Annotated in this window: 57 protein-coding genes (2 of these 57 only partly in view); 20 read left to right on the top strand and 37 right to left on the bottom strand. The window is 44.2% G+C overall.

The features are described from left to right. Together uvrB and QWY16_RS05960 are read right to left on the bottom strand one after the other, a co-directional pair. On the bottom strand, positions 1 to 1,003 hold the 5' portion of the coding sequence (gene uvrB / locus QWY16_RS05965; RefSeq protein ID WP_300992022.1) for an excinuclease ABC subunit UvrB. The gene continues 980 nt to the left of window position 1, outside the view; 1,003 of the gene's 1,983 nt are visible here — the first part of the coding sequence; the start codon lies at positions 1,001 to 1,003; its stop codon lies off the left edge, out of view. Positions 1,004 to 1,146: 143 nt separating this feature from the next. Continuing rightward, positions 1,147 to 1,386, bottom strand: a complete 240-nt coding sequence (locus QWY16_RS05960) for an IDEAL domain-containing protein (protein WP_300992020.1) — start codon at positions 1,384 to 1,386, stop codon at positions 1,147 to 1,149. 174 nt (positions 1,387 to 1,560) lie between these two features. Between QWY16_RS05960 and QWY16_RS05955 the strand changes: the two genes are divergently transcribed. Then, positions 1,561 to 2,115 (top strand): competence protein ComK, encoded by a 555-nt coding sequence (locus tag QWY16_RS05955; RefSeq protein WP_300992018.1) that lies wholly within the window; start codon positions 1,561 to 1,563, stop codon positions 2,113 to 2,115. Between the two features lie 128 nt (positions 2,116 to 2,243). Here the strand turns inward: QWY16_RS05955 and QWY16_RS05950 are convergent, their stop codons facing one another. Together QWY16_RS05950 and QWY16_RS05945 are read right to left on the bottom strand one after the other, a co-directional pair. Further along, positions 2,244 to 2,609: a YhjD family protein gene (locus QWY16_RS05950; RefSeq protein WP_300992017.1), complete on the bottom strand. Its 366-nt coding sequence runs from the start codon at positions 2,607 to 2,609 to the stop codon at positions 2,244 to 2,246. 132 nt (positions 2,610 to 2,741) lie between these two features. Continuing rightward, positions 2,742 to 4,358 (bottom strand): ABC1 kinase family protein, encoded by a 1,617-nt coding sequence (locus QWY16_RS05945; RefSeq protein WP_300992016.1) that lies wholly within the window; start codon positions 4,356 to 4,358, stop codon positions 2,742 to 2,744. A 102-nt stretch (positions 4,359 to 4,460) separates the two neighbouring features. On the opposite strand from QWY16_RS05945, the gene QWY16_RS05940 reads away from it, so the two are divergent. Both QWY16_RS05940 and QWY16_RS05935 read left to right on the top strand, forming a co-directional pair. Next, positions 4,461 to 5,237, top strand: coding sequence for an enoyl-CoA hydratase-related protein (locus QWY16_RS05940; RefSeq protein ID WP_300992015.1), 777 nt, complete (start codon positions 4,461 to 4,463; stop codon positions 5,235 to 5,237). A 385-nt stretch (positions 5,238 to 5,622) separates the two neighbouring features. Then, entirely contained in the window at positions 5,623 to 5,979 is a 357-nt protein-coding gene (locus QWY16_RS05935; protein ID WP_300992014.1) for a DUF5658 family protein, read from the top strand. Between the two features lie 46 nt (positions 5,980 to 6,025). On the opposite strand, the gene QWY16_RS05930 is transcribed toward QWY16_RS05935, so the two are convergent. The 7 genes from QWY16_RS05930 to lplA form a co-directional block, all read right to left on the bottom strand. Then, on the bottom strand, positions 6,026 to 8,002 hold the full coding sequence (locus QWY16_RS05930) for a S9 family peptidase (protein WP_300992013.1): 1,977 nt from the start codon (positions 8,000 to 8,002) through the stop codon (positions 6,026 to 6,028). A 130-nt stretch (positions 8,003 to 8,132) separates the two neighbouring features. Then, positions 8,133 to 9,686, bottom strand: coding sequence for a fatty acid--CoA ligase family protein (locus QWY16_RS05925; protein WP_300992012.1), 1,554 nt, complete (start codon positions 9,684 to 9,686; stop codon positions 8,133 to 8,135). A gap of 167 nt (positions 9,687 to 9,853) precedes the next feature. Continuing rightward, on the bottom strand, positions 9,854 to 11,791 hold the full coding sequence (locus tag QWY16_RS05920; RefSeq protein ID WP_300992011.1) for an FtsX-like permease family protein: 1,938 nt from the start codon (positions 11,789 to 11,791) through the stop codon (positions 9,854 to 9,856). Beyond that, complete coding sequence (locus QWY16_RS05915) at positions 11,763 to 12,536, bottom strand: ABC transporter ATP-binding protein (protein ID WP_300992010.1); 774 nt, start codon at positions 12,534 to 12,536, stop codon at positions 11,763 to 11,765. The genes QWY16_RS05920 and QWY16_RS05915 overlap by 29 nt, the downstream gene beginning before the upstream one ends. Further along, positions 12,439 to 13,542, bottom strand: coding sequence for a sensor histidine kinase (locus tag QWY16_RS05910; protein WP_300992009.1), 1,104 nt, complete (start codon positions 13,540 to 13,542; stop codon positions 12,439 to 12,441). The genes QWY16_RS05915 and QWY16_RS05910 overlap by 98 nt, the downstream gene beginning before the upstream one ends. Continuing rightward, positions 13,542 to 14,246, bottom strand: a complete 705-nt coding sequence (locus tag QWY16_RS05905) for a response regulator transcription factor (RefSeq protein ID WP_300992008.1) — start codon at positions 14,244 to 14,246, stop codon at positions 13,542 to 13,544. Before QWY16_RS05905 ends, QWY16_RS05910 begins: the two co-directional genes overlap by 1 nt. 73 nt (positions 14,247 to 14,319) lie before the next feature. Next, complete coding sequence (gene lplA / locus QWY16_RS05900; protein ID WP_300992007.1) at positions 14,320 to 15,312, bottom strand: lipoate--protein ligase; 993 nt, start codon at positions 15,310 to 15,312, stop codon at positions 14,320 to 14,322. 141 nt (positions 15,313 to 15,453) lie between these two features. On the opposite strand from lplA, the gene yhfH reads away from it, so the two are divergent. Continuing rightward, on the top strand, positions 15,454 to 15,579 hold the full coding sequence (gene yhfH, locus QWY16_RS05895; RefSeq protein ID WP_300992006.1) for a protein YhfH: 126 nt from the start codon (positions 15,454 to 15,456) through the stop codon (positions 15,577 to 15,579). A gap of 240 nt (positions 15,580 to 15,819) precedes the next feature. On the opposite strand, the gene QWY16_RS05890 is transcribed toward yhfH, so the two are convergent. The 4 genes from QWY16_RS05890 to hemE are packed head-to-tail and all read right to left on the bottom strand — an operon-like array spanning position 15,820 to position 19,763. Further along, complete coding sequence (locus QWY16_RS05890) at positions 15,820 to 16,290, bottom strand: FixH family protein (protein WP_300992005.1); 471 nt, start codon at positions 16,288 to 16,290, stop codon at positions 15,820 to 15,822. Between the two features lie 14 nt (positions 16,291 to 16,304). After that, entirely contained in the window at positions 16,305 to 17,723 is a 1,419-nt protein-coding gene (gene hemY / locus QWY16_RS05885) for a protoporphyrinogen oxidase (RefSeq protein WP_300992004.1), read from the bottom strand. A 31-nt stretch (positions 17,724 to 17,754) separates the two neighbouring features. Continuing rightward, positions 17,755 to 18,672, bottom strand: a complete 918-nt coding sequence (gene hemH, locus QWY16_RS05880; RefSeq protein ID WP_300993317.1) for a ferrochelatase — start codon at positions 18,670 to 18,672, stop codon at positions 17,755 to 17,757. A 44-nt stretch (positions 18,673 to 18,716) separates the two neighbouring features. Then, positions 18,717 to 19,763, bottom strand: a complete 1,047-nt coding sequence (gene hemE / locus QWY16_RS05875; protein ID WP_300992003.1) for a uroporphyrinogen decarboxylase — start codon at positions 19,761 to 19,763, stop codon at positions 18,717 to 18,719. Between the two features lie 206 nt (positions 19,764 to 19,969). On the opposite strand from hemE, the gene QWY16_RS05870 reads away from it, so the two are divergent. Both QWY16_RS05870 and QWY16_RS05865 read left to right on the top strand, forming a co-directional pair. Continuing rightward, positions 19,970 to 20,479, top strand: a complete 510-nt coding sequence (locus QWY16_RS05870) for an antibiotic biosynthesis monooxygenase family protein (RefSeq protein WP_300992002.1) — start codon at positions 19,970 to 19,972, stop codon at positions 20,477 to 20,479. Positions 20,480 to 20,657: 178 nt separating this feature from the next. Beyond that, on the top strand, positions 20,658 to 21,824 hold the full coding sequence (locus QWY16_RS05865) for an amidohydrolase (RefSeq protein WP_300992001.1): 1,167 nt from the start codon (positions 20,658 to 20,660) through the stop codon (positions 21,822 to 21,824). Between the two features lie 762 nt (positions 21,825 to 22,586). On the opposite strand, the gene QWY16_RS05860 is transcribed toward QWY16_RS05865, so the two are convergent. Both QWY16_RS05860 and QWY16_RS05855 read right to left on the bottom strand, forming a co-directional pair. Further along, complete coding sequence (locus QWY16_RS05860) at positions 22,587 to 23,786, bottom strand: ABC transporter permease (RefSeq protein ID WP_300992000.1); 1,200 nt, start codon at positions 23,784 to 23,786, stop codon at positions 22,587 to 22,589. Next, positions 23,770 to 24,519, bottom strand: coding sequence for an ABC transporter ATP-binding protein (locus QWY16_RS05855; RefSeq protein ID WP_300991999.1), 750 nt, complete (start codon positions 24,517 to 24,519; stop codon positions 23,770 to 23,772). The genes QWY16_RS05860 and QWY16_RS05855 overlap by 17 nt, the downstream gene beginning before the upstream one ends. A 105-nt stretch (positions 24,520 to 24,624) precedes the next feature. Between QWY16_RS05855 and QWY16_RS05850 the strand changes: the two genes are divergently transcribed. From QWY16_RS05850 to QWY16_RS05820, 7 genes are all read left to right on the top strand, one after another. Next, on the top strand, positions 24,625 to 25,056 hold the full coding sequence (locus QWY16_RS05850; RefSeq protein ID WP_300991998.1) for an HIT family protein: 432 nt from the start codon (positions 24,625 to 24,627) through the stop codon (positions 25,054 to 25,056). A 106-nt stretch (positions 25,057 to 25,162) separates the two neighbouring features. Next, positions 25,163 to 25,693 carry a tryptophan transporter gene (locus tag QWY16_RS05845; RefSeq protein ID WP_300991997.1) on the top strand — a complete coding sequence of 177 codons (531 nt, stop codon included), beginning with the start codon at positions 25,163 to 25,165 and terminating at the stop codon, positions 25,691 to 25,693. A gap of 126 nt (positions 25,694 to 25,819) precedes the next feature. Next, a complete protein-coding gene (locus QWY16_RS05840; RefSeq protein WP_300991996.1) occupies positions 25,820 to 26,218 on the top strand; it encodes a YtxH domain-containing protein in 399 nt (132 codons plus the stop codon). A gap of 190 nt (positions 26,219 to 26,408) precedes the next feature. Next, positions 26,409 to 26,966 (top strand): HTH-type transcriptional regulator Hpr, encoded by a 558-nt coding sequence (locus QWY16_RS05835; protein WP_300991995.1) that lies wholly within the window; start codon positions 26,409 to 26,411, stop codon positions 26,964 to 26,966. A 109-nt stretch (positions 26,967 to 27,075) separates the two neighbouring features. Continuing rightward, the gene (locus tag QWY16_RS05830; protein WP_300991994.1) at positions 27,076 to 27,621 is read left to right on the top strand and encodes a DUF3267 domain-containing protein; all 546 of its coding nucleotides are present in this window, start codon (positions 27,076 to 27,078) and stop codon (positions 27,619 to 27,621) included. A 60-nt stretch (positions 27,622 to 27,681) separates the two neighbouring features. Further along, positions 27,682 to 27,867, top strand: coding sequence for a hypothetical protein (locus QWY16_RS05825; protein ID WP_300991993.1), 186 nt, complete (start codon positions 27,682 to 27,684; stop codon positions 27,865 to 27,867). 168 nt (positions 27,868 to 28,035) lie between these two features. Next, complete coding sequence (locus tag QWY16_RS05820) at positions 28,036 to 28,923, top strand: peptidylprolyl isomerase (RefSeq protein ID WP_300991992.1); 888 nt, start codon at positions 28,036 to 28,038, stop codon at positions 28,921 to 28,923. 394 nt (positions 28,924 to 29,317) lie between these two features. On the opposite strand, the gene yhaM is transcribed toward QWY16_RS05820, so the two are convergent. The 5 genes from yhaM to QWY16_RS05795 form a co-directional block, all read right to left on the bottom strand. Beyond that, positions 29,318 to 30,256: a 3'-5' exoribonuclease YhaM gene (gene yhaM / locus QWY16_RS05815; RefSeq protein ID WP_300993315.1), complete on the bottom strand. Its 939-nt coding sequence runs from the start codon at positions 30,254 to 30,256 to the stop codon at positions 29,318 to 29,320. Beyond that, a complete protein-coding gene (locus tag QWY16_RS05810; RefSeq protein WP_300991991.1) occupies positions 30,256 to 33,093 on the bottom strand; it encodes an ATP-binding protein in 2,838 nt (945 codons plus the stop codon). The genes yhaM and QWY16_RS05810 overlap by 1 nt, the downstream gene beginning before the upstream one ends. 4 nt (positions 33,094 to 33,097) lie before the next feature. After that, positions 33,098 to 34,315, bottom strand: coding sequence for a metallophosphoesterase family protein (locus QWY16_RS05805; protein WP_300991990.1), 1,218 nt, complete (start codon positions 34,313 to 34,315; stop codon positions 33,098 to 33,100). Between the two features lie 101 nt (positions 34,316 to 34,416). Beyond that, positions 34,417 to 35,667, bottom strand: coding sequence for an ABC transporter permease (locus QWY16_RS05800; protein ID WP_300991989.1), 1,251 nt, complete (start codon positions 35,665 to 35,667; stop codon positions 34,417 to 34,419). Continuing rightward, positions 35,660 to 36,559 (bottom strand): ABC transporter ATP-binding protein, encoded by a 900-nt coding sequence (locus tag QWY16_RS05795; RefSeq protein ID WP_300991987.1) that lies wholly within the window; start codon positions 36,557 to 36,559, stop codon positions 35,660 to 35,662. The genes QWY16_RS05800 and QWY16_RS05795 overlap by 8 nt, the downstream gene beginning before the upstream one ends. 124 nt (positions 36,560 to 36,683) lie before the next feature. On the opposite strand from QWY16_RS05795, the gene QWY16_RS05790 reads away from it, so the two are divergent. Beyond that, the gene (locus tag QWY16_RS05790; RefSeq protein WP_300991986.1) at positions 36,684 to 36,869 is read left to right on the top strand and encodes a YhzD family protein; all 186 of its coding nucleotides are present in this window, start codon (positions 36,684 to 36,686) and stop codon (positions 36,867 to 36,869) included. A gap of 33 nt (positions 36,870 to 36,902) precedes the next feature. Here QWY16_RS05790 and QWY16_RS05785 read toward each other — a convergent pair whose 3' ends face one another. The 3 genes from QWY16_RS05785 to QWY16_RS05775 form a co-directional block, all read right to left on the bottom strand. Further along, on the bottom strand, positions 36,903 to 37,682 hold the full coding sequence (locus QWY16_RS05785) for an enoyl-CoA hydratase (protein ID WP_300991985.1): 780 nt from the start codon (positions 37,680 to 37,682) through the stop codon (positions 36,903 to 36,905). Between the two features lie 87 nt (positions 37,683 to 37,769). Beyond that, positions 37,770 to 38,117, bottom strand: coding sequence for a YlbF family regulator (locus QWY16_RS05780; protein WP_300993313.1), 348 nt, complete (start codon positions 38,115 to 38,117; stop codon positions 37,770 to 37,772). A gap of 12 nt (positions 38,118 to 38,129) precedes the next feature. Continuing rightward, entirely contained in the window at positions 38,130 to 39,278 is a 1,149-nt protein-coding gene (locus QWY16_RS05775; RefSeq protein WP_300991984.1) for a DUF445 domain-containing protein, read from the bottom strand. 81 nt (positions 39,279 to 39,359) lie between these two features. On the opposite strand from QWY16_RS05775, the gene QWY16_RS05770 reads away from it, so the two are divergent. After that, positions 39,360 to 39,563: a YheE family protein gene (locus tag QWY16_RS05770; protein ID WP_300991982.1), complete on the top strand. Its 204-nt coding sequence runs from the start codon at positions 39,360 to 39,362 to the stop codon at positions 39,561 to 39,563. Between the two features lie 258 nt (positions 39,564 to 39,821). Here the strand turns inward: QWY16_RS05770 and QWY16_RS05765 are convergent, their stop codons facing one another. Both QWY16_RS05765 and QWY16_RS05760 read right to left on the bottom strand, forming a co-directional pair. Further along, positions 39,822 to 41,576, bottom strand: coding sequence for an ABC transporter ATP-binding protein (locus tag QWY16_RS05765; protein WP_300991981.1), 1,755 nt, complete (start codon positions 41,574 to 41,576; stop codon positions 39,822 to 39,824). Positions 41,577 to 41,578: 2 nt separating this feature from the next. Beyond that, positions 41,579 to 43,315 carry an ABC transporter ATP-binding protein gene (locus QWY16_RS05760; protein WP_300991980.1) on the bottom strand — a complete coding sequence of 579 codons (1,737 nt, stop codon included), beginning with the start codon at positions 43,313 to 43,315 and terminating at the stop codon, positions 41,579 to 41,581. Between the two features lie 572 nt (positions 43,316 to 43,887). Here QWY16_RS05760 and QWY16_RS05755 point away from each other — a divergent pair. Together QWY16_RS05755 and QWY16_RS05750 are read left to right on the top strand one after the other, a co-directional pair. Next, a complete protein-coding gene (locus QWY16_RS05755; protein ID WP_300991979.1) occupies positions 43,888 to 44,409 on the top strand; it encodes a universal stress protein in 522 nt (173 codons plus the stop codon). A 175-nt stretch (positions 44,410 to 44,584) separates the two neighbouring features. Continuing rightward, positions 44,585 to 45,022, top strand: coding sequence for a low molecular weight phosphatase family protein (locus QWY16_RS05750; RefSeq protein ID WP_300991978.1), 438 nt, complete (start codon positions 44,585 to 44,587; stop codon positions 45,020 to 45,022). A gap of 34 nt (positions 45,023 to 45,056) precedes the next feature. Here the strand turns inward: QWY16_RS05750 and QWY16_RS05745 are convergent, their stop codons facing one another. The 3 genes from QWY16_RS05745 to chrA are packed head-to-tail and all read right to left on the bottom strand — an operon-like array spanning position 45,057 to position 48,119. After that, complete coding sequence (locus tag QWY16_RS05745; RefSeq protein WP_300991977.1) at positions 45,057 to 45,680, bottom strand: cyclase family protein; 624 nt, start codon at positions 45,678 to 45,680, stop codon at positions 45,057 to 45,059. After that, entirely contained in the window at positions 45,681 to 46,934 is a 1,254-nt protein-coding gene (gene kynU, locus QWY16_RS05740; protein WP_300991976.1) for a kynureninase, read from the bottom strand. A 15-nt stretch (positions 46,935 to 46,949) separates the two neighbouring features. Beyond that, positions 46,950 to 48,119, bottom strand: a complete 1,170-nt coding sequence (chrA, locus tag QWY16_RS05735; protein ID WP_300991974.1) for a chromate efflux transporter — start codon at positions 48,117 to 48,119, stop codon at positions 46,950 to 46,952. Positions 48,120 to 48,515: 396 nt separating this feature from the next. Here chrA and QWY16_RS05730 point away from each other — a divergent pair, with 396 nt between their 5' ends. Both QWY16_RS05730 and QWY16_RS05725 read left to right on the top strand, forming a co-directional pair. Further along, positions 48,516 to 49,403, top strand: coding sequence for a cation diffusion facilitator family transporter (locus QWY16_RS05730; RefSeq protein ID WP_300991973.1), 888 nt, complete (start codon positions 48,516 to 48,518; stop codon positions 49,401 to 49,403). 13 nt (positions 49,404 to 49,416) lie between these two features. Beyond that, positions 49,417 to 49,983 (top strand): hypothetical protein, encoded by a 567-nt coding sequence (locus QWY16_RS05725; RefSeq protein WP_300991972.1) that lies wholly within the window; start codon positions 49,417 to 49,419, stop codon positions 49,981 to 49,983. Between the two features lie 41 nt (positions 49,984 to 50,024). On the opposite strand, the gene QWY16_RS05720 is transcribed toward QWY16_RS05725, so the two are convergent. The 6 genes from QWY16_RS05720 to QWY16_RS05695 form a co-directional block, all read right to left on the bottom strand. After that, on the bottom strand, positions 50,025 to 50,429 hold the full coding sequence (locus tag QWY16_RS05720; RefSeq protein WP_300991971.1) for a YndM family protein: 405 nt from the start codon (positions 50,427 to 50,429) through the stop codon (positions 50,025 to 50,027). 102 nt (positions 50,430 to 50,531) lie between these two features. Next, on the bottom strand, positions 50,532 to 51,827 hold the full coding sequence (locus tag QWY16_RS05715; protein ID WP_300991970.1) for a DUF2254 domain-containing protein: 1,296 nt from the start codon (positions 51,825 to 51,827) through the stop codon (positions 50,532 to 50,534). A 102-nt stretch (positions 51,828 to 51,929) separates the two neighbouring features. Further along, positions 51,930 to 53,126 carry a cytochrome P450 family protein gene (locus QWY16_RS05710; protein ID WP_300991969.1) on the bottom strand — a complete coding sequence of 399 codons (1,197 nt, stop codon included), beginning with the start codon at positions 53,124 to 53,126 and terminating at the stop codon, positions 51,930 to 51,932. 213 nt (positions 53,127 to 53,339) lie between these two features. Beyond that, entirely contained in the window at positions 53,340 to 54,335 is a 996-nt protein-coding gene (locus QWY16_RS05705; protein WP_300991968.1) for a phosphotriesterase family protein, read from the bottom strand. A 70-nt stretch (positions 54,336 to 54,405) separates the two neighbouring features. Next, positions 54,406 to 55,659, bottom strand: a complete 1,254-nt coding sequence (locus QWY16_RS05700) for an acyl-CoA dehydrogenase (protein ID WP_300991966.1) — start codon at positions 55,657 to 55,659, stop codon at positions 54,406 to 54,408. A gap of 168 nt (positions 55,660 to 55,827) precedes the next feature. Continuing rightward, positions 55,828 to 56,043, bottom strand: coding sequence for a hypothetical protein (locus QWY16_RS05695; protein ID WP_300991965.1), 216 nt, complete (start codon positions 56,041 to 56,043; stop codon positions 55,828 to 55,830). Positions 56,044 to 56,374: 331 nt separating this feature from the next. On the opposite strand from QWY16_RS05695, the gene rsgA reads away from it, so the two are divergent. Further along, positions 56,375 to 57,430 (top strand): ribosome small subunit-dependent GTPase A, encoded by a 1,056-nt coding sequence (gene rsgA, locus QWY16_RS05690; RefSeq protein ID WP_300991964.1) that lies wholly within the window; start codon positions 56,375 to 56,377, stop codon positions 57,428 to 57,430. A gap of 95 nt (positions 57,431 to 57,525) precedes the next feature. Here the strand turns inward: rsgA and QWY16_RS05685 are convergent, their stop codons facing one another. Then, positions 57,526 to 57,671 carry the end of a response regulator gene (locus QWY16_RS05685; protein ID WP_300991963.1) on the bottom strand. 490 nt of this gene lie beyond the right edge of the window, so the window shows 146 of its 636 coding nt (coding positions 491-636); the start codon falls outside the window, past its right edge; its stop codon occupies positions 57,526 to 57,528.

The following is a 57,671-nucleotide window of genomic DNA, read 5'->3' as shown; positions in this document are numbered from 1 at the left end:
GCAGGAAATCATCCGGAAAATAATCAATGAGCGTATAAGGCTGAGCACCTGGAGGCCGCAGCGTCAAATGGCGGGAGTAGTTTTCAATGCCTGAACAAAAGCCCATTTCGCGCATCATTTCCAAGTCATAGCGTGTGCGCTGTTCGAGGCGCTGGGCTTCGAGCAACTTATCTTCTGCCCGCATTTCCTTTAATCGCTCTTCCAGTTCCGCTTCGATGTTCTCAATGGCTTTGACCATTTTTTCTTCCCGCGTAACAAAGTGGGATGCCGGGAAAATGGCAACATGTTCCCGCTCGCCGATGATTTCACCCGTCAAAGCATCCACTTCACGGATCCGGTCAATTTCATCTCCAAAAAACTCAACACGCAAACAGCGTTCATCGCGGGATGCCGGAAAGATTTCCACTACATCTCCCCGTACCCGGAAAGTTCCACGGATAAAGTTGATGTCGTTGCGTTCATATTGAACGTCGACTAATTTTCGTAAAAGCTGATTGCGCTCGATTTCCATTCCTTTTCTAAGGGATACTACAAGTTCACGGTATTCCTTTGGCGAACCGAGGCCATATATGCACGATACCGAAGCTATGACGATGACATCATCCCGTTCGAACAGCGAACTTGTCGCCGAGTGCCGCAATTTATCGATTTCATCATTGATGCTGGCATCTTTTTCTATATAAGTATCGGATTGCGGCACATAGGCTTCCGGTTGATAGTAATCATAATAGCTAACGAAGTATTCAACCGCATTATCCGGAAAAAATTCCTTGAATTCACTGTAAAGCTGTCCTGCTAAGGTTTTGTTATGGGCCATGACCAATGTAGGTTTTTTCACTTGCTGAATCACATTTGACATGGTGTAGGTCTTCCCAGTGCCTGTTGCTCCAAGCAAAGTCTGGCAGCGCTTGCCGTTTATGATTCCTTGAGTCAACTCCGCAATTGCTTGAGGCTGATCACCTGCAGGTTCATAAGGGGCCTGGAGTTTGAATTCCTGTTTCATAATTGATGTCCTCCTGTTTGTTTCACTCTCTCTATTTTATCATATGCCCTAAAATTCCCCTAACAAAAAGCGAACGTATGTTTTTTTGCTTGTCTTTTTTTAGACAAAATAAAAAAACCGCTCACTGAGGAGCGGTTTTTTCGTTATTCTTCATCGCATTTTAAAGCCTGCAATTGGGCTGAATAGTTGGCGAATGCTTCACGGTCATTAGTGTCCAGGGCTTGGTCGATAAGCGTCATGAGCTGTTCTTCTTGCTGAGAGCGGTGTACATGCTTCAAAAACAAATCCAAATAGATATCATTGAGCAGTTTTTCCGCTTCTGTAATTTTCTTTGTTTGAGCCATCGCTTTCATGAAGTCAGCATAAGAATAATAGTTTTCCATTCTTCATCACCCCGAATGCTTTTCATTAGTATACATTAAAAGTCTATCAATAATCAAATGTTTTTTGAAAATTCTAATGAAATAGAAAAGATTTTATTTTTAGACTAAGCCATTGCTAATCTTCCATTTGTTGTTACAATATTTATGTATAGTAAATTTAGGGGGTATAAGTTAATGGGCAATAAGAATCATAATCCCTCTTCATATACGGTGTGCAGCAATACATATGCACTTTTGCCGTATATAGACGGACATCGAACGTGGACACGTGTAATTGAAGATCGAAGTGAATTCATTGTGGAAGAATCGGTTTATAAAATTGTAAGTTCTTCTTGTACTTTCTACAGAGGATCGATGGAAAGCGCCACTCTTTATTCTCAAAAAGCAGTTCGCGTCAAACATAAGCCCCCCATTATCATCGGTGAGTATTACGGCAATCCGCTTCTGTTCTTTCCTACTCACTCTCCGAAAAACAAAGAATCGGTTTGGTTCAACTTTGATGCTGTCGAGCTAGTCGAAAGCGATGATACAGGAAAAGGCAGCATAATTTCCTTAAGCAATGGTGTAGCTGTCCCACTTGATGTGTCTCCTGTCGCGTTAAGAAACCAGCATTCTTTTGCAGGTTCTCTGCGCAGGTTTTTTAAAAATGCCCAGCAAGTCCATCAGCATCAAATGGTATATTTGACGAAACGCAGATATCCCCCCAGAAGACAACATCCTCTTGATTGAGTTTTCCGATTGAAATAACAAAGAGACAGACTGAAACTGCTGCAGCCTTTTAAGCATCACGCTCTTGTATGTATAGCTCTGCCTCTTTGTAATCTGCCCACTGCCAAGACCTCCATTATAAAAACACCTTAAATTTCCTGGTAAGACATCGCTAAATAAACACGCAGCAATTCCTCTACCCGGTTGCGCAAACGCACATTCAAATAGCGCCGGTGGTCTTCATACCCCCCATGGTAAAATACGTATTCGGTGAATGTATCATCTCCAGTGCCTTTTATCATCTTCATATGGTGCTTGCGCATATGGATTTTTGTTTCCTGCAGTTCTTTATGAACCTGCTTGATGGCGCCATCCACTAATTCAATATACGGCCTCTTTAGTTTAAAAGATCCTTTTTCGAATAACATACGGTCACGTTCCAAGATGATTAAAACCATCGGCAAATAAATGGCTTTTTCAAAATGGGCAATTTCCTCTTGTGAGATCAACGGCATTTTTACACCTCCTCAAAAGGGAACGTTTGTTCTCTTTATTAATTCTACTCCGAATTCAGTAAATTGCAAGACTTGAAAGCAAAAAAATCTGTGCCGCTCTTGGCACAGATTTTTTTATCTTATCATTATCTATTATTTAATCGACCGGTAAACCCATAGTGAACCGACAAAGAAAATGGATGAAACCCACATAAAAGCTTCATGTGAAAACCAGACAGCCATCGATATGCCTGTAAACGATAGAATCGTGAAAATCCCGGCGAACATCCGGCTCTGTAAATCCCGCTGATGCTCCCGCTGCCGCCCATCCCGGTTTTCCAAGTAATGGCGCATCCGTTCCGGCTCTTCAAGATAATTGATGATTTTTTGCGGAAGAACGCGGAGCGGGCCTGTTGCATTGATTGCCCAGCGCAGCACGTCTTCTTTGCCAATAATCCGCTTGCCTTCTTTTTGAGAAGCCGCCCATTCCAATATGCGGGGCCGGGCGAGCGCCAATAAATCAATAGCGGGATCCAGAACATGGAGAACACCTATAAAAATTGATGTAGCCCGGCCAAAAAATGCAAATTCAGCAGGCAGCTGGACAGGCTGCGTCCGGACAATATCCTGTATATCGCGGAGCAAGCGCTCTACAACAAAACTGTCCATCTGCATCAATTCATTAGACTGATACGCTGCAACCAGCCGCGCAATGGTGTCTGCTAAAAGATCCCGATCCGCATTCGGCAACAGGAAACGCAATTCTTCAAGGGCATCCAGCACTTGATCGTAATTTTGGAAAACGATGCCTTCAGCTATCCGCAGCACTGCTTGGGCGTCCGACTTGGAAATAGTTCCGGTCATGCCGAAATCTATCAGCACAATAGTGCCGTCCGGTTTCAACAAAATATTGCCGCCATGCGGATCGGCATGAAATTGGCCGCCATTAAGGACCTGTTCCAAAAATAAAATAAACAGCCGTTCTGCGATGGCATGGCGATCAAGATTATGTTTCTCAATAAAAGCGAGGTCGGTTATGCGCGCGCCTTCGATCCACTCCATTACCAGTACGCGGCGCGTTGAGAGATCGTCAAAATAAATTGGAAAACGAACGCCTTCCGTCTCTTTGAAACGGTCGGAAAATGAGCGGCCGCTTTGAAGTTCCTGCAAAAAGTTCAACTCTGCTCCAATTGTTTCGGTCATTTCCCGGTACAATTGCCGGAAGTCGATTTGTTTGGACAGTGGCGTGAACGTTTTCAACATCCAAACAACAATCCGCATCGCTTGAAAATCAGCACGTAAAATACGGTCTGTTCCAGGCCGTTGCACTTTTACAGCCACTTCGGTTCCGTCTTTCAGTACGCCTTTGTAAACTTCCCCGATAGAGGCTGAGGCCACAGCAGCATCCGATAAATCAGTCAAAAAACTGGAATATGGAGAGTTCCAGTCTTTTTCAAGAACAGAAACGATTTTTTTGCGTGACACTGAAGGTACACGGTCTGTCAAACCTTCGAGTTCCTGAAGAAATGTCGGAGGCATAATATCCGCCCGCGTCGACAAAAATTGTCCCAGTTTAATCATAAGCCCGCCAAGCTTCAAGGCCAAAATTTTATAATTTTTTGCCTGCTTCGTGACAAGCTTTTCCCATTTCTCTTCAACAAGCGGATTCCAATTTCCGCGGTAGCGGCGCTGGAAAAGCATCGCTTGGGTGTAAAATTTGATGGCCATATAAACAATCCGATAAATGCGGATCAAAGCGATACGGTTCATAAAAAAAGTCCCCTCTCTGCGCTTAATTATAGAGTCTGATGGCGGAATAGTCCAAAAAGTGGTATGTTTTTAACGGATGGAACGATTAAAAGGGGGATGGAAATGGACACAATTCATTACGAACAGCATGGCAATTTGGCCTTCATCACATTGAACCGGCCGGATTCCATGAATGCCTTCAACTATGACATGTTGGCTGAACTGAGCCAAGTGGTCGAAGCGATCCGGATCAATCCGGATATCCGCGTCGTTATCTTTACAGGCGCTGGAGAAAAGGCGTTCAGTGTCGGAGCCGACTTGAAAGAACGCAAGACGCTGACTGAACAGCATGTGAAGCGCAATATCTTTAAAATTGGTGAAGTTTTTACGACGATTGAAAACTTGCCGCAGCCGACGATTGCCATGATTAACGGTTTTGCCTTTGGCGGCGGAATGGAGCTGGCACTCGCTTGCGATTTCCGCATCATCACGGATGATACGCTTCTCGGGTTAACCGAGACCAGCCTTGCCATCATCCCAGGAGCCGGTGGTACACAAAGGCTGCCGCGTTTGATCGGCGAGTCAAAAGCGATGGAACTGATTTTGACGGCACGCCGCTTAAAGCCGGCTGAAGCGCTGGACTATGGGCTCGTCACCAAAGTGGTGCCTCGCACTGAACTGGTTGAGGTCACTGCCCAGTTCGCTGATATGATGCTCGCCAATGGCCCGATCGCATTGCAGCAAGCGAAATTCGCCATCAAAAATGGCATGAACGCTGATTTGCAAACTGGCTTGAATATCGAACGGAAAGCTTACGAGCTGACCATTCCGACAGAGGATCGTGTAGAGGCATTGATGGCATTTAGTGAAAAACGGAAACCTGTGTTTAAAGGGAAATAATATCGGATCAGAAAAAAGCCGTGCTGGATGCACGGCTTTTGGATTGGCGTTGTGTTGACGCAGACAACTTGAAGAAAACCCATAAAAAGAAGGAGCATCTCTTCGGAGTGCTCCTTCTTTTTCTATTCACTGCCAATTTACTTATGGTCAAAAGGCTTTTATACATAAATTCTTATAAGTTACAGAATGCCTTTAAGCAGCCTAGCATTTTGAAGGATAAATTAACTATTAAAAATAATATTTTTAATTAAAAAAATTTCTTATAGTCTAATTGTACGTCTGAATAGTAAAACAAATGGGTACTTCTATATTAATAACCGTTAACTGGGACAAAAAGAGTTTATTCTAAAATGATTTCAATAAATGCGAGAGGTGAAGCATAGTTATGGCTGAGCAAAACACTCCATTAAAAATTTATGTTTGGATACTGGGCATTTTGAATATTCTCGATGGAATCCTGACTTTCTGTGGCATCAAGTTTGGTTATATAACAGAAGGCAATCCCTTATTAAGCTCTTTTTCTCCTTTCTCCATTCTAACAATCAAGTTCCTATTATCCCTTTGCCTTTTCAGTTTGCTTTTTACGCCATTCATTTCTAATCACTCCCGCCACTGGCGCTACCTGCTAATTTCCGCTAATGTTTTATACTCCCTGATTTTGTTTCTTCATGCCAGCTGGATTGCCTTTGTTGTCATGGTTCATAATTTCATGTTCATCATCCAGATGAATAGCGGTCTATAAAAGCAAAACGCCCAACAGAAGTCGGGCGTTCTTGAGATTTTAACTCTTATAAGTACTTCTCCATCCAACCGGTAATCTGTTCGAGGCGTGCAAAGCGCAGATTCGGTTTTCCTGTACGCGACAAGTTGTGGTCGGCTTCAGGGAAACGCACAAATTCAGTTTCTTTGCCCATGCTCTTCAAGGCTACGTAAAGCTGTTCAGACTGCTCAATCGGGCATCGGTAGTCGTTTTCGGAATGCAAAATCAGTAAAGGCGTTTTTATATTTCCCGCGTATTTCAACGGGGAATGCTGCCACAGCTTATCGACATCCGTCATATCAGCGCCCAATTGCCAGTCGCTGAAATAATAGCCGATGTCTGATACTCCGAAAAATGACACCCAGTTGGAAATTGAACGCTGTGTGGCAGCCGCTTTAAAACGGTCCGTGTGTCCGACAATCCAATTCGTCATAAAGCCGCCGTAACTGCCGCCGGTGACACCAAGTCGATCTGCATCAATCCAGCTATGTTCTTCGATCATGCCTTCAAGGGACTTGATAATGTCCTGGTAATCGGATCCGCCGTAGTCCCCACGCACTGCATCGACAAATTCCTGGCTATAGCCATGGCTGCCGCGAGGGTTGACGTACAACACACCGAAACCACGTGCAGCAAGCAATTGCATCTCATGAAAAAACGTGTTGGCATACATAGCATGCGGCCCTCCATGTATATTGACCACAAGCGGGTATTTCTCCCCTTCTTCAAAGCCGCGCGGTTTCATGAGCCAGCCATGTACATCCCAGCCCTTATCTCCTTCTGCCATGATTGAAGCAGGCTCGATCAATTCAGTTTCTTCTATATATGTCTTGTTGAACTCGGTCAATGCTTGGCGTTCGCCTGTGGCAATGGTCAATTTATACAACTCTCCCGGATTTACCGGAGTGCTGATTGCCGCTATAGCGAATACACCATCTTTTGAAATGTCGTAGCCGTAAACATGCTCCATTTCCGGAGAGGCAGGGTAAACGGCGCCATCAAGTGACGCAAAGTATAGACGTACATCTCCCATGGCGGAAACTTGAAAATACAAATGATCATCTTTTGTCCACACCACTGCCGGAGCATTTGCACCTTGCTGGAAATCCGCCACGACGTAATCGCCAATCGGAGCATCCAAACCTTCTGTCAAACAGAAAAGAGATTCTTGTGCAACATCATAGATATAAATGTTCGAATGTGTGGCGTTTTCAAATTGGCGGGTGCTCCCCGCAAAAGCGATTTTCGAATCATCATGGGAAAAAGCAGCTCCGTCAAAATAACCTTCTTCTTCCACTATCGGAATTTCTTTTTTTGTTTTGACTTCATACAGATATAGCGGCTGGCGGAAAACGAAATCAAGATTTTCTTCACGTGTTACGCCGTAAACCAGTTTATCCCCTCGGTGTGATACTGCTTCCAGCCCATAATGATAATTGCCTTCCGTAATTTGCTCAACATCGTTGGAATCGATATCAATTACACCGATATGGCGATGAAAGTCCATCGGCAATAAGCCCATGCCATCCATTTTATATTTCAGATTTGTTACAAAAACCGGTTCCGGCTTTTTCTTTTCATCTTTATCTTCTTTGTCTGTAAAAGTCTTCCCTTCTTTAGCAAGCGCATTAAACCAGATTTTTTTGCCGCATGGCGACCAAAGGAACGCATCGACTCCTTTTTCAAAATCGGTCACTGCCCGTGCTTCCCCGCCTGTTGACGGCATTACATATAATTGATTTTTTTCATCGCGTGTAGATAAAAAAGCAACATAATTGCCGTCCGCTGACCATGCCGGAGCAGAAACCCGCTCTTTGCCATGCGTCCATTGCATCACTTTTCCACTTTCCAAATGAATATGATATAGATGGCCAACGTATGTATTTTCTTCTTCGTCCATATGAGTCCGGATAAATAATGCTCTCGTACCATCTGGTGAGATATGGGGATCTGTGACTGACACTAAATTTGTTAAGTCTTTTATTTCTACTGCATTTTTTTTCAATGAAAATCCTCCTAGTGAAATCTATTTCGAAACTCGCAATACTTGTTTCTTTAGTATAAGGAAAACTGTCAGTTTTTTCAATCAAGTCCAAAACAAAAAAGCTTCAGCATTAATTGCTGAAGCCATTCTATCATTTATTCAATGCTTGCTCTTTTAAAGAACGGCGAAGAATTTTGCCGGTTGTGTTTTTCGGCAGATCTTCCAGAATCTCAAAATGCCTTGGCACTTTGTATTTGGCTAAATGTTCAACGCAATATGTCTGCAGGTCTTCAGTAGTCACTGAAGCATCTTTTAATACGACATAAGCATGGACAGCTTCGCCAAAATTTGGGTCTGGCAAACCGACAACAGCGGCTTCCGAGACTCCTGGATGGGCAAACAGCACTTCTTCAACTTCACGCGGATACACGTTATAGCCGCCAACAATAATCATGTCTTTCTTGCGGTCCACAATATAGAAATAACCTTCTTCGTCAACCCGGGCTAAGTCGCCTGTATAGAGCCAGCCGTCACGGAGAGCGGCATTGGTCTCTTCCGGCATTTTGTAATAGCCTTTCATCACATTCGGGCCACGGACAATCAATTCACCGACTTCGCCGGCCGGCACTTCTTCCCCGAGTTCATTGACGACTTTGTTTTCAACGTTGATGATCGATGTGCCGATCGAACCGGCTTTGCGTTCGCGGTCAATCGGATTAAAGCAAGTCACCGGTGAAGCTTCTGATAAACCATAGCCTTCCGAAACGCGGACCTTGAACTTTTCCTCGAAATTGTGAAGCAGCGCGACCGGCATCGCAGAGCCGCCTGAAATGGCTAGCCGGACTGTTTCAAAATCGGCTGTCTGAGCTTCCGGGAACTGGTACATAAAATTGAACATGGTCGGCACCCCGGCAAAAATCGTCGCCTTTTGTGATTTGATCGCTTCAAAAACTTCTTTCGGATTGAAGCGCGGCACTAGAATAATAGTGGCTCCTTGCATCAGAGGCGCATTTACTACGACTGTCAATGCAAAAACATGGAACACCGGCAAAGTGGCCACTACCCGGTCGTCAGGCGTTATGCCCAAGTAAGCACCCACGTCGCGTGCGTTTGAGTAAAGGTTTTCATGCGTCAGCATGGCACCTTTCGGCTTGCCAGTCGTCCCCGATGTGTACAAAATGACTGCATTGTCATCTGTTTGCACCTCGACGGTTTGCTCCAACGATCCCGGCTGACGGATAAGGTCTGAAAATGCATGCACTTTCGCTTTTACATCTGCCGGCAATTCAGCCAGCTTGGCTGCCGTTTCCGGGGCAGTCTCACAAACGATAAAAGAAGAAACCGCTGGCAGCGCCAGATGAGCTTTTTCGATAAGCGGCAAGAGAGCATCGAGTGCAATGACTGCTTTTGCATCACTGTCTTTCAGTATGTAAGCGATTTCATCAGGTGCATAAATCGGGTTAATCGGAACAGCTGTCGCTCCTAATCGCATAGTCGCGTACAACGAAATGAGGAAATGCGGTGTATTGCTTAACAAAAATGCGACATGGTCCCCTTGTTCGATTCCCAGTGATTTCAATGCTCCTGCGAATTTTGTAACGGATTGATCAAACTCCCCGTACGATGTATCTTTCCCCATAAAATGATACGCCGTCTTGCTTGGATCTTGCTGTGAAATTTCATGAACAAGCTTCCCTAAATTCATTTCCCATCCCTCTTTCGCGTTGAATGAATACTCATTCATAATTTACTTTGTATTCATTATAAAATAAATGTTCAGACAATACAATAAGGTTCGTAATTTTGCATAGTTAAGGGACAGAGGCTAAAACGATTTTCAACTTTCTCCAGAACAAAAAAAGCATCGTAAAATTACGATGCTTGCAGATGGGCGATGTAACGCCAGCGTATTAAAAAGAAATACAAGATTTGAGCAACTGTAAAGCCGCTCAACACGAGGACCATTTCGCCCAAAATCGATAATTCGGCAAATTCATCCCATACTACTTGAAGTGAGATGAAAGCGAATGTACTGTGAAGCAACGCTACTGCCCAAGGCAAAAAGAATTGAGGAATCAGCTGCCGGTTGACAATTTTTCCGAGTTCCTTTTCTGTCATGCCAAGGCGGACCAGCAGCAAGTATTGTTTCCGGTCACGTTCGAGCCCTGTATAAAGCTTGAAGTAAATAAAGCTGCCGGCTGCCAGCAAGAATACAGCCGCTACCATCACACCGATGAACAAGAGAATCGCAAAGGACGACTTGAACCATCGATAATCTTCCCCAGGGTTTTCAAAGAAGAAATTCACATTACTGAAATCCGCCTTTGCTATCGCTTGTTGCATCAGCTCAGTCAATTTTTCACCGATCGTCACTGTTTCCTCCCATTCAGGAACAGCAAAAGCATAATAAGTAAAAGTTGATTCTCCTGGTGCATAGCCAGCAAGCGGTTCATCTATTGCTTCATAGTCCTCGTCATTAACGACGATGCTGTTTACATTCATCGTATGATTCGGAAACATAATCCGCTGATAAACTTCATCAATCGACAGCGAAATGCCGCTTTCCACTAAAGTGGTTTGGGAAGTCAGATTTTCCAACTCTTTTAACGATTCTCTTGAGTATGGAATAAACAGCCCTTTCCCTCGTTCAGGATAAACCGGTTCAAAATCGAGCGCAAAAGCCAAACGGTTGAACTGTGAGGCCGGGACAATATCCACGTCATTCCCAGTTAATGCTGAAGTTTGGCGTTTTATAGGAATGGGCACCAGATCATATGCCAATTGCTTTTCTTCTAATTGCGAAGTCAGCCCTTCTATGTGTTCCTGCTCTGCTTCATTGCCCTGGAATGAAATATAAACCAGTCCCAATGGGTTGGATTCACGGAAATCTCCTGTATAAGACATGAAGGAAGCCAATGTTCCTACTGTCAAGAAAGCGACTGTCGACACAATCGTCACGATAAAAAACATCTGAGCGCTGTCTTTTAGTTTCACCGAAGCTTCAGCAAGAGAGACAAGACGTGTTTTGTGCCAGTAAACCCCTTTTTTCCGCTTGTATATATTCAGCAGCGAATGAATCGAATGGGTAAAAAACAAATAAGTTCCGAGCGTGGCAAGCGGCGGTATGATCACTGCCAGTTGATAAACGGTTTTATCAGTCACAATGGAAGCTAAAATATATGTACATATAAGAAGTACGATTCCAAGAACTGATAATACTTTTGACACATTTGATACTTCTTCCGTTTTCCAATAGCCCTGCAGCAAATCCAAGATTCCTTTTGTCCGGATAAACGCAACACTGATAAAGGAAATGATGATGAACAAACTGGTGAACGCTCCTATAGTCAAAGCAAAAGGCTTCCAAGACACATAGAGCGGCAAGGATTCCAGTTCCATGATTTCGCGTCCTATCATAAAGAAGAACTTGGAGAAGGCAAAACCTAGAGCAATCCCAGCTATAGTCGAGACAGCGCCGAGAATGATTGTTTCGAAGAAAATCAATTTATTCAATTGTTTTTTTGTCATCCCCAAATGCATCAGAATGCCAAATTCTTTAGAACGTGCCTGCAAAAAGGCGCTCATGGAATACAATAAGAAAAACAGTGTGAAAACATATAATACAATTTCTGCGATGAACATGCCGCGGACGGCTAATTCCTGCAGTCCGTCTTCTTTAAAAAGCGGATGAAAAATAAACATCGAGTAAACAAAAAACACCATAACGGAAAAAACACTGGCCAGAAAAAAAGCGGCGTAGCTCCGCCGGTTTCGAAGGACGTTATGGTAAGCGAGTTGCCGAAAGGTCATTCACATTTCCCCCAAGCAAGGATAGAACATTCAAGATTCTTTGATAGAACGTCTGGCGGCGTTCATCGCCGTATATTTCATTGAAAAATTCACCGTCTTTGATAAACAAGACCCGATCACAATAGCTGGCGGCGATGGGATCATGGGTAACCATCACAATGGTAGCACCTTCGTTGGCACTGACTCTTGACAATAAGTCCAGAACGTCACGGGAAGCTTTTGAATCCAGGTTGCCCGTCGGTTCATCCGCCAGAATAATGGCCGGTTTGTGAATAAGTGCACGTCCGATTGCCGTGCGCTGTGCTTCCCCGCCTGAAATTTCGTTGGGGCGTTTATGAAGGATCGAAGTCAAATCGAGCCGTTTGGCAAGCTCCAGCACCCGCAATGCCATTTCATTGGTCGGCATATAATCGAGCGTCAGCGGCAAGACAAGATTCTCTTCAACTGTCAGCATTTGCAGCAAATTGAAATCCTGAAAAACAAAGCCGAGTTTGCGTCTTCTGAATAATGCTAAATCATTTTTATCCAGGCGATGCGGATTAACCCCATCAATCAGAATTTCACCAGCAGTCAGTGTATCGATAGTGGAAATTAAATTCAGCAACGTTGTTTTTCCGCTGCCGGATGGTCCCATAACAGCGAGAAACTCACCTTTTTCCACTTCGAAGCTCAGCTGATTCAATGCCCGATGTGTGACTTTCCCCTCGTACACCTTCGTCACTTCGTCGATTTTCAATAACGACATCGTCTTTTCCTCCTGTTGGTATGTCTTGGTTGTAGAACGACACCGATACCGTCGTGCCTTGTCCATGGACTGAGGAAATAGCTAGTTTATGCCCAAGTTTTTCACATACTTCTTTGGCCAAATATAAGCCCATACCGGTCGATTCCCCTATTTTCCGGCCATTCTCGCCAGTGAAAAAAGCTTTTGTGATGCGCGGCAAATCGGATGATGGGATACCGATGCCTTCATCTCGAATGGTTAAAACGGCATGGCCATCTGCACATTCTGCATGAATGTACACTTTTTTATTCGGTTCAAATGTGTATTTTAAAGCATTGGTCAAAAACTGACTAAAAATGAATTTCATCCATTTTTTATCAGTCGCCACCATACAGTCTTCCGCCATATCAATTTCAGGGTAAATGCGTTTAGAAATGAACAAACGTTTATTTTCTGTGATGGTTTCTGACACCAAGGTGCGCAGAGAAATTTGTTCAATTTGCATATCTTCTTCAAATGTATCAAGACGCGCATTCATCAAGACGGTATCAAGCCCTGACTTCAGGCGATCCACTTCTTCCCGGACGCTGTTTTTGTCGAGTTCCCCTTCTTCCTGCAGCAATAACTGCATCACGGATAAAGGCGTTTTCATCTGATGCACCCATTGGTTCATAAATTGCAAATGGCGTTTTTGGGAAGCATACAGGGCCTGCGCTTCATTTTGGTAAAGACGGTACAGCTCTTGTAAATATTTTTCACTTTGAAGCTGTTCAGGTGATTTTCCTTCCCGTTGTATCGCGTGTTCCATGTTTTCCGGAATGGCCAGGATTTTTCGGTAGAAATGATATCTCTTAACAAAACGGGCAGCCAGAAAAGTACCGACTAATAGCGTGCTAATCACAAAAGAATAAATGGCTGTATCCAAATTGCGAAAGCCATCCAGCCAATAAAGCGCCATGATAAAAGCCACTAAGACAACTTGAAAGACGATAAAAGCTGCGTGCTCTTTAAAGAACAGTCGGAACATTACAGTTCCTCCTCATGAATCAGCAAGCGATACCCGGATCCCCGAACTGTTTCGATTGATGAAAGCACTTCATAGTCAGCCAATTTTTTCCGGACGCGCGTCATGTTTACATTTAATGTGTTCTCATCAACAAAAGCTTGATCATCCCATAATTCTTCCAGCAGCTGCTCACGCGTCACTACTTTCGGAAACTGGGACAGCAGCAATTCCATAATTGTGCATTCTTTTTTCTGCAATGGGATGATAATTGTTTTGACATGAAGCTCCATTCGTTCAAGGAATAAAGCGATGCGCCCCGCTTTTACAGACCGTTCTTCTTGCTTCGGTGCATATTCCCCATAGGCCCTGCGCAGATGGCTTCTTATTTTTGCAAGGACGATTTCATAGTGAAAAGGTTTCGTGATGAAATCATCTCCGCCATTCTCCAAAGCAAATACCTGATCCATTTCTCCGGATCGGGCAGATATGAATAAAATAGGACAGGTGGATATTTGGCGCAGCTGACGGCACCAATAATACCCATCATAAGAAGGCAAGTTAATATCTAGCAGAACCATATGGGGATCAAATACTTCAAACTCATCGAGGATGCGGTCGAAGTCTTTCGCGGTTTCCACTTCGTAATGGTATTTGCGCAAAGTCTCGGCCAGCAATGCCGCAATTTTCAAATCATCTTCTACGATGAAAATCCGTTGAGCTGCCACATCGATTCCCCCTTTCCTGTTTCTTTCTATTTTAACAAAAGAGCCTGCTCAATAGCAGGCTCTTCATGAATTCTTAATAAATTAATTTTAAAAACTCTTCTTTTGTAATGCCGCCGAGATATTTTGGAATATCGAAATTGCTGATGGCTTCATCCAGCGATGCCCGTTCATACTTGATCCCTGTGATGGCTTGTTCGATTTCAGATACATCGCCTACTCCGAAAAAGTCGCCGTAAATATTGGCATCCTGGACGATTCCGTTTTCTACTTGAAGCCGGACATCAATGCCGCCGACCGGGAAACGGTGAGAATGCTTCACATTGAATTTAGGGGATTTGCCGTAGTTCCAGTCCCAATTCGCGTATCGTTCTTTCGAAAGCTCGCGGATGTTTTCCCAGTCCTGGTCGGTCAATTCCCAGTACTGAATGTTTTCTTCACCTTCAAACAATGAAGCCAGAATAGCAGAACGGAATTCCGTAACCGTCATCGGCTCTTTCAAAAACTCTGAAATATTGGCCACGCGGCTGCGGATGGACTTGATGCCTTTTGATTCGATTTTTTCTTTGCTGACTTTCAATGCGGAGACGACTGCATCTATTTCTGTATCAAACATCAGCGTTCCGTGGCTAAACATGCGGCCACGGGTCGAGAACTGGGCATTCCCTGAAACCTTGCGCCCTTCCACGATCAAATCATTGCGTCCTGAAAGTTCTGCATTGACGCCAAGGCTATGCAAAGCGCGCACTACAGGTTCCGTGAATTTCCGGAAGTTGCGGAAACTATTGCCGTCGTCAACAGTGATAAAGCTGTAATTCAAGTTTCCGAGGTCGTGGTAAACCGCACCGCCGCCTGACAAACGGCGGACCACATGTATGCCATTTGAATCCACATAATCGGTATTGATTTCTTCAGCGGTATTCTGGTTTTTCCCGATGATAATGGAGGGTTCATTTATGTAAAACAGTAAAAACGGATCTTTTTCAACATCCATCGTTTTCAATAAATACTCTTCGATTGCCAAGTTAATGCGCGGATCAGTAATGCCCTTATTATCTACAAAATACATAATTTCTCTCCTTTGAAGTTCATTCTTTCTTTAGTTTAACGGATTATTTAAAAAAATTCACGATTAAGGGTTGACGAACTCTTTCTGTTATAATACAATTCAATAAACCATCACAGTACTATAACAAAGGAGCTGGAACAAATGATTGAAAACGTAGTGGAATTTTTCAAGAATCTGCCCCCGAAACAATGCTCGAATTGTGGAGAAAAAGTCGAAGAACAGCATGAATGTTATGGTAGCCAATGTGAATCGTGCAATAATCTATAAGAATCCATAAAAGAAGCGGACGCTGTCAATCAGCGTCCGCTTCTTTTATTTTTGTTTGGAGACGGTTTTGCTGTATTAATTTCTGTATTACTTTAAATGTACTAAAGAATGGCCTACTACTACGCCGTATTGGTCGCTTGGGCAAGACTTCCACCATGAGCTGAGAAAACCATACTATTTCTTAAGTTCATCTATACTAACAAAAGCCGGCTGCATAACGCAGCCGGCTCTCTATTTATCTCAATGACCAGAATGATTTTCCATCTTATTCATGCCTTCTGAATCTTCACTGTCGTCAGGTACAATGGAAGCCGGATCTGGATCCCCTACTGTTATTTCCTGCTTCGGCATCACATGCAAACGGCGAGCACTGGTATGGGCCTGCATGAAATATAAGCCTTCTTCTTCAAAAACCGTCTCTGCTTCGTATACACCATTTCCTGTATGTTCAGCTTCAATCATTTCTCCACTGTCACGGTGTCCGGATTGCCACACTTCATAAACGACTTCATCCGCATCTTCTACCGCTTCATCGCCTTGTGTTACTGAAGCAGACAAAACCACTTCTTCTGCTGCTTCTGCAGTTTCAGGCGTATTGATTTCCACCACTATTTCTTCCAGCGAATTGCCTGCCCCTGCAGAATCGGCTTCCTCACTGCCGCACGCTGCGAGCAGCAAAAAAGGCAATGCCAGCCAAATTAACTTCTTCATATCGTACCTCCGCTTTATTGTTCCACATGGCATCGTTCAATGATTTTGCGCGCCGCGGCTGCACCTTGGCCAACACAACTAGGCAGTCCATATCCTTCAAATGAGCTTCCGATCATTTGAACCATGGGAAAAGCTGTTTTCATTTCTTTTCGCATTTTTTCAATGCGTTCTTTATGCCCGACTAAATATTGCGGCATTGCTTCTTTCCAACGGGAAACGATTGTGAATTCCGGATCTGCTTCGATTGCCATCGACTTCCTCAAATCCGCCAAGACAGTTTTTTCAATTTCCTTGTCTGATAATTCCACAACGGCTTCATCGCCAACGCGGCCGATAAATGCCTTGAACAGCATTTTTCCGTCCGGTGTTTGCGATGGCCATTTGCAATGTGAGGCAATACATGCCGTAATAGCAAAATCGCTGTTTCGCGAAACCACAAAACCGATTGCATTATCCGTGTATTGCTTGACCGCTTCAGCGGGAAAAGCCATAGATACAGTTGCCACTGACGTCGCCGGCATTTCCTTCAATTCTTTCAATAAGCCATAAGGTTCAAACAACGATTGAACTTTCGAATGCGGAAGTGCAAAAATCACGTCATCGGCAATAATCGTTGAATCGTTATTTAATGTCAGCACGGCTTTAGCATTGTTGTTTTCAATGCTTTCCACTTTCACACCTTTTAAAATAGTACTAGCGGAAAGTTCTTTTTCCAGTGCTGTCACTAACGTTTCTAAACCATGCTGGAATGTTTGAAAAACCCCGTTCTTATCGGTAGTAAATTCTTCCGGCAGAATATTCCCGTTTTTTTTCATTCCGAAAATCAAACTGCGATGCTGCTGTTCGATTTCATAGAATGCCGGAAATGTGGCATTTATGCTCAACCGGTCAATATCCCCCGAGAAGTATCCAGAAAACAGCGGTTCGATCAAGTTTTCAACAACCTCCGTACCAAAACGTCGACGGACAAATGGTCCCACCGGCTGATCCGTTGCAGCAGGAGACTTAGGCAATACCAAGTCACCGACTGCACGGATTTTACCGCTCCAGGAATACAGATTCGAAGTAAGGAAGGGACCAAATGCAGTCGGCACTCCCATTACAGAACCTTCCGGTACAGGATGCAGTTTATCTTCAACCATCACATAGGTTTTACCCGCTCTGCTTTCAATCAATTGATCATCGATCCCTAATTCCTTGGCTAATAAATTGATGCTATTTGTTCGGGCGAGAAACGAGTCAGGTCCACGCTCTATCACAAAACCGTTTTTGCGAAGCGTCTGAATTTTACCGCCTAAACGGTGTGTGGCTTCGATTAACGTAACCTCCAGCGAAATGTTTTGCTCTTTCGCTTGTTTTTGTAAATAGTAAGCAGCAGACAGACCTGTGATTCCTCCGCCCACGACTGCTACTTTTCGCGTTCGTTCCGTCACGTTTCGCCTCTCTTTCGCTAATGAAATTCTATTATTTTTCTGCTAATTTCTTTAAAACTACGTCCGCCAAACCGTCGATAAACAAAGGCTGCACGTTTGGCATTTCCGGGCGTCTGTAAGTCGCTCCGATTTCGTCGCATACTACTTTGCACTCGTAGTCGTTATCGAATAACACTTCTAAATGATCAGCCACAAAGCCGACTGGCGTATAAACAAAAGAAGTATATCCTTTTTGGACGAATAATTCACGCGTCAAATCCTGGACATCTGGACCGATCCAAGGCTCTGGAGTTTGCCCGGCACTTTGCCAGCCGACTTCTACGTTTTCGATTCCTGCAGCTTCTGATATCAATGCTGCGGTTTCTTTTAACTGCTCCGGATAAGGGTCGCCATTTGCAATGATCTTTTCTGGCAAAGAATGCGCGGAAACGATCAAGCAGGCTTTTTCCCGCTCTTCTTCAGACATTTCAGCGAAAGCCGCGCTTACTTTTTCGCTCCAGTATTGGATGAATTTCGGCTCTTGATACCAGCTTTCCACTGATGTTAAGGAAATGCCCGCTTTTTCTGCTGCTTCTGCAGCCCGGCCATTATATGATTTTACAGAGAATGTCGAGAAATGAGGCGCCAATACAATGGAAACCGCTTCTGTAATGCCGTCGCGCTGCATTGCTTCAACTCCGTCTTCTACAAACGGTTCAATGTGCTTCAAGCCGAGATAAACTTTAAAATCGATGTCATCTTGCACTTCATTCAAACGGCTGCAAAGTGCTTGCGCTTGATCTTGCGTAATTTTCGCAAGCGGCGAAAGCCCCCCGATTGCTTTATATCGGCTGCGCAAATCTTCCAGGCTTTCTTCGCTTGGTTTGCGGCCATGTCGGATATGCGTGTAATAGCGTTCGATATCCGCTTCTTCATAAGGCGTACCATACGCCATTACCAATAACCCCATTGTCTTTTTCAACCTGATCACCTCAAAGGAAATTTGTCATTCAATTAGATGCGTGCTTTATGGGCAGCGCTGTATTCATGTACAAACGAAGTCAGACGCTTTAATGTATCAGGCTGCACTTCCGGGAATACCCCGTGGCCAAGATTAAAGATGTAGCCATCTTGCTGCAAGCCCATATCCAAAATTGCTTTTACCCGTTTTTCGATTGTCGGCCAGTCAGCCAGCAAGTAAGCTGGATCAAAGTTCCCTTGCAGGGTTTTCGTCAATCCCATAGCGCGCGCTTCAGAAATCGGCAGGCGCCAGTCCAGACCGACTACATCCACTGGAAGGTCGTGCCATTCTTTTGCCAAATGGCTTGCACCCACACCAAAGATGATAAGCGGTACGCCTTCTGTGCGAAGTTCTGCGAAAATACGTTCCATTACCGGTTTGACGAAAATGCGATAATCTTCCACATTCAATGCCCCAACCCACGAGTCAAAGATTTGGATTACTTTCGCGCCAGCTTTGATTTGTGCTTTTACATAAGGGATGATTGTATCTGCCAGCTTATCCATCAGTAAAAACCACATTTCCGGCTGAGACACCATCATCGATTTGGTTTTGTTGTAGTTTTTTGAAGGTCCGCCTTCAATCATGTAACTTGCAAGCGTAAACGGTGCTCCTGAAAAGCCGATCAACGGAACATTTAATTGTTCCTTCGTCAAAATGCGGATCGTTTCCAGTACAAAATCAACATCTTTTTCAGGATTGATTTCCCCCAACCGTTCAATATCCGCCATAGTCCGGATTGGATTGTCGATTACAGGGCCGACTCCAGATTTAATTTTCACATCTACGCCAATTGCCGGCAACGGAGTCACAATGTCTTTAAAAAGAACAGCGGCATCCACATTGTATTGGTCGACAGGAAGCTTTGTTACATAAGCGCAAAGTTCCGGTTGATGAGTAATTTCCTCCAAGGAGTATTTCTCTTTGATTTCTCGGTACTCCGGCTGAGAACGGCCAGCTTGCCTCATAAACCATACAGGTGTGTGATCGGCTTTCTCTCCGCGTGCCGCTTTCAAAAAAGTGTCATTAAATGCTGTCATTTTAATATTCATCCCTTCAAGTCGTTTCATCTTATGCAGTCTATATCCGTATATACTATAGACGCTACGCTTTCTATTGTATAGATTCCTTAAACAAATGTCATAAATTAGACGCTTATCCCTTCACCGGATTGCCATTTTGTGTTTCAGCTATTTTTTTGAGGGAACCATATATAATAAACGATTAAATTCAAGGAGGAATTTTGATGAATCTCTATATGACCACAGGAACTTACGACTATATGAAGAAAATGCGTGAAAAACACCCAAATGAAACCATGGTGTTAATGCAAGGAGAAAACACTACTTTGCTGCTCCACGAAACAGAAGGCAAGACCATCTTTCAAACCCCTCGCCGCTATGAAGTCGTCGACGGCACAGGAACTTTTAAAGAAAAAGGTTTTTTTGTCTTCAATAATATCCCCGTGACGGATGAAGGCCGCCCGATTTTCGAACATCGCTTTAAAAATCGTGCCGGAGCGATTGAGAACGAACCTGGCTATGTCGCTTTCCGTGTCTTGCGCCCACGTGATTCGGATACGTATGTGGTTTTGACCGAATGGGAATCACCGGCATTCTTTGAGAAATGGAAAGAATCTCAGGCCTTTTCCAAAGCACATGCTAAACCCGCAGACAATGCTGGAGAAAAACGGCCGAATATTTTCTCTGGTGCTTCTTACATCACTACTTATAAAGCAAAACCGGAAGAGGAATAAGTTCTTCATTAATTGAAAGACTTGATGCCTTTGCAGCAAAGCGCCGTTATATCTGGAGCATATAGCTTTCTTCATAGTTTGCTATTCGAATCTCACACATTAAAAAAGAGCTAAACGCTCTTTTTTTTATGCTATCATTTAAGTAATATTATTTTGACAATTGAAAGGGGTTTACAAAATGATTGAGAAAATTTATGAAGAATTAGATTCGAGCTATGAAGAAATGGTAGACATCCGCAGACATCTGCATATGCATCCGGAACCTTCTTTCAATGAAACTAAAACTGCTTATTACATCCGGCATTTTTATGAACAGCTTGGCGTAGAAGTAAAGCATGGGGTCGGCGGAAATGGAGTTGTCGCCACCATCCGGGGCAGTAAACCAGGAAAGACTGTCGCTTTGCGCGCCGACTTTGATGCACTTTCCATCCAAGACCAGAAAGACGTCCCTTACAAATCGACTGTTCCAGGCGTCATGCATGCTTGTGGCCATGATGGACATACAGCCACATTGCTCATACTCGGCAAAGTTTTGCATACTTTCCGCAAAGAACTCAGCGGCACTTATGTTCTGATCCATCAGCATGCGGAAGAACTGGCTCCAGGCGGTGCTAAATCGATGATCGAAGCGGGTGCCCTTGACGGCGTAGACCTTATTTTTGGCACCCACCTCTGGTCGACCACTCCTTTCGGCAGAATCGATTGCCGCGTAGGACCGATTATGGCTGCAGCAGATTCATTTGAAATAAAAATTCAAGGACGCGGCGGACATGGTGCCAACCCGCATGAAACAAAAGATGCCGTCGTCATCGGTTCTCAGCTCGTCACTAACTTACAACAATTGGTTTCCCGCCGCGTAGATCCACTGGAATCAGCTGTTTTATCCGTCACTTCCTTTGCCGCCCAAAACCCTTACAATATTATTGCCGATAATGCCGTTCTTGGCGGTACTGTCCGTACTTTCACTGAACATAACCGGGTTTTAATGGAGAAGGAAATGCAACGGGTTATCGAAGGTACCAGCATTGCAACAGACAGCTTGTACGAATTTAACTTCATGCGCGGTTATCCGGCAGTCGTTAACCATGAAAAAGAAACGATGTATTTGAAAGAAGTGGCAGCAAACGTTCCAGGTGTAACGGAAGTTTTCAATTGTGCACCAAGCATGGGTGGAGAAGATTTCGCTTATTATTTGCAGCATGTGCCAGGAACCTTTTTCTTTACAGGCGCTATGCTGGACGGCGATGTTTACCCTCACCACCATCCTAAATTCGATTTTAAAGAAGAGGCGATGCTCATAGCCGCTAAAACCTTGGCAGCTGCTGCATTAAATGCCCATGAATAAGAAAAACCCCCGCAATTCAATTTGCGGGGGTTTTTCACAGGCTGTCGAGAAACTCGTATGTTCTTCTGTCATTGCGCTCCAGGACGGACGCTTTTCGCGGGGGGCGGCCTGAGCCTCCTCGCTCGCTGGCAAAAACCTTGTGCTCCTGCATCGCTTCGCTAGCTTCGTCGCAAATGAAAGGGACAAAAGTAATTTGCCCCTTTCATTCCCTGCGGGGTCTCAGGACTCGCCCTGTTCCCGCAGAAGTCGCCGCCTTCCGCTGCATTCAGCTCTCTTTTATCACTTTTAGAGACTCTATAAAAGTGTGATTTTTTGAGAAACCCTTCTCTTATTTGTTCCTGCTCACCAGATATGGAGCCAACCAGCGGAGGAAAACATACTGCTCCTGCGCAAGCTCGTCGCAAAGACTTGGCCTCGCAGGCGTCGGCCAATGTCTTGCCTGCGGGGCAGCGTAAGCGACGAGACAGCCGAGACCCTGCAACGCCCTTTCATGTTTCGAAGCTAGCGCAGCGATGCAGAGACAGAGACAGAGACAGAAACAGGAGCGAAGCGACGAAGCGGCTTGGCGCTCGCCCGCGGCTGAAAACCTATGCTCCTGCAGCGCTGCGCGCTTCGTCGCAAAGACTTGCCCTCACAAACCTCGGCCAATGTCTTCGCAGCTGGTTGGCGGAATATCGGTTAAGGGATGATTACCGATACAAGTTTTATCTTTCTCAACAAGCTGAGAAAAGCCCTCGCAATTCAATTTGCGGGGGCTTTTCATTATTTCTTTTTCTTTGATACAGCCAGCGTTGCAGCTGAAACAATCAATACTGCTGCAAACGCAACAAGAGCCACCAGAGGAGCTCCAGCTATTAAAAGTACCGCAGCAATAAGAAGAGCCTGCAGCACTTGCATCACAATAACAAGTTTTCTGACTGCCCGTTCCCTGCTGAAATTTTTAAGCGGGAACAAATTATCCATCCGGAAATGTTGGGTTTGGTTCAGCCCCTGCCAAATTTGGATGGCTGATGCGAAAGCGAGCGCAGCCGAAAAGATTACGACAGCAATTGGAAAGGGAATGAGCCAAGCCCCTGCCATCGCAATAACCGTCAGCCGCACCCATAGATAAAACAATTCATCGGAGCGGATGAACGTCCGCCATATTAAATAATAATGCGCATTTTCCGGCCCTCTCTTGATAAACCGGTAAACCCAATTTAGCCAAGCGCGCTCTTTAATCTTCCCTTTAATATGCGGGACATCGGTGAAATAATTGGCGAACTGGTAGAAACGCAGCATCCGGTTTTCTTCCAGCGCGATAAAATGTTCGTAAGCGAACGGCTTTCCTGCCGCTTGCTGCTGTACCCATTTTCCATAAATGATGATGGCAAACAAAACCAGTATCGCAAACAGCATTTGTCCACTGACATAGAGATAAACAAAAACCAAGACCAAAGTGAAACGGACGAGGCGATCTATCCAAGCTTTGTCTCCAGCACGCGCTTTTCTGAATGCGAATTCCGTTTGGAGATTCCACCATTTTAAAAGCAATACCAATATCGGAAACCCGATGAGAAGCGACGAAGGCAAGCCATACAGGGCGTTCACCATCGGCAAGGAAACGACAAAAGCAATCACCGGCAAGTACAGCTGGGAAAAGAACGACCATTTTAATGCCGGTTTTAAAAATTGGTCCAGTTTGCTTTCAAGCGGCAGAAAATAAACCATATCCGCTTCTTTCAATAATGTAGTCGGTGGACTGTATGCCAAAAGCAGTCCGAAAACGACCGCAAGCAGCCAGGCTCCCGGAAAATCAGGCGGCACGTTCTGCACCCATTCGCTATACGCATAGCCAGCCGCTCCGATAGCGAAAAGCAAAACGACAGCAATATGTCCGGTAAATACATATTTTAAATAATTCTGGACTTCAATGGTATATTTCTGAAGCCGTGTGGACCATACTTCATGCAAGTTCTTCATTGACAGCATCCTCAGTCATCGCAATATATAAATCATCCAACGAAGCATTCGGCATATTGAATGCTGACCGCAAGTCATTCATGGTGCCCATAGCGCGGATGCGCCCATTATGCAGCAAAATAATTCGGTCGCAATAGCGTTCTGCCGTCGACAGAATATGAGTTGACATCAGGACCGATGCCCCTTTTTTCTTTTGCTGTTCCATCTGGTCAAGCAATGATTTGATGCCCAGTGGATCCAGCCCTACAAACGGTTCATCGATAATATAAAGAGCCGGATTTACCAGAAAAGCACTCATGATCATCACTTTTTGCCGCATCCCTTTAGAAAAGTGGGACGGGAACCATTTCAGCCGTTTTTCCATACGGAATTCCTTGAGCAATGCAGCTGACCGCTTTTCAAAAGCTGCCGAATCGATATTGTACGCCATTGCCGTCAGTTCTAAATGCTCCCTCAATGTTAATTCTTCGTAGAGAACCGGTGTTTCTGGAATATATGTAAACAAGGACCGATAAGCATCCATGTCTTCTTCGAATGTTTTGCCGTTTAAGCGGATTTCTCCGGACTGTGGCTGCATTAAACCAATAATATGCTTGATAGTTGTACTTTTTCCTGCACCGTTCAATCCGATCAAACCGACCAGTTCTCCTTTATTGATTGAAAATGTCACGTCTTGCAATACAGGCTTTCTTGTATAGCCGCCTGTCAAGGACTGGACTTCTAATATTGCCAATCAAAACACCTCTTTCTTTCAAACTATTGTATCAAAACTGGCCGCTGATTTCTTTTACCAACAATTAAATATGATAAAATGGAAAAAATGGAAAGGATGATGACAATGACCAATTGTATTTTCTGCAAGATTATTGCCGGCGATATCCCAAGCGTGAAAGTGTACGAAGACGAGCATGTTTATGCCTTCATGGATATTATGCCGCTTTCTAAAGGCCATACCCTGCTCATTCCGAAAACCCACCGGGCGTATATTTATGATTTGGCGCCTGACGAAGCTGCTCATTTATTTTCCGTAGCTCCTAAAATTGCCCTTGCCCTAAAAGAAACTTTCGGACTGGAAGGTATGAATCTATTGAATAACAATGGCGCCAAGGCGGGGCAAAGTGTGCATCATTTTCATCTGCACTTTATCCCCCGTTATGATCAGACCGACGGCTTTGGCGCGAAATGGATCACAAAAGAAAAAGAATATACTTCAGAGCGTATTCAGGAACTGGCTGAACAAGTAAAAGAAAAATTAGTTTCGAATACTTGATTTAATGCACTATACAGGATAAAATCAGAATAAGTTTTTTCGCCGGCGGCTATGAGGGCACGTCCGGGAAAAGAAAAATAGCGTAGAGCTGAGGAGAGATGAGAAAATGAATACGAAGAATTTAGTTTTAATGGCGTTGCTGGTCAGTGTGGGAGCTGCACTTTATGTGGTGATTCCCGGATTTAGCGGCGGGATGAAGCCAGACTTTATGTTAACGATGATGTTTATTGGAATCCTGCTTTTCCCTAATGTGAAGTCCGTGTTTTTACTGGCGGTTACCACAGGAGTTTTATCCGGATTGTTTTCAACTTTTCCAGGCGGGTTTTTACCGAACATCATTGATAAATTCATTACCGCATTCGTCTTTTTAGCCTTGGTCCTTATTATGAAAAAATTCGTTACCAAACTTCCAGTTGCCATTTTCTTATGCGGGCTCGGCACGGTATTGTCCGGTTCGATTTTCCTGTCAGCGGCGATTTTTGTCATCGGGGCGGAAATTCCTTTCGGCGCTTTGTTCCTGACCGTGGTATTGCCGGCAATCGTTTTGAACGCCGTTGCGTTTGCAATCATTTATCCAATCGTCATCAAACTTGTTAAACGCTCGAAATTTGAAACAGCCGTGACACGAACCGTATAAAATAGAAGCTTTTCGGCAGTAATATTGCCGAAAAGCTTTTTTTCATTGAATCCCCATTCATCTTTATGTTTTAATTAAGTGAAATAAAGGAAAAGAACGTTATAGGACGAAAGGGGCGTTTGGCTAATGAAAGCATCAACATTTTTTATAGGACTTGCTACTGGGCTTGCGGCAGGAGCTGCAGCTACATTGTTTTCAACTCCTCAATCCGGGAAAGAGCTTAGAAGCTCAGTGAAAACGGCATCCACGGATTGGAAAGAGAAATTATCAGATGTAAAAGAAAAAGTGAATGGATTGAAAGAATCTGTTGCGAAGCTATCAGATGAAGCGAAAACCGCCGTTCCAGAGGCGACTGATGGATTAAAAGCGTCTATGCAGGAATGGCAGGAAAGCACCGCTCCAGCAAAAGAGCATCTTCAACTTGAAATTTTGGCGATCCAAAATGCAATTGAAGCCCTGCAGAATTCCATCAGCAAAGATAAAAGTGACAAAAAAGATAGAAAAGATGATCGTGATAACGGATAAGCTGCCTTGTGCAGCTTTTTTGTTTTTTTCCAGGCCTGCCGCAGCTTATTTCACTTCACATCGTTAGTTAAATTCAAACATTGTTGGTTTAATTATTATATTTTTAAATTTTTTTATTATTCACACTTCAATAAGGTTTGCTTTATTGCTATAATAAAGAAAAACATTTTGGGGGAAAGTTGGTGCTTTAATGAGCGATCGAAATTATACCTATAAAGAAGCCATGTTGTTTAGCCAGCGCATCGGCCAGCTGTCAAAAGCATTATGGAAAGCTGTCGAAAAAGATTGGCAGTTGTGGATAAAACCTTATGATTTAAATATTAATGAACATCATATTCTATGGATTTCCTATCATTTAAAAGGTGCTTCCATTTCCGATGTGGCAAAATTCGGAGTGATGCATGTGTCTACTGCGTTTAATTTTTCTAAAAAGCTGGAGGAACGTGAATTATTGGCTTTTTCGAAACGGGATACAGACAAACGCAATACATATGTAGAGTTGACTCCCAAAGGAGAAGCCTTAATGCAGGAAATGATTGAGAAGTATCATGATACCCCTCATGCCGTCATTGATGGCTCCATGCCTATAAGAGATTTATACGGCAAGTTCCCAGAATTCATGGATGTCATGGCTGTCATCCGCAACATCTACGGAGATGATTTCATGGAAATCTTTGAAGCGTCATTCAAAAATATTGAATCGAAGTTCAATGAGGAAAATCACATTATCGAAGCGGTTGAGAAATGATGAAAACGCTCTATAAAATTTAATGTTAATCTTTATTGCATTTCCTGCCAATTCGTTGTATTGTATGTAACGAATCAAAAGAGAAATTCACTTTTAGGAGATGCAAAATATGCACTGCTGGAAAACCATTAACGTAAAAAAACAATACGGGCTCGATCGTTTATATATGATGTCTGCGTTGATCGCATTGGGAGTTTTTATGAGCTTCTATGTGGTGCTGAACATCCTTTATTCCGATCCTTTGTCCGATCAAAATTTCCTATTATTCCTTGGTGCCATTCTTGCAATATATCCGTTGCATAAAGTATGCCATTTCCTGCCGCTCATCGGCTGCCGCAAATGCATAAAATTGATTGTAAAAAAACAGCTTAAAGTATTCCCGATGATTTCATTGCACATCAATGAACCTGTATCAAAAATGCGCTTTATCCTGACTCTCGCTTCCCCTTTCCTGCTCATCAATACGTCAATTGTCGTAATGAGTTTGCTGATGCCTGTCTACAGCCATTACTTTGCGATGCTGCTTGCCTATCACTGCGGGCTATGTTTGACTGATGTAGTTTATATGCGGAACTTGGCACATTCACCTAAAGATGCGTTAATCGAAGAAACCGATTCAGGTTTTGAAATTCTTGTTCCTGAACCGGTAGCCTAATCCTGTTTTTTCTTCCCGTCTTTGTTATACTAGAACCTAAAGTCAGAGGGGAGGAAACTCATGATTATCGCATTTGTAGTAATGTTCTCTGTGTTTTACTTGTTCCAGATCAATCGAATGACATTGGCACTTGTAACTTCACGGGAAATTCCTGAAGAAAACCACCAGAAAATTTTTCGTACAATCAATATATTGATTACCATTTTATTGGTATCGTTGTACGTTGGCGTAGAATTTACTCCTTAAGTTCATTTGCCTCGGGCATTTGAACTTTTTTTATCCCATTTTAATGGTCATTAGCGGTGAATCCCTTCTATTGGCTGCGTACTCTCTTCAAAAAGAAACTTTTTGATTTTTTAAACGTTTATGTTATAGTAACAACTGGATTTAGTTAGAAAGTTGGGAGCGAAAAAAATGAAAAAATCAATACTTACCTTGTCTTTGGCCGCGTCAGTTCTTGCGTTGGCTGCATGCAGCGACAGTGGATCAGGCGATGAAGTTATCGTAGAATCAAAAGTCGGGGATATTACACACGAAGATTTATATGAAGAAATGAAAACTTCTGTCGGAGATCAGGCACTTCAAATCTTAATGATTGAAAAAGTGCTTGCCGATAAATATGAAGTAACAGAAGAAGAAATTGATGCTGAATTCAAAAGCAATAAAGAGCAAATGGGTGAAAGCTTTGAACAATTCCTAGCACAAAACAATCAAACCGAGGAAAGCTATAAAAAAGTGATCCGGTTGAATTTATTGCAGGAAAAAGCTTTGACAGATGGCGTTGAAGTAACGGATGAAGAAATCCAAGCGCAGTATGACCGCCAAGGCACTGAATTGAATGCCCGCCATATTCTAGTGGCAGATGAAGAAACAGCGAACAAAGTGAAAAAAGAATTGGATGCTGGTGGAGATTTTGCAGCCCTTGCTGAAGAGCACTCAACTGATACAGGTTCGGCAGCAAACGGCGGCAGCCTTGACTGGTTCGGTACAGGCGCAATGGTGCCTGAGTTCGAAGAAGCCGCATACGCATTAGAAGTGGATGAAATCAGTGAACCGGTTCAATCACAGCATGGCTTCCATATTATCCAGGTAACTGAAAAACGCGAAGTTAAAGATCAGCCGAAATTGGAAGACCAGAAAGAGCAAATTCGTTCAGATCTGGCTATTGCAAAAGCAGATCAAACGACTTTAGTTCCTAAAATCGCTGAAATGATGAAAGAAGCGGATGTCGAGATCAAGGATGAAGATTTAAAAGGCGCCCTTGACGAAATCATCAACGCTGAAGCTGCACCAGCTCAATAAGCAATGGAAACCCCCTCGTTCTTTGGAACGTGGGGGTTTTTTAGGTTTTTGAGAAACTCTCGAAAGCCCTGTTCATTTCGCTCCAGTTGGACGCTTTCCGCGGGCACGACTTCATCCGCTTTCCTTTCTCCTGCGATTACTCGTCGCAAAAATTTAGCCTCGCCGGCTTCGGCCAATGTCTTGCCCGCAGAGCAGCTTAACGACGAGACAGCTAAAACCCTTCAACGCCCTTTCATGTTTCGAAGCTGACACAGAGAAACAATCGTCTTTGCGCTACTCCAAGCGGCTGCAGTGGTTGGGTTGCTTCAAGCAATATAAAAAAGACCATAGACAGCTCGAATCTTTCGAGTTTGTCTACAGTCTGGAACTCCCGTTCTTTGGAGCGGGAGTTTTTCTATTCAATAGTAGGTTTATAAAATGACCGGTTATCCAACGGGAATAAGCGCTCCGTGAATTCGCCCGGCTTGGCTTTATCCAGTGCCCGATCGAGCATCATCATCTTCGCATCGATATTGTCTATATAATGGAGGATTTCCGCTTCTTTGATCATCGGCTTTTTCGGGCTTCCCCACTCTTCTTTTCCGTGGTGGGACAAAACCATATGCTGAAGCAAAAGCACTTCTTCTCCATCTATATCCAGCTCTTCTGCCGTTTTAGAGATTTCCGTGACCATAATAGAGATATGGCCAAGCAAGTTCCCTTCAAGTGTGTAAGTCGTGGCAATAGGACCTGACAATTCGAATACTTTTCCGACATCATGAAGGATGATGCCTGAATACAGCAAGTCCTTATTTAATGACGGGTAAATCTCGTATAGCGCTTTGCCGATTTTCAACATAGATACTACATGGTCAGCGAGCCCAGAGACATAATCGTGATGGTTTCTGGTTGCTGCCGGGAACGTCAAGAATTGCTGCTGGTACTTTTTCAAAATATGGCGGGTGATCCGCTGAATATGCGGGTTTTCCATTTGAAATAAATACTGCATAATTTCTTCAAACAACTGGTCTGTCGTTTTATCTGAAGAAGGAAGCAAATCGGCAATCGATTGATTTTCTTCCGGTTTAGCTGGGCGGATGCTTTTGATGCGCAATTGGTTCTTCCCGCGGTAGTTATGGATTTCTCCTCCTACCCTGACAATTGTTTCAGCGGCGAATAATTTTTCATGTTCGTCTTTGGTGTCCCATAATTTCGCTTCGATATCTCCGCTCTTATCTTGAAGGACAAGTGACATAAACGGATTACCGGTTGTCGTGACGCCTTTTACTGACTGCTTAATCAGCAAAAATTCATCAACCGTTTCTCCGACTGCACGCTGGGTGATTCCTTTTATCATATTTGAACACTCCTCTCGATAGTAGCCACGTCAATTACTGAAGCATTCGGCCAAGTTTCCGGCATTGCTTCATGACAAGTAAAATAGATGAATTGATGGTTCGCTTGCAGCTCTGTTATTAAGTTTATCATTTGCTGCAGCCGGCTGCGATCAAAATGAACAAAGGCGTCATCCATGATCAACGGAAAAGGATGGCTTGACTGCATGGATACGGCCAATGACAACCGCAGCGATATATATGCCTGCTCTTTTGTCGCTTGACTCAGTTCAGCAATGTGAAAACGCATGCCATCACTGCGGACCGCTTCAAAAAATCCTTGCGGGTTCATTTCCAGTCCGTTATAGGCGCCTGAAGTCAGCTTCTTGAAATAGGATTGTGCTGAAGTTATCACCGCCGGCAATTTCTTTTCTTTCAGCTCTTCCATCGTTTGTTTAATTGCAGCGATGATTGCTTTATCGATGGACCAGCGTCTTGCAAGTTCAGCCAATTCTTCTTTTTTCTCTTCAAACTGCTGCAGTTTATCTTCGTACGCTTCATCTTCTAAAAGTGATTTCGTCGTTTGCCGTTTTTCTGCTTGTTCTGCCAGCAGCACATTGCGCTCTTCTTTTAACTTCTGCAAAGCGGCTTCACTCTCCGCCACATGGCTTTCTGCGTTTGTATGATCCAAACCATCCGGGACCACAAAATCGCCAAAGGCTTTAAGCTGAGACTCGATCGGTGCCAGTTCTCTTTCCAACTCCGCTTTTCTCTCCCACTCATCACAGAAACGATAAAATTCTTCTACTGTTTGCGTACCGGCTTCTGTTAATAAATGCTGCTGTTCTTTTTGGATTTGCTCTGATAAAGCAGACAATTGCTCTAGGTTTTCCTGTAATTCCGCATTCTTTTCCTGCTCTTTAATATGTTCTTCAAGTTTCTGCTTGCGAAGATTCAATTCTGACCGTAAAACAGCATACAGATTCTCCGCAGTCAGTGGCTTGCCATATATTTCTGAAGCTTGCTCCAGCCACGCCTGAAGCTGCTGTGAAAGCGCGGCACCCTCTTCGTTTATCCGCTGCGCTCTTGAGTGAAATGCATGGGCTTGACGCAGATTTTCAAACAAACTTAACACCGTGTTTCGGTTAGTACCCGGATTGAGGCCGAGTTGCTGAAGAAAAGTACCATACGCTTCTTTTGCCGTCTGAGTTGCTGCTTCTCTATATAAATCCGTAACTCTTCTTTTAGCTGTATCCACATTTTCAAGCAAATTGTCCAGTTTGCGGTCAAATCGATCCAATTTTTGCATCAATGCTTCAAGCTCGGCTTCTTTTCCAAAGTAGCGCTCCAATAATTTCGTGTATTCTTTTGACAGGCTGTCGGGTTTTTTGTTCGTTAAACGGAACCAGATTCCCCCTGCAGCTGCCAGTATGCCAAGAGCCGCCATTAGAACGTTCGTCTGCACAAGGCCTGCAGTGATCCCAAGGATTCCAAGAGCCATAAGCAAATAGAACAAAGTCGGCGAATTGCCTGATTGCTGCAGTTGTTGGGCCGCTTTAGCCTGGGCAAGTTTTGGCTGGGCAGCCATCCACTCTTCTGCCAGCTCGCGTTCTTCTTCTGTTGGTTCTGCACTTAAGAAATACTTTAGCTCTTTTTCTGCTTCAGCCAATTTGTTCTTCTCTTCTGTCAATTTTCTGTCCCGATAACGCTTTTCTTCTTCTTCTAAATCCGCTTTTTTAATATGCTCGAGAAGCAGTTCTTCTTGGCTTAAAGAAACATCCGCCTGAAGGGCATCTTCCTCAGTCATCCCGATTAAAGCAAGAATTCTTTGCTGTTCATCAACCAATTTTAAGGCTTCTTCTTTTTTCTGGCGCAACACTGAGCGCAGCTGAAGCCATTCTGATTCTCTGGCAAGCATTTGCTCGAGCTCTTCCGTATCCGCTGGACCTTCAGCCTGTCCCGCCATCCCTGTCATTTCTTTTTCTGTGTAGTCCACTTTAGCCTTCACTTCTGACAGTCGATCTGACAAACGATCCATCCGCCGTCTGCCATCTGACGGAAAATCGAAAATGGCTATTTCATTGATCTTTCTTTCCAGACTGTCTTTTTTGTCCATCAGCGGTGCCGCTTGCTGCCATTTTTCCAGTGATTTCAATTGCCCGCTGAGCTTCTTCTCCACATCATTCATTTCATGCAAGCGCTGTTCAATGGCTTGGAGCCGGCTTAAGTACGGTCCGTATAATTCTGTGCGGGACCTGTATTCTTTTAGCTCGCTTTCAATTTTCTTCAATTCTTCGATAATCTGATTGATCTCCGGATTGCGCCCTGACTTTTTAAAAACCGCTGCCATTTCTTTTTCTAAACGGCTTTCCAGTTTTGTAATAGCGTCCACACCCGTTGTCCCGGAAGCGAGCAAAGTCCGGCTCAGCTCATTTTCTGTCATGCGTTCAAGCCCTTGCAGCTCATGGATGGAAAATGAAAAAATGGATTCAAATGAAGCTCTGTCATAATCACGCAGAATCATTTTCAATTCCGCATCTGTTCCGCGGGTGCCATCTTCAAAATAAACGGTCACATCCCCGGCTGATTTGCCTTTTACCCGCTCTATAATCACCCGTCCAAAAACATCATCATTGATATGTAGCTGACCGCCATACTTACCGCCCGACTTAGGCTCATAGCGCTGCATATTCTGATTGCGGGAAGGATAACCAAATAAGGTCTGGATGATAAACTGTTGGATTGTTGTTTTCCCTGCTTCGTTTGCTCCATAAAAAATGGACATTTCGGGGTCAACTGTGATTGTCCGGTCCTGGTGCTTGCCGAATCCGTAGATGACTAATTTCTCGATTTTCATCTGCTCACTCCTCCATATGCATGCCAAGACGAATTTTTTGTGCTGCTGCTGCCCGAATTTCAGCCGTTGCTGAAGAATTTAACGGTTCTAAAAAACGGCTGCCTTTGGGATGCCGGTATAAATCTTTCAGCACATCTTTCCAGTCATGCAGCTGCCAGCTTTCCATTGCCTGCATAATTTCTTCGCCAAGCGGTGTCAGTTCAGCATCTGCAAGCGTGTCATCAAAAGAAACGGCTTGCGCCCAAACAAATTCATCCAGCAATCCGAAAGATTCACGGATCGTGTCCATCAGTTCTTCTCCAGACGTTTCCTTTAACATTTCTGTTGCTTCCTGGTCCATATTGCTGAATTTCAATTCAACTATGCCAGGGCCAAAACGTTCGGCAAACTTTCGGGCTTCTGAAACACAGGCCTCAAGCAATTCGTTCATATGCATCAAATCGCTGCAATCGATATTGATCGTATCAAACTGAATGACAGAGGATGGAATAAAGGACAGCTGGGAAGTTCCACCTGAAATACGTACATCATAAAACCCTTTTTTGCCGTTTTCGTTCTGGTGCCGGCCTTGCAGGTTGCCCGGATAAACGATTGGCGGATCCATATGCAATTCCTGCCGGACATGAATATGGCCGAGCGCCCAATAATCATAATTCTTGCTGAGCAATTGCTGTTTTGCAAACGGAGCATACACTGCATGGGAAGTTTCTCCTTCCATGCTGCCATGGAGCATGCCAATATATACCGCTTCCTTTTCTTCAGCAGGCGGATAATAATCGATCATCGGCTCTTTTACATGGCGTTGCCCATAGCTGAATCCGGTAATGACTACATCTCCATTTCGGGTTGCCAAGTGGAATTGGGACACGGACTCGCCAAAAACATGCACATTTTCCGGCAGTTCAAAACGCGTCCATTTGCCGCTCAAATGATCATGGTTGCCATGGCTTAGCACTACTGGGATATCAGCATCAAAAAGTCGTTGCATCCCTTGCTGAAAGCGGTGCTGCGACCGGATGCTGCGATCTTCCCCGTCATAAATATCACCGGCAATCAACAAAAAATCCGGCTGCTCTTCTACCGCATAATCGATCAGCCGGTCAAACGCATCCAATGTACTGTCTTTCAGCTTTTTCCACTGATCTTTCTGCAAACCTCTCATGCCGGAAAATGGACTGCCTAAATGCAGATCTGCCGTATGAAAAAATCGTATCTCCCGCATAATTAAACTCCTTCGAAAACCGAATATTTGTTCTTATTTTAACATGATAATGAACGAAAAAAAACTGTTTGCAGAAAACTTCCTGCAAACAGTAAAGGCGGTTATTTATTTTCACCCAAACGAATCGCTTTGCGGATATCTTTCAATGATTGCGAAGAGCCGTACATCAACACGCCACCGCGGTAAACCCTCGCTCCGAACCACCCCAAAATGCCGATTGTCACGAGCATGATGGCGATTGACAGAAGTGGTTCCCATAGCGGAATATCCAGCATTCCGACGCGCAAGAACATCACGAGAGGCGCAAAAAATGGAATATAAGAGGATATCGTGACAAACTTCGCTTCCGGAACGGAAATTCCTGAAAAGGCGATAAATGAAGCGATTATGATTAAAAACATCATTGGCAGCATTAATTGCTGGACATCTTCGGTCCGGCTGACCAGTGAACCGAGCAATGCCGCAAGAACAGCGTATAGGAAGTAGCCCAGCAAGAAAAATAGGACTGCAAATAAAAAAGTGCTGATTTTCACATCTGAAAAACCAAAAACACTGAATGCACCTTCTGAAAGATTAGTGCCAGCCGTTTTAATAGCAGTAAAACCGGCCAATCCAAATACCAGCATCTGCAAAATTCCAAGCGTCCCGATTCCAGCAATTTTGGCAAACATATGCTTGACCGGTGAAACGCTGGATATCAAAATCTCCATCACACGCGAAGACTTTTCGGTGGCCACTTCCATCGCAATCATATTCGGATAGTAAATGACCGCTACGTAAATAATCATGATCAATATATACACGAGCCCTCTGGCCTGGCTCAATTCTTCTTGTGATTTGGAGGATTCTGAAATAGCTTCTCGCTCAAATGATGCCGGCAGAAACAATTGACTGACTTCGTTGTTATCGAGACCCATGGTTTCAGCTGTCACGGCTGTTTGAAGAGACTGTACGGCTTGTTCAATGTCTGCGCCGCTGCCCATTTCATTCGCAGATTCCGACACATAGCGGGCTGATAACTGGCCTTCTTGTTCTAATACTAAATATGACTCAATAGTTCTTTCGCTGATCCCTTCTTTTAATTGCTGTTCCGTCAAATCGGTTGGCATGGCTTGCGTGTCACTATTGGACATCGTAAGCTGTTGCTGCAGGGCCGGCACGAGTTCACCAGAATTATCAATCACATGAAGGACATTTGCCTCTTCATCATTGCCTTGAAAGGCTTCAATGATATTTGATAAATTTGCGAGCAGAAAAAAAGCAGCGCATACGATAACAGTTGTAATAATGAAGGATTTGGTTTTCGCCTTTGTCAGAAAAGCCTGTTTAAAAATAATCCAAAAACTATGCATAAGCTTTTCCCACCTTCGCGATAAATATTTCCTCTAAAGATGGCTCTTCAATGGCAAAATGGCGAAGTGCTCCGAGCTTCATCGCTTCTTCTAAAAGATGCTGGGCTGTGGCTTCATCCGTTATCTGGAATAAAGCTCCGTCATGGGTTTTAGTGAAGTTTTCCACACCCCTTATGCCGCTTAACCCAGAAAGGTCCTGATCCATTTTAATCCGGACATTCTGTTTGCCAAACGATCGCTTCACTTGGCGAATAGAGCCACCAACAACAATTTTCCCCCTGTCCAAAATGCTCATGTCATCACATAATTCTTCCACATGGTCCATGCGATGACTGGAAAAAACGATGGTCGCACCTTGTTTCTGAAAATCCAAAATCGCGCTTTTCAGCATTTCCACATTTACAGGGTCAAGTCCGGAAAAAGGTTCATCCAATATCAGCAAAGATGGTTTATGCAATAAAGAAGCGATCAGCTGAATTTTCTGCTGGTTCCCTTTTGATAACTCCTCCACTTTTTTGGACGCATAATGCGGAACCTCAAAACGCTCCAGCCATTTATGGACTTCCCGTTTTGCTTCTGCGCTTGGCATATTGCGCAATTGAGCCAAATAAACCAACTGGTCCTCCACCTTCATTTTCGGGTACAGTCCCCGTTCTTCCGGCAAATAGCCAATTTCCGGGCTTTCAGCATATGTAATAGGTTTCCCATTCCAGTGGATCGTTCCCTCCGTCGGTTTCAAGAGTCCAAGAATCATCCGGAAAGTAGTGGTTTTTCCGGCCCCATTGGCACCCAAGAATCCGTGCATCTGTCCTTGCTCAACCGATAAAGACAGATCATCGACCGCAGTAAAATCACCGAATTTTTTTGTCGCATGTTCCACTATCAAAGCCATGTTTATTCCTCCTTTCACTAGTTATTATACGAAACAACTGTCAAAATGTTTCAAAAGTGGAGGACTTTTTAAAGGAAACCCGATATACTTAAACTGAATAAGCATTCAGAAGGAGTTGTGCTTCATGAGAACCTATAAACTGACCGCATACGAGCAAACCGGCAAGTTAATAATAGAAGAAACATTCACAGCTGAAAACGACGAACAGGCAAAAGACAAAGGGCAAGCTATCCTGGAAGAAAAAGATTTCGTCAACCAGACCCACCGCCTCGCTTCACCTGCAGGTAAACTCTTGTTGTTTCATTCATAAGAAAAAAAGCATGGCAAAGCGCCATGCTTTTTCTCATTTCCCTTGAAATTCTGGTTTGCGCTTTTCTACAAAAGCCTGTATGCCTTCGAGATGGTCGGCGCTTTTACGCATCTCGGATTGTGCCGCCGCTTCCATTTCCAGCACCTGCTCCAATTCTCCGACTTTCAATTGATGCAGGATGTGCTTAGAAGCAAGCCGCGCTCTAACAGGGGATTGCAGCACTTGTTCCGCATAGTTTTCAGCGTGCTCTAGTGCCAAGCCTTCAGCAGTCACTTCATCAATCAATCCTTTTGCCAGTGAGTCATGTGCTTTCAAAATCTGACCAGACCAAATCAGCTGTTTTGCTTTCGGCACACCTATGCGCTCTTTCATAAAGAAATGGCCGCCTCCATCAGGCACGAGGCCAATGCCGATAAAATTCATCGCCAATTTGCTGTTTTCCTCAGCAATGATGTAATCGCAGGCAAGCGCCATGCTGAAACCGAGACCTGCAGAAGCGCCGTGGATCGCTGCCACTGTGATTTGCGGCAAGGTATAAAGTGATTTGGCCAGCCGCGTCACTTCTTTCATGACCACATCAATATCCATCGGATGTTCAGGATCCATCATTTCTTTGATGTCCCCGCCTGCTGAAAACGCTCTTCCGTCCCCGTGGATAATCAGTACTTGCAGCGTGCTTTCCGCCAATAGCGATTCAAAGCATTCCGCCAGTTCCGCCATCATTTTTCCATTCATCGCGTTCATCGATTGAGGCCGGTTCAGCTTTAAATAGCCAATGCGCCCTTGTTTTGTCAGTTCAATTGTTTTAAACATACAAAAAGACACCCTTTCGTAAAAATGAATTGTCATTCATCTTACGTATTCGGTGTCTTCTTGTTAAAATCCTTTATTTAACGGAAATTACATTGATTCGTATAGTGACTGAACCGGCTTGATCAAAACGCGGTTTACTTCATCGATAATTTGGCTTAATCCCATTTCGGCTTCAAGCATTGCCAAAATTTTCGGATCTGCCTGTGCTGCTTGAGCTGTCGCTTGAGCGCTGACCATTTCTTCTTCAGTAATTTCTTCGCCTTGCGCTTGCTTTTGCTGAAGCGTAATTTGCAGGTCACGGAAGTTTTTGAACAATTGGCTCGATTCGCTGTCTGCTGATACAGCTTCCACTGCTTGCTTCAATTTGCTGAATTCCTCTGTGCTGCGGAACGTGCTTTCAAGTTTGTTGATATCATCATAAATATTGACTGTCATCATCATTCTCCTCTACATTGTATTCATGGCTAAGCTAAAGAGTCCTTGGAATATCCCAATAAAGCCTCCTAGCAAAAAGCCGAGTGCAGTAATCATTTTTAATTCCCTTTGCGAAATTCCCAGAACCAATTCTTCCAGGCGGCTTAATGGCAAAGAATCTACCTGCTCTTTTACCATGCTTTGAATGTCTATCTTCTGCAAGGCATCTTCCAATTTCACTTCCCCTTGCTCGAAAACAAAATCCGTCAGAAGCGGGATAAAGTTTGCACTTGTCCATTCTAACCCTGTCGGCCAAGTCTCTGCAAGTGTTCGGTCCATGCGGCCTTCCACATTGGCAATCTCGTGCACATATTGTTTAACGGCATCAAGCGCCGGATCAAAATCAAATTCTTTCAGTAATTCATCCGCACGTCGGTCCTGAAGTTTTTCCCATTCTCCATAAGCCAAGGTAATTATTAACTCAAATGTTTTCGGCGAGTTAAGAAATTTGATGATTTCGGGCTGAATCCGGTCGACAATCGGTTTCGATTCGCCCAATAGGGAATGGAGCATATGCCCGAAACGGCCGCGTGATTCCAGAAATTCATCAAAAAATGTTTTCACCGTTTGGCGTCCTTCAATCGAAGCGAAATAATCCGATCCTTGGTCGATGCCATACTTCACCCCGTGAATCATTTTTTGTTCTGTTTCTTCTTTCCAGTTCTCCGGAAGCAGCTCTCCAATTGTCTTGCCTTCAATATAATCACGCAGTCCCATGGCTTGGCGGTCAACCAATTCGTCCAGTTTCAATCCAATCCGGACATCAATGTTTTTTTGGCCGGCAATCTCCAGCCAGTCATTTATGGTCCGTGGCGATTCGAAAACATAGGCTTTCAGTTGTTTATAAATCCACGCTTCCATTCTTTGACGCATGTCTTCATTAAAAAAGCGCTTTTTAAAGGTTTCCGGCGTCAGCAAATGCTGAACAATAGTGCGCCCTAATTGTGTCGAAAGTTCATCACGCCGCTTAGGGATCAAGCCAGGAGTGAATGGCAGCCGCCAGCTGCCGATATAAAGGGCCTTATAAGGGCGGAAAAGCATTTTGATGGCGATGAAATTTGTGACGCCTCCGATTAAGGCGCCAATGACGGCCATAAAAACAATTGTTATTATACTGTTCACTATCTTCACTCATTTCTTTTTCATCTTTGTCAATCACATAGAATCCGCTTATAATGGAGTTGAATGATAAGGAGGATTTGTATGCTGCAGCATTTTAAATTTAAACCAATGTTTGAAAATTCCCAGCTGCCAGGCTGGAACATATCCTTTTTTTATAAAAGTGAACGGATAACCGGGGAATACCATCCTGACGGCAGCATTGTCTGGCTGTCCAAACAACCTGCGGATGAAGAAAATGTAAAAAAAATGATACATGAGCTGATGCTCTTTCATGTATACGATTGAAACGCCGGAAAGTTCCGGCGTTTTTTTATTTACCGCTTTATTATTATATGTAAGGAAACAGGATTTTAACAGTATTTGCATTTAGCTTTGGAACAGGACGGCCTTTTTAAAAAGCTTCTTGTCTGTATACTCTTTCAATTCTAATAGGCGCCCTTTGAGTTGGCTGAAGTTTCCATGGTATATCCCCCTCTTTTCCTCTCTTCGATAAGGCCTTAAAAGAACATAGGAACTATCCAATCAATAAAAAGGGAATGCCCTTTACCCAACGTGCTGGGTATGGGACATTCCGGATTGAATTTGATACATCTGGTAATACTGGCCGCCAAGTTTCATCAACTCATCATGGGAGCCCGCTTCTGCGATTTCCCCGCGGTCGAGCACTAAAATGCGGTCTGCGTTTTTGATGGTCGACAGGCGATGGGCGATAATGAAAGTGGTACGCCCTTTTTTCAGCACTTCCATCGCGTGCTGAATAATTTCTTCCGTTTCAGTATCGATATTTGATGTCGCTTCATCCAAAATCAGAATAGCCGGGTCAAATGCCAAAGCCCGGGCAAAAGACACCAATTGGCGCTGTCCGGAAGATAAAGTACTGCCTTTTTCCACTACAGGCTCATCAATGCCGCCAGGTAAATGCTTCAGCACACGGTCTCCGCCAACGGCAGCAAGCGCATCCTCCACCATTTTGCGGGTAATCCGTTGATCGCCAAGCGAGATGTTCGACTCGATTGTGCCTGTAAACAGATACGGATCTTGCAATACGATGCCCATATGTTCACGGACCGACTGACGGGACATGCCCGCAATGTCTGTTCCATCGATGGTGATCCGTCCTTTTGTAGCATCATAAAAGCGGAACAGCAAGTTCATGATGGAACTTTTCCCCGAACCTGTATGGCCAACCAATGCGATTGTTTCGCCTTGTTTCGCTTCAAAAGAAATATCCTTTAAGACATACTCTTCTTTTTCATAAGCAAACCAAACATTTTCAAAACGGACATTTCCTCTGTAGCGAGCCACTTTTTCGTCATTTACCGGTTCGCCGCTTCGATCAAGCAAGCGGAAAACCCGCTCCGCTGCAACGAGGGCTTGTTCCAGCTTGGCAAACTGGTTGACAATGCCGCTTATCGGATTGAATAAGCGGATGATATAGTCTACAAAAGCATAAAGGACACCCACTGTTACAGCCGAATTTGCTGTAATGGCATTTGTTCCGAAATACCAGATAAACAACACAAAAACCAATGAACGCAGCACGCCGACCATGTTATAAGAAGCGGTTGCCTCCAAAATGAGCAGCTTCTGCTGGAATTTGTAATGTTTATTATTCATTTCTTCAAATTCTTCTTTCATCTGCTTTTCACGGCGGAACGCCTGAATAATCGTCATTCCTTGAATGGATTCATTGATCATGGCGTTCATATCACTCAACTTTTCGCGGACAACATGATTATATTTGGCCGCGAATTTCCGGTATATGAGCATCCAGCCGTAAAGAAGAGGAACCAGCACCAGCATCATCGCCGCCAATTGCCAGTTCAGATAAAACATCGCTACATAAATACCGGCCATATACATAAAGCTTGTGGCAAATTGCGACAGCACCGTAACGAACAATTCACGGATCGCTTCCGTATCGTTTGTAATGCGGGATACTACCTTTCCGGCAGGCAGGCTGTCGAAATAGCGGATTGGCAATGTCTGTACATGTTTATAGACATCATTGCGCATTTTTTGGATGATGCGGTTTGCCCCTTTCTGCAAGTATAAATACTCCAAAAAGCGGAATACTGCCGCTACCACTCCGAGTCCTAAGTAAATAGCCAATAAATACGCAATCGGCTCAAAGTTTAATGCGCCGCCGGCCGGTGCGATGTGGTTGTCGATGATTTCCTTGGCCACAAGCGGGGCAGCCAAATCAGCTGCTACTGTAATGGCTAAAAGCACCAATCCCCAGATCAACACCCCTTTAAACTGCATGGCGTATTGGAGTAATCGTTTTCCTGTCCCCATGCTTACACCTCCTCGATCTGCTGGCGGAGGAATTGTTCACTATACCAACCTTTTGTTTTCAGCAAATCTTCATGTGTTCCTTCTTCGATGACTTTGCCGTCATCCAGTACTACAATCCAATCGGCGTGCTGAACTGCTGACAGCCGATGAGTCGTAATAATTGTTGTTTTTCCAGAACGCTCTGCCTGGATGTTCTCGATGATCTTCGCTTCTGTTTTCGCATCCACTGCAGAAAGAGAATCATCCAGAATAAGAATTTCCGGATTTTTGATCAATGCCCGCGCAATGGATATCCGCTGTTTTTGGCCACCGGATAAAGCAACGCCTTTTTCTCCCACCAAAGTCTCTAAACCATTCGGCAGCATCTCTAAATCTTTTTCGAAATGCGAAAGCCGGATCGCTTCTTGGATATCTTCTTCGCTGGCATCCGATTTTCCAAATAAAATATTGGCCCGGATTGTACGGGAAAACAGCACATGGTCCTGCGGTACATAGCCAATCCAACTGCGCAGCTGATCTTTTGTAAAATCGCTCAATTCAACGCCATTCATCATGACAGACCCTTCGCCGATTGGATATTCTCTCAATAATTGCTTCACAAAAGTTGTTTTGCCACTGCCTGTCTTTCCAACAATGCCCAGTGTTTGGCCGCTGTTCATCGAGAGATTGATGCCTTGCAGATTGATGGAGCTCGATTGTGGATAAGTGAAACTGAAATCTCGGAAGCCGATATGGCTTGGTTTATCGATGAATTCCGGGTTTGACGGATCTTTTACATCTTCCTGATAATCAAGTGTTTCGTTCACTCGGTCCACTGACGCATTGCCCCGCTGCAGAATGTTAATCATTTCACCGATAGCAAACATCGGCCAGACAATCATTCCGAGATAAACGTTAAAGGCAACCAAATCGCCCAATGACATGGTGCCTTCCGCTACGAGGACGGCACCGTAACCCAAGCCGATCATATAGCTGATGGTTGTCAGCACTTTTGTGACCGGCATAAATAAAGCGTCAATGCGCTCAACTGCCATGTTTTTTTCGTACACATCATTTGTCATATCCGAGAACTCTTTCTCAGACGCCCGCTCCTGTACGTATGCCCGGATTACCCGGACACCCCCTACGGATTCCAATACGCTATCGTTCATTCCACCGAAAGCATCTTGGGCTGCTGTATAGCGCACATGAATTTTCTTGCCGAGTATTTGAACAACAAGCGCAAGAATCGGCAATGGGATGAGTGCAAAAAACGTCAACTCCCATGACACCAAATAGCCCATAGCGACAATGATTGTCGCCATATACAAGGTAGAGTCGACCAACGTCAAAATCCCAAATCCGGCAGTCTCGGAAATGGCCCGCAGATCATTTGTTGCCCGTGCCATTAAATCACCAGTCCGATTTTTCTCATAAAAGGTTGGCGTCATTTTCAAAAACTGCCCCATCAAGCTTGAGCGGAGCTGGCGTTCAATCACATACGCCCCTCCAAACAGCTGATATTGCCAGACAAAGTTGATCAAATAAGCCAATACCAGCGAGATGACAAGGACAGCGATATATTGCCAAAGTAACTGGCTTGTCAGTTCCTGCTGGGCAATCGAATCGATCGCGATACCGATAAGCCAAGGCGGAACAATTTCAATGACATTCGCTACCATCAATAAGCCGACCGCAATGGTATAGCGAAGCCAATTTTCTTTAAAAAACCATCTTAATTTCCATAACACACTAAACATCAGTTACTCCTTCTTTCTGTTCCGATTTCTGCTAATCGCCTTCCAACGATTCCTTGATCATAATTTTCAGTTGCCGAAGTCGCTTCATTTTCGTTCTCCCCTTTAGTTTTTTATATTTGAACAGCCCAGGGCTGGACAAAACACCTCAAAAGTTTTGCCAATAAAAAAACACGCACCTATTTTCTAGGCGCGTGCGCATGAAAAAAGGACTGGTATTCAGACCAGTCCCATATATTTTCGCTTCCGAAATAAATTCAAAGGCAAAAAAACGGATGGTCTGACAACAATATAGAATTAGGCAACAATGCAATTGCTATTTTTTTCATTGTCAAAAACCTCCTTTTCCTTTGATTTGGTAATTCAAGAGTACCACCGGCATTTTTGGATTGTCAAGATTTTTCGAAATAAATTGAATCTTCATGTCATTTCGATACTTCTAATATTCTTTAGGGCACCATAAAATCATATTCTAAAAGAAGAGAACAAATATTCCTATCATTAAACGCCAAAGGTTTCAATTTCCAGGTCTAGGGTATTTTATTAATAAGAAAACTGAATCGGAGTTGAATAGTATGTACCAAAACATTGCTGTTGCCTATGACGGTTCGGATGGAAGCCGCTTAGCCTTTGATAAAGCGATTGAATTTAAAAAATTGCTTCCTAATGTCAAAATGACCATTATCTATGTCAATGAACAATTCCACGAAAGCATGGGGCTGATGGAATCCGGCGGTGCAGCCGCTCCTCGTGTAGTTTCAGCAAATGTCGACAGCACGTACGCACAGTTTATGCCGCCTGATATGGAAAGCGGCCCTCAGCGCCGCACGAATGATTATGTAGATACATCAATCGAGTTTTCTAAGCATATGCATAATTCCATTCATCAGCAGCTCGATTCAAAAGGTGTAGAGGCGGATGTATTAGCATTAGAAGGAAGCGCCGGTAAAACCATTCCTGCTTTTATCGAAGAACAAAATGTAGATTTATTGATCATTGGAAACAGCGGGAAATCGGGACTGCAAAAGTTTTTTGTAGGATCTGTCAGCCGCAAACTCATTAAAGAATCTTCTTGCTCAGTATTAGTAGTAAAATAACCCCTAGTCTACCCGATGTGCAGTAGATCCTAATATCTGCTAGGGTAGACTATTTTTATGATAAAATATTGTTTTTGTGCTATAAAATGGCACGTTTTTATTAGTTTAGAAGCTTTCGGGGTGGGTATAGAATACTAAGTAGAAAAGCTATTAAAGAGGAAGAAGGGAATCAGCCATGTCTAAACATACCGTATATTTTCTTTCTCCTCACCAGCACCGCGGTCTCATGGCTGAAATTTGGGCTAACCGCCTGGAGCTCGCCGACTGGGATATTAGGAGTGCTGCATGGGGTGGCCAGCCTACTTTTACGGATACTCCCTTTGAGATTATGAAAGAGATTGTATTGGACTTGCCGGAAGTCCAACCACGCCTTTATAACTCAAAAGAAGTAAGCGAAGCGGATTTGATCATTGCTTTGCATGATGGAGAATTTGATGTCGCCGACATCCCCGCTGATTTGCCAGCGCAAAAACTCGTGCGATGGGATATCAAAAACCCCGAACTGCGCACATCTGATAAATCCGAGCAATGGGCACTTTATCAGGAAGTCTGTGATGAAATTGCGATGAACATAAAAAAACTAGAACCTTATTTCCGTTCCGTTTATATGTAAACCCCTTCACTTATAAAAAAGTGAAGGGGTTTTTTCAGGTGTGGAGAATGGCGCGGACCGGACTTCCTTCTGCGCCTTTAATCTTAAGCGGCAATGCCACGAGTTGATATATGCCTTCTGGTACTTCGTTCAGAACAATTCCTTCGAGGATGTAGCGTTCATTGCGGCTCATCGCCATATGCATTGGCAGGTCTTTGCTTGTTTTGGCGTCTACGGAAGGCACATCCACGCCCAAAAGCTTAATCTCCTGCTCTGCCATCCATTCTGCAATCGTTGGATCAAAAAGCGGCCAGGTTTCCGGAAATTCTGTGCGGTCATTCCAGGAATCCGTCTTCAGCAAGATTGCTGTTACTTCAGGTGCCACCTCCGGCAAATCAGTGCGGGTAATTTCGGCTTTGCCTCTTACATCAATCACTTGTGCTGTAGTCAAATAATAGTCAAGCGGCAGTTCGTCAATTTTTATGCCATCATTGTCGTAATGGAATGGAGCATCGACATGCGTCCCGATATGCGTACTGGTGACTACTTTCCCGACGTTGACCGAACCGCTTTGTTCAATCGTTGCTGCTAGTTCATATTGAAATGGGATGTCTCCTGGCCATTCCGGTGTCTGTCCACTAAGTTCCATTGAAATATCGTAAATTTTTCTATTCCTCATCTATGCCACCACATTTCGTTCATTGGTATAGTTCTTGTACAATTCCCAGTCCATGATCATTTTCAGGCGGCTGACCATTTTTTCCACATCTTCAAAAGAAGTGTATAAAGCGATTGGCGCCAGCCGAATGATGTTAGGTGCGCGGAAATCAGGCACAACGCCCGCTTCTTTTAAAGCTTTGCAGATCCGTGCGGCTTCTTCATGGGCCAGTGCGATATGCCCTCCTCGTTCTTCATCTTTATCCGGTGTCACATCTTTCAATTCTGGAATCTGTTCGGCTACCAATTCCCGCAATAACCGGGTCAACTGCAGCGACTTTTTACGGATGGCCCCAATGCCGGCTTCTTCGAATATCTCGATGCTGCCAAGCAGCGGTGCCATACTGAAGATATTCGGAGTTCCCATTTGGTAAGCCCCTGCCCCTTCCGCTTTTGTAAATGAATGATCCATATCGAATTGCTTCGTTTTGTCTGATCCGAACCAACCAGCCATTCCTGGCAGCAAATGGTGGTGGCGCTCGTGGAGGTACAATCCGCCTGTGCCGCCTGGACCGGAATTCATATACTTGTAATGGCACCAGACAGCAAAATCCACTCCATCTTTATGCAAGTCATGTGGAAGCGCACCGATTGAATGGGCCAAATCAAAACCGACGAGAACGCCTTTTTGATGCGCAGCTTGTGTGATTTCCCGAATCGACAGCAATTGCCCGCTTCGGTACAAAACGGATGGCAGCAATAAAACAGCTACATCTTCCGTTAATTGTTTTACTATGTCCTCCAGAGACAACTTATAGCCATCCCGGCTCTGAATTTTTCTCATGGACTTTTCAGGCTCTAGGGCACGCAGGCGGAGATGGCTTTCCACCGCATATATATCCGATGGGAAATTCAACTCATCCACTACAACGACGGAACGGTTTTCCGTTGGCTGGAAAACCGTCGAAAGCATTTGATGGATATTCGAAGTGATGGATCCGGTGACCATCACTTCATGCGGCAATGCCCCGACGAGAGGGGCAATCCGTTCACTCAACTCTTCTGCCAGCGTAAACCACGGGTGGCTGCCTTCTGTCCAGCCGTCGATGCCATGGCTTCTCCAGCTGCCTGCCAATTCCAACAGCTTGGTTTCCGCTCTTTTCGACATCAGCCCAAGTGAATTTCCGTCCATGTAAATCTGGTTTTCCCCTTGATAAAACTCCTCTTTAAAACGATCAAGCGAGTCTTCCCGTTCTCGTTTATCTGCGTTTGCCATCCTACATCCCCCTTATTATAGAAATGCGTATGCCCCCGCCCCTAGAATTGCAGTAATCAATACGACAATCCAAGGTGCCAGTTTAAAATAGACTAACATTGTGAAGGCGATAATCGCAATCCCAAAGTCAACCGGCCCACGGATTCCAGAAGTGAAAACCGGGTCATACAAAGCTGCAAGCAAAATGCCGACAACACCCGCATTAACTCCTTTTAAGGCAGCTTGGACTCCAGACTTGGTGCGGATGACGCTCCAAAACGGCAATGTGCCGATTACCAATAAAAATGACGGCAAAAACATGGCAACTACAGCTAGCAAGACCCCAAAGCCGCCGCCCATCACTTGTCCCAGATAACCGGACAATGTGAACAACGGACCAGGGACGGCTTGAGCAGCCCCATAACCGGAAATAAAGAGATCCGCTGACATCCACCCCGGCACTACTTCCCGCTCAAGCATCGGCAATACCACATGCCCCCCGCCAAAAACAATTGATCCGACGCGGTAGAAAATATCAAATATGGCATAATAGCTTGATTCAATGACCGGGCGAAGCAACGGCAAGCCCATCAGCAGCCCCGCAAAAATCGCCCATGCTGCCAGTCCGGTCTTTTTGCCGAAAGTCAAAGCCAGCTTTACTGCTTCCGGCGCTTCTATGCCTCTGTAAAGAAAATAACCGATAATACCAGTCAACACAATGACTCCAATTTGTGCCCAAGCAGTCGGCATCATCAAAATCGCCACCGCAGAACCAACCGCAATGGCAATCCTCGGTTTATCAGGAGCGAGTGATTTGCCCATTCCCATTAACGCATGTGCCACAACCGCCACCGCTACTATTTTCAAGCCTTGGATCCAGCCGCTGTCGAACGATCCGTTCATCATAAGCATCGCGAATAATACCAATAGGATTACAGACGGCATTGTAAAACCAAACCATGATAAGAATCCCCCGAATATCCCCCCTCTTAGCATGCCGACTGATATTCCTACTTGCGAACTCGCAGGACCCGGAAGGAATTGGCACAATGCCACTAAATCGGCGTATGCCTTATCGTCCAGCCACTTCCTCTTTACTACATATTCATCCCTGAAATAACCTAGATGTGCAGTGGGCCCCCCGAAAGAGGTCAGTCCTAATTTCGTCGATGCTTTTAAAATTTCTATGTATTTTTGTTTGGTCATATGCCTCTCCTTTGAAGTTCTATTTCCTTAAGCATAACCGAATGCTTATATGCATAACTATTACGAGTTTGTAAATTTGTTTTCACTATAACTTCTTTTAAATCCGCTTTAATTGTCTTCTCCGTTGAAATCCACTGCACCAAGAAACCAATATGTGTTTTCTGCTTTACATTGCTGCCATTTAAAGATGGATTAAGCCCAAAAGTTTTGATACAATAAAAGTGCAAAAATTTCAGAGCAGAACAGCAACTTTTTTCTGCAAAAATTATGGATGTTCAAAAACCTTTATTTGGAAGCATAAATGGGAAAATAATGATAAATGAAGAAATTTCATGAAACGGCTCTCATTCGAGGGTCGTTTCCCTTTGTTTAGAAGACTTGGAGGCGGGAAACATTATGGAGCTCTATACAAATTTGCGCAAAGGAGAAAAAGGTGCCTGGATCAGCATCGGGGCTTATGTTTTTCTAAGCGCTATAAAGCTCTCATTCGGCTTCGCCGGATCTTCAGAAGCATTAAAAGCAGATGGATTAAACAACTTGACCGACATTATTGCTTCAGTAGCCGTTTTGGTGGGCTTACGGATTTCGCAGAAGCCACCGGATGAAAATCATCATTACGGCCATTTGCGGGCAGAAACCATCGCATCTTTGCTCGCTTCGTTTATTATGGCGGTTATTGGGCTGCAAGTGCTCTTCGGGGCCATCCGCAACTTTTTCGATCCGGCTGAAGCTGCTCCATCGCTGTATACAGCAGTTATCGCTTTTTTCAGTGCTTTGGTCATGTATGTGGTGTACCGCTATAACCTGAAGCTTAGCCGGCAAATCAAAAGTTCTGCTGTCAGAGCTGCGGCTTATGACAACCGTTCCGATGCGCTTGTCAGTATCGGTGCGGGCATTGGAATCGTTGGAGCCGTTTTTGGCGCTCCGATACTTGATATCATCACTGCATTTATCGTCGGTTTAATCATTCTCAAAACAGCTTTGGATATTTTTAAAGAATCTGTTTTGACCTTAACAGATGGCTTTAATGAAGATGAAGTAGAAACGATGTCGGTGTTGGTCAGAAAAGTGCCGGGAGTCAGCATTTTGCGGGACTTCAAAGGCCGCAATCACGGCAATGTGATGTTCATCGATTTAACTATTGCTGTAAACCCTTCGTTGAATGTAATAGAAAGCCATTGGATAACAGAAGAAATTGAGAGGAAAATTCAAAAAGTGAAACCGAATTGCGTCATACTCGTACATATAGAACCGGATTACGACAATCCAGAATGGTCCGAATGAGGAGATATGGCTTATGTATGACTTTGCCGATCAAAAAAGAATTGTCTACATCGCGTTCGCTATTATTTTATTGATTTCTTCGGCAGTGGCACCCGTTGCTGTTTTCTATCCAGTGAAAGTAATCTTTATCACTCCTGCTGCAACAGCAGTCGGAACTTCTTTTGTCTCGCTAATTACTGGAGGACTTGGCCTTGCCTTGATTGCCGCAGGTTTTTTCGCACTGGCACTGCTTGAAAACCGCATGAAGAGGTATTTGGCTGCGGGCCTTTTGTTTGCAGTAGGTATATTAGGGGTTTTGCTGTCGCTCAGTGATTATTATTATGTGACTCCGGATGGATTTACTTATAACGGCCCTTTCTCTATTTCTTCGCAAAGTTATCAATGGGAGGATTTCGAGAAAATCGAAGAACGGATTGGAACTCAAGACAATACCCGCTCGGTACAATCCATCGCTTTGTATTTTAAAAATGGCGATATTATTGAAATGTCATCAGGCAAGATTTATGAAATGAGTGGCACACTGATCAGCAACATTAAAGAGGCTGGCGGAAGCCACGAACGGATTAATTTAGAAGAATAGAAGCAACAAAAAAGACTCCTTTTCAGGAGTCTTTTTCTTATCTATCGTGCTGCTGGTCTCGTGTTGTCGTGTTTTTCAGTGAAGACACTGCGGTCGAGGTATTTGTGGAAGAACCATTCCCCGCCGCCGATTACCAGAGCGGAAATGATTGCTGGCGTAATAATTTCTATATTATTGCCAACAAGTGCATCTGCCATCAGCCAAATAACCAAAAACGCAACCACAATATCCGATACGGTAGCAATTGCATTTCGTTTAGTTTGATCTGAGCGATTTCCGGCTTTACGGAAAATCATTAAATCGCCCATCACATATGCGACTAATGTCAACACTAGACTAATCCATAACGTATCAGCAAAAGGCACATTAAACATCAAAGTAAGAATAATTAGTAAGACTGCTGCAATCATGACGAACTTCATAACCAATGCTTTCACGTGATTCATTTTTCTTTCCTCCTTTACTTATTGTTACTAATTTTTTCCCCGTTCATTAATTTTTTAATCATTTTCCCTAAAAAAACATTGACTTTTCAAACTTTTTTCTGCTTAGCCATTAGCTTTTAAGGTTACAGAATGCTGACCTGTAATTCTCGCTAGTTCATTGACTTTCTTTTGAAGAAAATCACGGTCTAAGGTTTTCAATTCCCCATCATCTATAGCTTCCAACAGATAAAGCTGGATTTTCCAGATGGTATCATATCTTAAAGCTGGAGCCAGCGCCGCTGTAACAATCAAAGCATCTGTCATGGAAGAATGGACAGAAACATCTTTTTTACTGTGATAGGATATTTGATAGAAAGTCTTATAAAGAATATCGCTGTAGGATTCAAACTGGTAAAGGAGCCGGTTGTTGCCTGCTTCATCGGTCAATACCAGACCATCTGTCTTCAAATGGCTCATATTCCCCAGCAAATGCCCGAGGCGGATCAAGATATCTTTTGCGGTATTCGGGTCTTGCCGCCCTGGAGAAGTAGCTCGTATAGCTACTTCAACAATTTTTTGGATCGCATAGCCAAGATCCTGTTCCGCTGTCCTTTCATCTCCAATCGTTATATATTGATTTAAAGGGAGCTCTTTTTTCTTATCGGAATAAAGATAAAAAAGCGGTTTTCCTTCGTAGACATAATCACCTATTTTTATGGCCACTTCAATTGCACAGTCATTTTCTCTTGCCAGTTCGACCAGACTTGAAAGGTCGATAAATTGAACATATCCGGCCCTTGCGGCAGAAACCGTTTCTTTCGGTTCCCGGGGTGCCCAGTTTTCCAGCGATACGTATTTCTTTTCATAAAGCCTTATATACTGTGCAATAACTTGTTTTGCATCAGCCGTCAATTTATTGATTAACGTGCTGACTTGTACATTTGAAGCTACAAAATGGATGTAATAAGCAAAAGTGGCGATGCAGAAAAAGACGATGAGGATTCCAGCAGTTGTCGAGAGAACTTCATGATCAAATACATCTTCCTGCAAGTATAGCAAAGACAGCATATTAAAGATAAACCCACCAACAAAAATACCCAGCACATGCCGCGTTGTCGCGCTCCGTATGAAATTTTCCGGTGCACGGGGAGAAAATTGGGAAGTGTACATGGTTAACACGACAAGAACAGTTGAAAACGTGAATGTGGTCATCGTCAGCATCGCAGCTGTTAAAATCCCGAGTATCGTTTGTCCTTCTGCCACTTTTGTTAAGAAAATAGAGGGAATATGATCAATGAACCGTTCTACCAAATACAAATCCGTATAAAAAGCTGCCAGCGACAATAGGATTGCGACGATGCTGTAAACTGCCGGCGTAATCCAGATTCTCTCTTTCAATGTATATGAAATGGGTTTCAACTTAATCCCCTCCTTTCTTTTTCGATTAGCATCTTTTTCCCCCTATTACCTTTCAACAAACAAGGCAAAACAAAAAGCCGGGATGGCCAGCCCGGCTTTCATTTATTCAACTAGTAGCGGAATCTCTTTAACGCCACGGACAATCATTCCTGGCCGCCATACAAGTTCACTTTCATCGATTGCCAGTTTCAATTTCGGAAAACGCTTAAGTAAACTGGAAATGGCAATCTCACCTTCCAGCCTTGCAAGAGGTGCCCCAAGGCAAAAATGGATGCCCATGCCAAAAGCAAGGTGCGGGCTTTTTTCCCGCTGAATGTCATAAAGTTGAGGGTCCTTGAACTTTTCAGGGTCATGGTTAGCAGCATTCAGCGAAACCACCACTAAATCTCCTCTTTGAATCCGTTTGCCTCTAAACTCCATATCTTCGTTTGCCCAACGGGAAGTGCTAAACTCAACCGGTCCATTAAAGCGAAGCGATTCTTCGATTGCTTGGGAAACCAATTCCGGTTGTTCTCTCAGCTTCTTCTGCTGCTCTGGAAATGCCAATAATGCCAGCACCGTATTGCCGATCAAATTTACTGTTGTCTCATGGCCAGCAATAATGAGCAGCGTAACAATTCCATATAATTCCTTTTCTGTCAGACGATCTCCTTCTTCTTCAGCAATGATCAACTGGCTGATCAAGTCATCGCCCGGATGTTCATGCACTTTCGCAAACCATTGCCCTAAATATTGAATAAACTGATTCATATGTTCATAAACAGTGACGCCAATTTCACCGCTCGTTCCTTCAATCAATGAATTTGACCAAAGACGGAATTTGTCTTGGTCTTCTACCGGAACTCCTAAAATCTCACAAATGACACTGATGGGCAGCGGAAAAGCAAATTCGTCGATTAAGTCGATTTGCTGTTTCTTTTCCATTTCATCCAGTAATCCATCGGTGATTTCCTGAATACGATTCCGCATCCCTGAAATCATTTTTGGAGTAAACGCTTGTTGAGCAAGACCGCGCAAGCGTTTATGGTCTGGCGGATCGGAAAACAGCATATTCTGTGTAAAAACTGACAATTGATCCATCGATCCACCGAATAATTTCGACATATCTTTCGTAAACCGCTGATCTTTCAAGATGGCAACTGCATCTTCATAATCAGTCACCAGCCAGCCGAGCTGACCATCCGGAAACCGCACACGATGCACTGGATCTTCTTTTCGAAGCTTCTCATATATTGGATATGGGTTTTGGATAAAACCTTCCGTAAATAATCCTGCTTCACCTGAATTGTGCATATTCATCGTTTCCCCTCCTTTTTCATACATATACCCGTACTTCCAACTTTCTGTCTCGTTCTATATGCTTAAATTTCCATTTTTAGAAACAAAAAAGGAGTTGTCCCAAAAGTAATTTGGGACAACTCCTTTGCGACAAAGCTAGCGCAGCGATGCAGAGACAGAAACAGGAGCAATAGTATTAACTTACGCTTTATTAGAAGCAAGGGGCCGTCCCCTTTACACTGCAGCCGTTTCCGCTGCAAATAACTTCCTTGCATTATCCGTAAACATTTTATTGATCTGGCTTTCCGTTACTCCGCCTTTTTTAAGTTCTGGCACCACATTTTCAAATAGATGTGTCGGATGCCAATTCGCGACTGCCGGCTGTACAGGCTCAGGAATTACCGGCGGGCGGCCAAGCCAAGTACTGATTGAATCATGCGAAAGCATGATGCGGTCTTCAAATCCTGCATCCAGCAGCTCTAGTAAAGTGCTGATCCGCTGATGGTCTAACGGTGCTCCAACTATCCCTTGCAGCCCAAAACGGTCGAATGAGATGTATACACCCGTTTCGAGTGTTCTTTTATGATAAGCAGCATCCGTATTGCCGCACATATGGCCAATGACGATTCCTGCCGGATCTGCACCAAGTTCAAGCAGAAACTGCGCCTGTTCGGGTCCCATAGTCCCTTCTTGAGTATGGGTCAACAACGTAATGCCGGTTTCTTGTTGAGCTCGTGCAGCAGCTCTGAAAAACATTTTTTCATAATCCGTGATAACATCTCTGCTGGAAGCCAGTTTAATAATTCCCGGTTTGATACTCGTCCCGCCGATGCCCTCTTTTATTTCCGCCAAGAACATTTCATTAATTTCCTGCTCAGCACTGCCAAGGGATGCACGGAATTTAAAATATGGAGTTGCACCTTCCCCTTCGTAATAATAGCCGGTGGCGCAAATGATTTGCAGTCCGCTTTGCCGGGATATCTCTTCTAATATTTCCGGGTCGCGTCCACATTCATTCGGAGTAGGATCGACGACAGTCTGTACACCATGAGCCATCATTTTCTTAGCAGCTTCAACGCCAGTCGCTATCGCCTTTTCCCGATTGAATGGCCCCAGCGTAATGTCTCCTTGGAATCCTGGATAACCAAAAATGAAATGTTCATGGATTAATGTTTTCCCCATAGCTTCCGGAACAATCGTCCCTGTCACAGTTTCCACTCTTTTTGTCACCTGCAAAACCTCCTCAGCATTTGCTGTCCTTCTTGCAATTGGAAAACACGATATTTTGCTGCTGGTTTTGTTATCTTGCTTTCACGGGTGTTATACCGTCTTTTGCTTCTTCAGGCTCCTTATACTTTTTTAACTCCAGACTGGCAATTTGGTTGCGGTGAACTTCGTCCGGCCCATCCGCCAGCCGAAGTGTCCGTGCGTTCGCCCATTGCGCCGCCAATGTAAAGTCTTCGCTTACTCCTGCTGCCCCGAATGCCTGAATGGCCCGGTCAATTACACGGAGCGCCATATTTGGAGCTGTCACTTTAATCATCGCTATTTCCGCTTTTGCTTCTTTATTGCCAACTGTATCCATCATATAAGCGGCTTTTAGCGTCAACAAACGGGCTTGTTCAATTTCAATTCTTGAATCAGCAATCCATTCGCGCACCACGCCTTGGCTTGCGAGCGGCTTGCCAAAAGGCTGCCGGCTTTGCACACGTCTGCACATTTCCTCGAGCGCGCGTTCTGCTGCGCCAATCAGCCGCATGCAATGATGGATGCGGCCTGGCCCTAAGCGCCCCTGGGCGATGGCAAATCCTTTTCCTTCCGCCCAGATCATATTGGCTGCCGGCACCCGCACATTGTCAAACGTGATTTCCGCATGGCCATGCGGCGCATGATCGTAGCCGAAAACAGACAATAGCCGTTCAATTTTTACGCCCGGTGCATCGAGTGGCACCAAGATCATGGACTGCTGTTCATATTTTGGTCCATCGGGATTGGTTTTCCCCATTACGATGGAAATTTTGCAGCGCGGGTCCCCTGCTCCTGACGACCACCACTTGCGGCCATTAACGACATATTCATCGCCGTCCCTGACAATTGAAGCTTCAATATTCGTCGCATCACTTGAAGCTGCGTCCGGTTCAGTCATGGAAAAACACGAGCGGATTTCTCCTGCAAGAAGCGGTTTCAGCCATTTTTCTTTTTGTTCTTCCGTGCCGTAACGGACCAGCACTTCCATATTGCCGGTATCCGGCGCGTTGCAATTAAAGACTTCCGGACCGATCAGCGACCTTCCCATTATTTCGCATAACGGTGCATACTCCTGATTGGACAACCCTGCCCCGTACTTGCTTTCCGGCAGGAACAAATTCCATAAGCCCGCTTCTTTCGCTTTTTGTTTTAATTCTTCCATAATTGGCGGAACTTGGGCCCAGCGGCTATGCTGCGCATTCAATTGCTCTTCAAAAATCTTTTCACTCGGATAGACATGCTCCTCCATGAATAAAATCAATTTTTCTTGGAGTTTAACTGTTTTCTCTGAATATGAAAAATCCATTTTAACTTTCCACCTCTCTGTTGCTAACCATCTGGTATGTTCAGAATATTAACTTAATGGTAGCGCTTCCAATTTGTAAAAGCAAGAGCGTTTCATCCAGACTTTTCATTTCTATCCTTTTTATTCATAAATAAAAGAAGCCACATTGCTGTGGCTTCTTTATCGGTATTACGGTGCATCTCCATCTTGTTTCTTTTCATTGCTGTCATCTTCCAATTCTTCATCTGAGTCTTTACCGCTATCGTCATCTTGATCGTTTTCATCACGTGCCGGGTCTTCAACTTCAATATTATCGTCGTCTCCGTCTCCATCCCCACAAGCACTGAGCATGCTAATAGAAAGAGCGGCAGCTGCGCCTAATTTAAGCCATTTAGCTTCAACCATGCAATTTCCTCCTTTCAAAGGTTGTCAATTTGTCCTTTTTCTTTTATTCCCTTTTCGGCAATGAAAATAACAAAAATCCTGAATCATTGGATAAATTTATATTTTCAATCAAAAAACCTTGACCCTTGTATCCGGTTGCAGTATCTTTAAGTTAACTTGAAGAAAGAGGTGAGGCATTATGGCTATTTTATTTTTGAATACGCAAATCCAATCCATAATGTCCCGCTCTGTGTATCGCTGACGATACGCTTCTTCCATTATGCCTGGGACCATGGATTGCGATTTGCGCGCATCCATGGTTTTTTATTATGCATAACAGGAGGAACTAACATTGAATTTAATTGAACAATTTGGCTGGAATAATTCATGGCAAGAAAAAATCGGCGCTGCTGGTATACCGGGGCGCGTTACATTAGAACATAAAAATATTTATCGGGTAGTTACGAATAATGGAGAATGGCTAAGCACCCTTTCCGGAAAATACCGTCATCAGCACTTGCACAGCGAATTTCCTGCGGTCGGCGATTGGGTCATGGTGGAACAGATGCCTGGTGAGGAAAAAGGAATCATTCATCAAGTCCTTCCCCGCTTTTCCCAGTTTTCACGAAAAGCGGCTGGTGATACATCGAATATCCAATTGATTGCAGTCAATGTCGACTATGTTTTTTTGGTGATGTCCTTGAACCATGACTTTAACGTCCGCCGCTTGGAACGATATTTACTGGCCGCTTGGGATTCAGGATCAAATCCCATCATCGTGCTGACTAAAAAAGATCAATGTGCCGACTTGGAACCTTATTTGCGGGACGTGGAATCGGTGGCTTTCGGAGTTCCGGTCCATGCGGTGTCCAATGTAACCGGCGAAGGAATTGAAAACCTGCAAAATCTCCTTGCGCCAAATAAAACCGGCGCATTGCTCGGTTCATCCGGTGTTGGAAAATCATCACTGATCAATGCTTTGTCCGGCAGTGAATTGATGGCTGTCCAGGACATCCGTGAAGACGACAGCAAAGGCCGGCACACTACAACACACCGTGAGCTGGTCCGGCTGCCTGGTGGAGGTCTATTGATCGATACACCGGGAATGCGTGAATTCCAGCTCGGTGATTACGAAGAAGGCGTTGAAAGCGGTTTTTCGGATGTCGAACAATTGGCAGATGAGTGCCGGTTCCGTGATTGCCAGCATGGCAACGAACCCGGATGCCGCGTGCAGGAAGCCTTGTTGACAGGTGAATTGCAGCACGATCGTTTTAGAAGCTATGTCAAGCTGAAACGGGAACTGGCGCATATGGAACGAAAAAGCGATGCAGCTGCCCAAAAAGCGGAACGCAATAAATGGAAACAAATTACGAAAGACAACAGAAAGCGTCCCGTCAAAAAACGTTAATGGAAACGTTGCTACATGAGGGGTATTTCCCTGCATCTAGTGAAAGCAATAAAAGAAGCAGACACGATACGGTCTTCCGTACGGGTCTGCTTCTTTTATTTGGGCGCTTCGGTCAAACCATGCTTGACCGCATAAAGAGCCGCCTGCGTCCGGTCTTGGACTTCAAGTTTAGTGAAAATATTGGATATATGCGTCTTGACCGTCTTTTCAGTTACATACAAAGCTGATGCAATTTCCCGAT

Origin of the sequence: Planococcus shenhongbingii, assembly GCF_030413635.1 — a bacterium.
Taxonomy (GTDB): domain Bacteria; phylum Bacillota; class Bacilli; order Bacillales_A; family Planococcaceae; genus Planococcus; species Planococcus shenhongbingii.
Note: the sequence above shows the minus strand (reverse complement) of the source record. Positions and strands in the feature narration are given on the sequence as shown.

What these genes read in the sequence shown, in the direction of transcription:
- QWY16_RS05960 (WP_300992020.1), bottom strand. Translation starts at nt 1,386, where the DNA reads ATGGAAAACTATTATTCTTATGCTGACTTCATGAAAGCGATGGCTCAA.
- QWY16_RS05955 (WP_300992018.1), top strand. Translation starts at nt 1,561, where the DNA reads ATGGGCAATAAGAATCATAATCCCTCTTCATATACGGTGTGCAGCAAT.
- QWY16_RS05950 (WP_300992017.1), bottom strand. Translation starts at nt 2,609, where the DNA reads ATGCCGTTGATCTCACAAGAGGAAATTGCCCATTTTGAAAAAGCCATT.
- QWY16_RS05945 (WP_300992016.1), bottom strand. Translation starts at nt 4,358, where the DNA reads ATGAACCGTATCGCTTTGATCCGCATTTATCGGATTGTTTATATGGCC.
- QWY16_RS05940 (WP_300992015.1), top strand. Translation starts at nt 4,461, where the DNA reads ATGGACACAATTCATTACGAACAGCATGGCAATTTGGCCTTCATCACA.
- QWY16_RS05935 (WP_300992014.1), top strand. Translation starts at nt 5,623, where the DNA reads ATGGCTGAGCAAAACACTCCATTAAAAATTTATGTTTGGATACTGGGC.
- QWY16_RS05925 (WP_300992012.1), bottom strand. Translation starts at nt 9,686, where the DNA reads ATGAATTTAGGGAAGCTTGTTCATGAAATTTCACAGCAAGATCCAAGC.
- QWY16_RS05920 (WP_300992011.1), bottom strand. Translation starts at nt 11,791, where the DNA reads ATGACCTTTCGGCAACTCGCTTACCATAACGTCCTTCGAAACCGGCGG.
- QWY16_RS05915 (WP_300992010.1), bottom strand. Translation starts at nt 12,536, where the DNA reads ATGTCGTTATTGAAAATCGACGAAGTGACGAAGGTGTACGAGGGGAAA.
- QWY16_RS05910 (WP_300992009.1), bottom strand. Translation starts at nt 13,542, where the DNA reads ATGTTCCGACTGTTCTTTAAAGAGCACGCAGCTTTTATCGTCTTTCAA.
- lplA (WP_300992007.1), bottom strand. Translation starts at nt 15,312, where the DNA reads ATGTATTTTGTAGATAATAAGGGCATTACTGATCCGCGCATTAACTTG.
- yhfH (WP_300992006.1), top strand. Translation starts at nt 15,454, where the DNA reads ATGATTGAAAACGTAGTGGAATTTTTCAAGAATCTGCCCCCGAAACAA.
- QWY16_RS05890 (WP_300992005.1), bottom strand. Translation starts at nt 16,290, where the DNA reads ATGAAGAAGTTAATTTGGCTGGCATTGCCTTTTTTGCTGCTCGCAGCG.
- hemH (WP_300993317.1), bottom strand. Translation starts at nt 18,672, where the DNA reads ATGGGGTTATTGGTAATGGCGTATGGTACGCCTTATGAAGAAGCGGAT.
- hemE (WP_300992003.1), bottom strand. Translation starts at nt 19,763, where the DNA reads ATGACAGCATTTAATGACACTTTTTTGAAAGCGGCACGCGGAGAGAAA.
- QWY16_RS05870 (WP_300992002.1), top strand. Translation starts at nt 19,970, where the DNA reads ATGAATCTCTATATGACCACAGGAACTTACGACTATATGAAGAAAATG.
- QWY16_RS05865 (WP_300992001.1), top strand. Translation starts at nt 20,658, where the DNA reads ATGATTGAGAAAATTTATGAAGAATTAGATTCGAGCTATGAAGAAATG.
- QWY16_RS05860 (WP_300992000.1), bottom strand. Translation starts at nt 23,786, where the DNA reads ATGAAGAACTTGCATGAAGTATGGTCCACACGGCTTCAGAAATATACC.
- QWY16_RS05850 (WP_300991998.1), top strand. Translation starts at nt 24,625, where the DNA reads ATGACCAATTGTATTTTCTGCAAGATTATTGCCGGCGATATCCCAAGC.
- QWY16_RS05845 (WP_300991997.1), top strand. Translation starts at nt 25,163, where the DNA reads ATGAATACGAAGAATTTAGTTTTAATGGCGTTGCTGGTCAGTGTGGGA.
- QWY16_RS05840 (WP_300991996.1), top strand. Translation starts at nt 25,820, where the DNA reads ATGAAAGCATCAACATTTTTTATAGGACTTGCTACTGGGCTTGCGGCA.
- QWY16_RS05835 (WP_300991995.1), top strand. Translation starts at nt 26,409, where the DNA reads ATGAGCGATCGAAATTATACCTATAAAGAAGCCATGTTGTTTAGCCAG.
- QWY16_RS05830 (WP_300991994.1), top strand. Translation starts at nt 27,076, where the DNA reads ATGCACTGCTGGAAAACCATTAACGTAAAAAAACAATACGGGCTCGAT.
- QWY16_RS05825 (WP_300991993.1), top strand. Translation starts at nt 27,682, where the DNA reads ATGATTATCGCATTTGTAGTAATGTTCTCTGTGTTTTACTTGTTCCAG.
- QWY16_RS05820 (WP_300991992.1), top strand. Translation starts at nt 28,036, where the DNA reads ATGAAAAAATCAATACTTACCTTGTCTTTGGCCGCGTCAGTTCTTGCG.
- QWY16_RS05810 (WP_300991991.1), bottom strand. Translation starts at nt 33,093, where the DNA reads ATGAAAATCGAGAAATTAGTCATCTACGGATTCGGCAAGCACCAGGAC.
- QWY16_RS05805 (WP_300991990.1), bottom strand. Translation starts at nt 34,315, where the DNA reads ATGCGGGAGATACGATTTTTTCATACGGCAGATCTGCATTTAGGCAGT.
- QWY16_RS05800 (WP_300991989.1), bottom strand. Translation starts at nt 35,667, where the DNA reads ATGCATAGTTTTTGGATTATTTTTAAACAGGCTTTTCTGACAAAGGCG.
- QWY16_RS05795 (WP_300991987.1), bottom strand. Translation starts at nt 36,559, where the DNA reads ATGGCTTTGATAGTGGAACATGCGACAAAAAAATTCGGTGATTTTACT.
- QWY16_RS05790 (WP_300991986.1), top strand. Translation starts at nt 36,684, where the DNA reads ATGAGAACCTATAAACTGACCGCATACGAGCAAACCGGCAAGTTAATA.
- QWY16_RS05785 (WP_300991985.1), bottom strand. Translation starts at nt 37,682, where the DNA reads ATGTTTAAAACAATTGAACTGACAAAACAAGGGCGCATTGGCTATTTA.
- QWY16_RS05780 (WP_300993313.1), bottom strand. Translation starts at nt 38,117, where the DNA reads ATGACAGTCAATATTTATGATGATATCAACAAACTTGAAAGCACGTTC.
- QWY16_RS05770 (WP_300991982.1), top strand. Translation starts at nt 39,360, where the DNA reads ATGCTGCAGCATTTTAAATTTAAACCAATGTTTGAAAATTCCCAGCTG.
- QWY16_RS05765 (WP_300991981.1), bottom strand. Translation starts at nt 41,576, where the DNA reads ATGGGGACAGGAAAACGATTACTCCAATACGCCATGCAGTTTAAAGGG.
- QWY16_RS05760 (WP_300991980.1), bottom strand. Translation starts at nt 43,315, where the DNA reads ATGTTTAGTGTGTTATGGAAATTAAGATGGTTTTTTAAAGAAAATTGG.
- QWY16_RS05755 (WP_300991979.1), top strand. Translation starts at nt 43,888, where the DNA reads ATGTACCAAAACATTGCTGTTGCCTATGACGGTTCGGATGGAAGCCGC.
- QWY16_RS05750 (WP_300991978.1), top strand. Translation starts at nt 44,585, where the DNA reads ATGTCTAAACATACCGTATATTTTCTTTCTCCTCACCAGCACCGCGGT.
- QWY16_RS05745 (WP_300991977.1), bottom strand. Translation starts at nt 45,680, where the DNA reads ATGAGGAATAGAAAAATTTACGATATTTCAATGGAACTTAGTGGACAG.
- kynU (WP_300991976.1), bottom strand. Translation starts at nt 46,934, where the DNA reads ATGGCAAACGCAGATAAACGAGAACGGGAAGACTCGCTTGATCGTTTT.
- chrA (WP_300991974.1), bottom strand. Translation starts at nt 48,119, where the DNA reads ATGACCAAACAAAAATACATAGAAATTTTAAAAGCATCGACGAAATTA.
- QWY16_RS05730 (WP_300991973.1), top strand. Translation starts at nt 48,516, where the DNA reads ATGGAGCTCTATACAAATTTGCGCAAAGGAGAAAAAGGTGCCTGGATC.
- QWY16_RS05725 (WP_300991972.1), top strand. Translation starts at nt 49,417, where the DNA reads ATGTATGACTTTGCCGATCAAAAAAGAATTGTCTACATCGCGTTCGCT.
- QWY16_RS05720 (WP_300991971.1), bottom strand. Translation starts at nt 50,429, where the DNA reads ATGAATCACGTGAAAGCATTGGTTATGAAGTTCGTCATGATTGCAGCA.
- QWY16_RS05710 (WP_300991969.1), bottom strand. Translation starts at nt 53,126, where the DNA reads ATGAATATGCACAATTCAGGTGAAGCAGGATTATTTACGGAAGGTTTT.
- QWY16_RS05700 (WP_300991966.1), bottom strand. Translation starts at nt 55,659, where the DNA reads ATGGATTTTTCATATTCAGAGAAAACAGTTAAACTCCAAGAAAAATTG.
- QWY16_RS05695 (WP_300991965.1), bottom strand. Translation starts at nt 56,043, where the DNA reads ATGGTTGAAGCTAAATGGCTTAAATTAGGCGCAGCTGCCGCTCTTTCT.